The organism is Streptomyces sp. SudanB52_2052 (assembly GCF_964272415.1).
Classification (GTDB): Bacteria; Actinomycetota; Actinomycetes; order Streptomycetales; family Streptomycetaceae; genus Streptomyces; species Streptomyces olindensis.
Genome location: NZ_OZ186796.1, coordinates 675692 through 732662 on the forward strand (window position 1 = coordinate 675692; position 56971 = coordinate 732662).

Consider the following 56971-nt stretch of genomic DNA (forward strand, 5'->3'; position numbering starts at 1 on the left):
GTCGGCACCGGCGCCTCGATCGGTGTGGTCCTGCTGTTGCTGGTCCTCGGCCTGGACTTCACCGTCCCGGAGTTCACCGCCAGCCTCCGCCGCCACCGGTCGTCCGCCGCCGTTGACCTCGTCCTCAACGCCGCGCCCGGTGCCGTGGCGGGATGGCTGCTCGGCCTGGATACCTCGGGGATTCTCGCCCTCGCCGGCGCCACCTACGTCTCTTCCTCCGGCATCGTGGCCCGCCTGCTGGCGGACCTGCGCCGGCTGGGCAACCGGGAGACACCGGCGGTGCTGTCCGTGCTGGTGGTGGAGGACTTCGCCATGGCCGCCTACCTGCCCCTGCTCGCCGTCATCACCTCCGGCGGCACCTGGTGGCAGGCGCTGCTCGCCGTCCTGGCGGCCACGGGTGCCGTCGTCGCGGCGATCGCCGCATCCGGCCGCTGGGGGCATCATGTCGGCCGGGTTCTGTCGCACCCCGACAAGGAGCAGGTCCTGCTCCGGGTTCTGGGCATCACCCTGATCGTCGCCGCACTGGCCGAGACCATCCACGTCTCCGCTGCCGTCGGGGCTTTCCTGATCGGGCTTGCGCTGACCGGCACCGCCGCCGAGCGGGCCCGGAACGTGCTCAGCCCCTTGCGTGATCTGTTCGCTGCGGTGTTCTTCCTGGCTCTTGGTCTTTCTGTCGACCCCGGTGACCTGATGCCGATGCTGCCTGCCGCCGCGGCGCTGGCCGTGGTCGGCGCGGCCACGAAGCTGACCGCCGGCTGGTATGCGGCCGGCCGCGACGGTGCGGGCCACCGCGGCCGGCTGCGGGCCGGAACCGCGCTCGTCGCCCGCGGCGAGTTCTCCGTCGTCATCATCGGCCTGGCCGGTCCCGGCCAGGACCGCCTCGGAGCCCTGGTCACCACTTATGTGATGCTCCTGGCCGTCTGCGGACCCGTCCTCACCCGTTTCGCCCCCACCCGCGCCACAGCCCCGCTGCCCGCCACGGTCGCGGGGCCCGCTTCCGGACCCCACGACCGGCGCCCTCAGTGACGCTCTGTCGTGCCCCGTACCACCGCGACCGGGCAGTGCGCGTGGTGCAGGAGGGCCTGGCTGACCGACCCCAGGAGCAGCCCGGCGAAGCCGCCGCGTCCCCGTGCGCCGACCACCAGCAGCTGAGCGGACCGGCTCGCCTCGATGAGCGTCTCCCTCGTCCCGCCGTGCACCACCCGGTGTTCCACCACCACACCGGGGTAGCGCTCCTGACGGCCGGCGAGCGCCTCGGCGAGCAGACGCTCCTCCGCCTCGGCCAGCGCACCCGGGGGATTCGCGTACGGCTCGGACGGATCCTGCGGGGCGGGCATCGGCGCATTCCACGTGGTCCAGGCGTGCAGCGCCACCAACGGCGCCTTCCGCAGGGCGGCCTCGGCGAAGGCGAAATCCACCGCCTCCTGCCCCGCGGCCGAGCCGTCGACGCCCAGCACGATCGGACCGTCGGCGTGCGGCTGCTCGCGCACGACGAGTACCGGACACCGCCCGTGCGCCGCCAGATGCACCGCCGTCGAGCCCACCAGCAGCCCGACGAACCCGCCCATGCCCCGGGAACCGATCACCATCAGCTCCGCGGCACGCGACTGCGCCTCGAGAACCGTCAACGGCTCACCGGTCAGCACCACATGACTGACGGGGATGTCCGGCGCTACCGCCCGCGCCCGCTCGACCGCTTCGGTCACCAGGCGATCGACCATGTTCCGCAGCCCGCCCTCCGGCGGTCCCACCGGCGACGGCCCCAACGGTACGTGCAGCGCGGGCCAGACAAACGCGTGCACCAATCTCAGCCCCGCCCCGCGTGACCGCGCCTCCCCTGCGGCGACCTCCACTGCGGCCAGACTCGACGCCGAACCGTCCACACCTACGACAACAAGACCACTCACCATGCCTCCTCATACAGATGGCGTTAGCTGTCACCTTCAAGTTCACCCCGCCCAGGCTCCGCTGGCTTTGGGCCGAGTGGCCGCCACCAGGGCCAACCGGCACTCGCCAGAACCTGACGGGCAGGACTGTGACCCGTCCGGCCTCGAGGGCAGGGCCACAGGGCCCTGGTGCCAGGCTGCAGCCGACTGCAAGGCGGGCTCTTCCAACCACAGTGCGGCTCGACAACGGCCGTGCTGGTGTGCTGGGCGCCTGGTTGGGCCGCCCGGGAACGGCTCGACAGGCACCGCTGGGCACAGTGGGGCCGGGTCGCCGGCGGCGTCCTCGACACACGCCACGGACACCGAGCACCCGTCGTGCGGCCCCTGCGCCTGGCTACGTGATCTCGAGGACATCCCGCACAGGTCGGCGCGGGGTGGCCGGGCCCCGCGGTCCGTAGCCAAGCCGCAGCACCATCTGCACCTGTCCGATGCCCGAGGCCGGGTCACGGGCCAGCAGACGCAGCTCGCGATCCTCCAGCGCGTGCGAGGTCAGGGAGGTGGCCAGGTCGGCCAGGGTGGCCTCGAGGAGGACGCGTTCGAGGGCCTGGCCCGCGCGCAGCCAGTCGGCGGGTCCCTCGCCACGGGTGCTCAGCAGGGCCAGGTGCGGGGTGTGCTCGAAGGCGGTGGTGCCGCGGTCGGCCACCGGCCGGCGTCCGGAGAAGTCCCGCACTGGGGCTTTGCCGTCGCGCTTGCGCGGGCCGAAGGCGTACTCGGGGACGCCGTCGACTGCGGTGTCCGCCTCCGCTCCGAGCCGGGTCCAGCGGACCAGGTCTTGGTCGGCGTCCGGGTCCATGGTGTCGCGGCTCTCGGCGTCGCGGACCAGGTCGAGCACGGTCTCGGCATGCCAGGGGCCGGGGAAGGACAGCGTAGCCCCCTCCCGCACCGCCGCTTCCTGCAAGGTGGTCCGCACGTCCTCGGGGATGTCCTTCTCGGCGAAGGGATGGCGGCTGGTGTGCCGCTGCCGGATTGCCGCGTGCAGCCGCGCCAGCTCCTCGTCCCGCACGCTCCCTACCGGGCCGGGCAGACGTACGGCGGCGAGCAGCAGCGGGTCGTCCGGCTCGGGCAGCAGCGTCGTCTCGGGAGCGAGATCCGCGTGCGCCGCGGCGACACGCAGGTTGAGCAGAGCCGCCCCGCATCCGATGTGCAGCGCCCGGTTGTCGGGATCGGACCGGGGCATGGCCCGCTCGGGGTCGGCCCGCAGCTGCAGGACGCGCTCGCCGCTCAGGTAGCGAAAGCGCCACGGCTGCGCGTTGTGCATGGACGGCGCCGCCGTGGCCTCGGCCACCAGCGTGGTCACCGTCTTCTCGTCGAGTGGTCGCTCAGCCATGGCATCCTCCTCGCCGCCCCGGTCAGAGGCGGTCACAGCACGGGTACCCCGGCGAGCCGATCGGTGTGCCGGGGGGATCAGGGCCACGAGTACAGACGGACGCCGGCATGAGTGTCATCAGTAAGCCGCCAGACCGTACTCGCGGAACTGACCCCGCACCCGGTCCACCAGTGCGGCGTCCGGAACCGGGGTGTCCCTCAGGGGGAAGGGGATGCCCAGTGCCTCGTACTTGCCCGCGCCTAGCTTGTGGAACGGCAGGACGTCGACCCGTTCGACGTTGCCGAGGCCCGACAGAAAGCGGGCGAGTCCCTCCACGGCGCGTGGGTCGTCGGTCCAGCCGGGTACCAGGACGTAGCGGATCCACATCGGCACACCGAGCCGGTCCAGGCGGGTGGCGAAGTTCAGGGTGGGCCCGAGGTCGCCGCCGGTCAGCGTCCGGTAGGTACCGATGTCGAAGGACTTGATGTCCAGCAGTACGAGGTCCGTGTCGGTCAGCAGTTCGTCGGTGGCACGGGCGCCGAGGAAGCCGGAGGTGTCCAGGGCGGTGTGCAGACCGGCCTCCTTGCAGCGCCGCAGCACCGCCGCCGTGAAGGCGGGCTGGAGCAGCGGCTCGCCGCCGGTGATCGTCACGCCGCCTCCGGCCGTGGTGACGAAGGGACGGAACTTCTCGATCTCGGCCATCACCTCGTCGACCGTGGACTCCCGGCCGTCCCGCATGTGCCAGGTGTCGGGGTTGGCGCAGTACAGGCAGCGCAACGGACAACCATTGACGAACAGGACGAACCGGGTCCCGGGACCGTCCACGCCGGTGGACAGGTCCCAGGAGTGGATCCGGCCGGTCGTCCGGCCGCGTCCCGTCGTACGGTCGGTCGCGGTGTTCACAGCGCTCCGTGGAAGGTACGGCTGATCACGTCGAGCTGCTGCTCGCGGGTCAGGCGGACGAAGTTGACGGCGTATCCGGAGACCCGGATGGTCAGCTCGGGGTACTTCTCCGGGTGTTCCATGGCGTCCTCCAGGACGGCCCGGTCCAGGACGTTGACGTTCATGTGGAAGCCGCCGGACGCCATGTAGGCGTCGAGGATGCCGACCAGATGCGCGGCGCGCTCGCCCGGGTGGTGGCCCAGCCCCTCGGGGGTGATCGTCGTGGTCAGCGAGATGCCGTCGCGGGCCTGCTCGTACGGCAGCTTGGCCACCGACAGCGCGGAGGCGGCCACCCCGTGCCGGTCACGGCCGTTCATCGGGTTGGCGCCGGGCGCGAAGGGCTGTCCGGCGCGGCGGCCGTCGGGAGTGTTGCCGGTGTGCTTGCCGTAGACGACGTTGGAGGTGATGGTCAGCACGGACTGGGTGTGCTCGGCGTCCCGGTAGGTGGGGTGCTTGCGCACCTTCGCCATGAAGGACTCCACGAGGGCGACGGCGAGGGAGTCCGCTCGGTCGTCGTTGTTGCCGTACGCCGGGAACTCGCCCTCGGTCCGGAAGTCCACAGCCAGACCCTTCGCGTCGCGGAAAACCCTCACCCGGGCGTGCTTCACGGCCGACAGGCTGTCGGCGGCGACGGAGAGGCCGGCGATGCCGCAGGCCATGAAGCGGTGCACGGGGTGGTCGTGCAGGGCCATCTCGATGCGCTCGTAGGCGTACTTGTCGTGCATGTAGTGGATGACGTTGAGCGCGTTGACGTACGTCTCCGCCAGCCAGTCCAGCGTCCGGTCGTAGGCCGCCGACAGTTCGTCGTAGTCGAGGTACTCGCCGGTCAGCGGGGGCGTGGCGGGGGCGACCTGTTCGCCGGTCATCTCGTCCCGGCCGCCGTTGACGGCGTACAGGAGGGCCTTGGCCAGGTTGACCCGGGCTCCGAAGAACTGCATCTGCTTGCCGACCGCCATGGCCGAGACACAGCAGGCGATCGCGGTGTCGTCTCCGGTGCGGGGCCGCATCAGGTCGTCGGACTCGTACTGCACGGCGCTGGTGTCGATGGACACCTGCGCGCAGAACTCCTTGAAGCCGCCCGGCAGCCTCGGCGACCACAGCACGGTCAGGTTCGGCTCCGGTGCCGGGCCGAGGTTGTAGAGCGTCTGCAGGAAACGGAAGGAGGTGCGGGTGACCAGAGGGCGGCCGTCGGTGCCGATGCCGCCGATGGACTCCGTCACCCAGGTGGGGTCGCCGGAGAACAGGGCGTCGTACTCGGGGGTACGCAGGAACCGTACGATCCGCAGCTTGATCACGAAGTCGTCGACCAGTTCCTGGGCGCGCGTCTCGTCGAGAGTGCCCTCGTCGAGGTCTCGCTGGAGGTAGACGTCCAGGAAGGTGGAGGTGCGGCCCAGCGACATCGCGGCGCCGTTCTGTTCCTTCACGGCGGCCAGATAGCCGAGGTAGAGCCACTGGACGGCCTCGTGCGCGGTGGTGGCCGGGCGGGCGACGTCGCAGCCGTAGGAAGCGGCCATCTCCGTCAACTCGCCCAGTGCGCGGATCTGCTCGGCCAGTTCCTCACGGTCCCGGATGACGTCCGGGCTGGAGGGCCGCGCGTCCAGCAGGGCGCGTTCGGCCCGCTTGGCCGCGATGAGCCGGTCGGTGCCGTAGAGGGCCACGCGCCGGTAGTCGCCGATGATCCGGCCGCGGCCGTAGGCGTCCGGCAGGCCGGTGATGATCCCCGCCTTGCGGGCGGCGCGCATCTCGGGGGTGTAGGCGTCGAACACGCCGTCGTTGTGGGTCCTGCGGTAGGTGCCGAAGACCCTGGAGACGAAGGGGTCGGCCTCGTAGCCGTAGGCCCGCAGTCCGTTCTCCACCATGCGCAGGCCGCCGTTCGGCATGATGGCGCGCTTGAGCGGAGCGTCGGTCTGGAGGCCCACGATCAATTCGCGGTCCCGGTCGATCCAGCCGGGAGCGTGCGAGGTGATCGTGGAGGGGGTGGCGGTGTCGACGTCGTAGATGCCGCGGCGCCGCTCCTCGGGGAAGAGCGCGCTGACCTTCTCCCAGACGACGCGCGTGCGGTCCGTGGGCCCGGCCAGGAAGGCCGCGTCGCCTTCGTAGGGCGTGTAGTTCGCCTGGATGAAGTCGCGCACGTCGATGCGCTCACGCCACCTGGTCCCGGCGTACTGCCGCCAGGCGTCGGCGGTCCGGGGGCCGGCTGTCACGGTCGCGGTCATCACGGGTCCTCTCCCTGGGCGAGCTTTCTCACTGGTTCTTCTCGTTGTCGATGCTCGTCGTCCGCAGTGGCAGGGGGCAGTGCCGGACAGGGCACCGCACCGGTCCCGTCGGGCCCAGGTCGGCCGGGACGTTCGGCCCACCCACAGACACTGCTGCGCGTCGATCAGGGCACGGACCAGCAGAGCCGATGAGGCCCTGGGTCCGTGCGAGCAGGTCGACCGCAGGTTGGTTCAGACGTGCGGGACCACGACGACGGGGCAGGCGGCGTGGTGCAGGACGGCGTGGGCCACCGGACCGGTGTGGGCACCGAGCCGGCCCCCGCTCGTGCGGCGCCCCACCACGAGCAATCCGGCGTCGCGCGCAGCGTGCACCAGGACGGTGGCGGCCCGGCCCGCGGTCACCGTCTCGGTCACGGGGACGGTCGGATACTTCTCGCACCAGGGGCGCAGTGCCGCCACCACCGCGTGCTCCCCGGCCGCGAGCGCTTCCGGCCCGGCCACCGGGGCCGACGGGACGGCCGGGGGTGTGACCAACGACGGATCGGAGGCGGGTCGCGGCGGCGTCCGGAACGCGTGGACGACACGTAGGGCGGTGCCGCGCCGCCGGGCCGCGTCGAAGGCGAACTCGATCAGTTCGTCACACGGGTGCTGGACGTCCAGACCCAGGACGACCGCGCGGTACGGCGTCTCGGGGGTCTCCTCCGGTGCGACGCCGTGCGCTGCTGGCAAATGCTCACCGGCTGCGGTCAGCCCCGCCCTCACCAGCACCACGGGCCACGTCGACCGGGCCACCACGCGCTGGGACACCGATCCCATGACGAACCCGCTCACCCTGCCCATACCGAGTGATCCGAGGACCAGCAGTTCGGCCTCCGCGGCGGCGGCGACCAGGGCGGCGACCGGCGCGTCGCACACGAGGCGGTCGACGATCCGCAGCCCGGGGTGGGCCACGCGGACGCTGTCGACGGCATCCCGGAGTGTCTGCTCGGCCCAGTCGTGCTCGGTACGGTCCATGGGCACGTACGGTGCGGGATGGGGGTGGCGGCGCCAGGCGTGCACGACAGCCAGCCCGGTGCCCCGGCGCGAGGCCTCGTGAGCCGCCCAGTGCGCGGCCGCCAGGCTCGCGGGTGATCCGTCGACTCCCACTACGACGTTGCAGAACATCGCGCGTCCCTCCCGGAGCCCGGACCCTCCGGTTCTCCTGACGGCTTCGAGCCTCCTCGCGCCGGAAGCGAATGCCCAGGGCCGCACAGCCCAGTACGCGGTCCCCTTCGGCCCCATCGGATGGCGGGCGCGGTTCCGGCGGCCCGGGACGGGGCCCATCGGCCCCTGGCCCGGGCCTGACGGCACCTCCCGCCGGCACGCTCGCCGTTCGACGCTGGAACTCGACAGGTCCCCACAGCTGAGGAGCACAGCGTCATGGCCCGTTACGTGTACGACTTCGCACAGGGCGGCCGTGACATGGCCGGCCTGCTCGGCGGCAAGGGTTCGAACCTGGCCGAGATGACCCGGCTCGGACTGCCCGTCCCTCCCGGGTTCGTCATCACCACCGAGGCCTGCCGGGCCTTCCTCGCCACCGGCGGCGAGCCCGAGGGCATGTTGCGGGAGGTGTCCGAGCACCTGTCGACCGTCGAGGTGGCGGCGGGCCGGCGGCTGGGTCAGAGGGACGATCCGCTACTGCTGTCCGTACGCTCCGGGGCGCGTTTCTCCATGCCCGGCATGATGGAGACGATCCTCGACATCGGCCTGAACGACGACTCCGTGCTGGGCCTGGCCAAGGTCTCGGGCAGTGAACGCTTCGCCTGGGACTCCTACCGCCGGCTGATCCAGATGTTCGGCAGTACGGTCATGGGCGTCGATCCAGCCCTGTTCGAGCGGTCCATCGCCTTGCTCAAGGACCTGCGCGGCGCCCCGGACGACGTGCACCTGGACGCCGCCGACCTCGCCCAGCTGGTCGAGACGTACAAGAACATCATTCATCTGGAGACCGGCGAACACTTCCCGCAGTGCCCCGCCGAGCAGCTGCGCCGGGCGGTCCTGGCCGTCTTCCAGTCCTGGAACGGCGAGCGGGCGCGCCTGTACCGGCGGCGCGAGCACATCCCCGACGACCTGGGCACCGCCGTCACCGTGCAGTGCATGGTCTTCGGCAACCTCGGCCCCGACTCGGGCAGCGGCGTCGCCTTCACCCGCGACCCGGCCACCGGACGACCCGGCCTGTACGGCGACTACCTGCCCAACGCGCAGGGGGAGGACGTCGTCGCCGGCATCCGCAACACGGTGCCCCTGGCCGAGCTGGAACGCCTGGACCCGCACTCGTACGCCCGGCTGTGCGAGCACATGCGGACCCTTGAGCGGCACTACCGGGACCTGTGCGACATCGAGTTCACGATCGAGCGCGGCAGGTTGTGGATGCTGCAGACCCGGGTCGGCAAACGCACTGCCGAGGCCGCCTTCGCCATCGCCGCCGAACTCGCCGACGAGGGGCTCATCACCCCGGACGAGAGCCTGGCCCGGGTGAGCGGCGAGGGACTGGCCCGGCTGATGTTCCCGCGCTTCGACGCCGCGGCGACCGGTGATCCGCTCGCCCACGGGCTCCCGGCCTCACCCGGTGCAGCGGTCGGCGCGGCGGTCTTCGACTCCGCCGAAGCGGTACGGCGTGCCGCGGTCGGCGAGAACGTGGTCCTTGTCCGCCAGGAGACGACCCCCGACGACCTGCCCGGCATGATCGCCGCCCAGGCGGTGCTCACCAGCCGGGGTGGCAAGACCAGCCACGCTGCCGTGGTGGCGCGCGGCATGGGCAAGGTCTGCGTGTGCGGTGCCGAGGAGCTCTCCGTCGACATCGAGGCCCGGCGCTTCACCGCCCCCGACGGCACCGTGGTCGAGGAAGGCACGGTGATCTCCGTGGACGGTTCCGTCGGCGCCGTGTACCCGGGGCCGGTGCCGCTGGTGGACTCGGCGGTCATGCGGTTCCTGGAGTCGGGTGCCGGCGATGCGGGATCGGCCAGGGCCGTCGACGCGGTGGCCCGCGCGCTGGCCCGGGCCGACACCGTGCGGAGGCTGGAGGTGCGGGCAAACGCCGACACCCCCGAGGACGCCGCCCGCGCGCGCCGGTTCGGTGCGCAGGGCATCGGGCTGTGCCGCACCGAGCACATGTTCCTCGGCGAGCGACGAAAGCTGGTCGAGGAGATGATCCTGGCCGGCACGGACGGCGCGCGCGACCGGGCCCTGGCGGCACTCCTGCCGCTCCAGCGGGAGGACTTCAGCGGCATCCTGGAAGCGATGGACGGCCTGCCGGTCACGATCCGCCTGCTGGACCCGCCGCTGCATGAGTTCCTGCCCGACCGCACGGAGCTCGCGGTGCGGATCGCCGCCGCCGAGGCGCGCGGCGACCTGCCGGCCGCGCACGACATCGAACTGCTGAGCGCGGTGAACCGGATGCACGAGGAGAACCCCATGCTCGGGCTGCGGGGCGTGCGCCTCGGCCTGGTCGTTCCCGGTCTGGTCGCCATGCAGGTAAGGGCCATCGGAGAGGCCGTCGCGGAACGCACACGGGCCGGGGGCAGCCCCCGGGCGGAGATCATGGTTCCGCTCGTCGGGGACGTCCGCGAACTGCGGATCGTCCGCGAGGAGGTGGAGCGGGTACTGGGCGAGGTCTCCGCAGCGTCCGGCGTCCCCGTCAGCTGCCCCGTCGGGACCATGATCGAGCTGCCCCGGGCGGCGCTGACGGCGGACCGGATCGCCGCGGAGGCCGAGTTCTTCTCGTTCGGCACCAACGACCTCACCCAGACGACCTGGGGCTTCTCCCGCGACGACGTGGAGGCGGAGTTCTTCTCCGCCTACCTCGACAAGGGCGTCTTCCCCGTCTCCCCGTTCGAGACGCTGGACCGGGACGGCGTGGGCCGCCTGGTCGAGATCGCCGTCGCCGAGGGCCGCGCCACCCGGCCGGACCTGAAGATCGGCGTGTGCGGCGAGCACGGCGGCGACCCCGACTCGGTGCACTTCTTCCATGCCGCCGGACTGGACTACGTCTCCTGCTCGCCGTTCCGCGTCCCGGTCGCCCGCCTGGAGGCCGGACGTGCCGCGCTGGAGGAGACCGACGTGAGCGACAGCCGGTGACGACCCGGGGCCCGACGACAGCCAGTGGCCGGGACCCACGGCCCCGTCTCCCGAGGCCGGCCGGCCCTGGGACCGGGGCGGAGCACGCAGCAGTCTTGAGACGCGCCAGAAACGATCAGCAGGAACTACCACGAGGAGTGCGCACATGACTGCCAAGGAGATCGGCCATGAGGGCGGCCCCGCTTCCGTACGCGTGCGGGCCGAGGGCGACGTGGACGAGGAGTCGCTCGCCTACGTGCGGGAGAAGGTCGGCGCCGTGCTGGACCGTCCCGGGCTTCCGCCCGTCAGCGGCGAGGTGCGTGTCACCAGGGAGGCGGCCCACCACGTCGACCTTCCCTGGTCCGCCGGCGCCGAGATCCAGGTGGGCGGCGACCTCGTCGTCGTGCACGCCCGTGAGGCGAGCGCCCGGGAGCTCGCCGACCGGCTGCAAGACCGGTTGCGCAGCCGCACGGAACGCGCCGCGCACCGCCGGGACGCGGCCCGCAGGACCGCCACGCCACCGCCGTGGCGCGGTGGTCAGCAGCGCTAGGAACACCGGGCGGAGGGGGTCGGCCGATCCCCTCCCGTCCGCCCCGCGCTGGTGAAGGAGGAACCACCGTGACATCCCACACCGTCGGTGAAGTGATGACCAGCGATGTCGTCCACGCCTGCCGGACGACACCGTTCAAGGAGGTCGTCCGGCTGCTGGACCACCACCGGATCAGCGGGCTGCCCGTGGTCGACGACGACGACAAGGTGCTCGGCGTGGTCTCCGGGACCGACCTGGTGCGCGCCCAGGCGAACCGGGCGGGCCGGGACCCGGCCCGTGCCGTCACGGCGCAGCACCTGATGTCGGCACCGGCGATCACCGTGCATCCGGAGCAGTCCGTTCCGGACGCGGCACGGCTGATGGAGCGCCGTGGCGTCGAGCGGCTGCCCGTGGTGGACGAGGAGGACCGCCTCATCGGCATCGCCACGCGCCGCGACCTGCTCCGGGTCTTCCTGCGCACGGACGACGACATCCGCCGCCAGGTGACCGAGGAGGTCCTCGTCGGCGGCCTGGGGCTGCCACCCGACGCCGTCCGCGTCTCCGTCCGGGACGGCGTCGTCACGCTCGACGGCCGCGTGGAACTGCGCAGTCAGGTCCCGGAGGCCGTCCACTCGGTGTGGCGGCTCGAAGGCGTCGTAGGAGTGGTCAACGGATTGACGTTCCTCGACGACGACTGCTCCGTACCCAGTGCGCCCGGGTGACCGGACCCCGGTGACGGACGTGTCGCCCGTCGGCGCCGAAGCCCGGCTGATGCTGGGCCACCCGGCCCTGGCGGCCCGGGCCTGACGGTCGCGGAGGGGGCCCTTCGGTACCTGGGACGGCGCCACGAAGCGCTGGACAGTGGAACCGTGAGCGGTGCCCTTCACTCGCGGCGCGGCTCCCGCCCGTCCGCCGCCGTACATCCACGGCGGCCCCTCACAACGGAGGCACACCCCCCATGACCCGACACGACGGCGGAACCACGGACCCGGCCACCACTGCCGTGCCGTCCGACACCACCATCGCCGTGGACCGTCTCGTGACGGCCGCACTCAAGGCACTCGACGACTACGAGGCCCTCACCCAGGAGCAGGTCGACCACATCGTCAAGAAGGCGTCGGTCGCCGCCCTCGACCAGCACACCGCGCTGGCGCTGCTGGCGGTGGAGGAAACCAGGCGCGGCGTCTTCGAGGACAAGGCGGCCAAGAACATGTTCGCCTGCGAGCACGTCACGCACAGCATGGGCCCGATGAAGACCGTCGGGATCATCGCCCGCGACGACATCGAGGACATGGTCGAGATCGCGGAACCCGTCGGCGTGGTGTGCGCTGTCACTCCCGTCACCAACCCGACCTCCACCACGATCTTCAAGGCACTGATGGCGCTGAAGACCCGCAACCCGGTCGTCTTCGCCTTCCACCCCTCCGCCCAGCGCTGCAGCGCCGAAGCGGCCCGGATCATACGCGCCGCCGCCGTCGCCGCCGGAGCACCCGAGCACTGCATCCAGTGGATCGAGACCCCGTCCGTCGAGGCGACCGGCACGCTCATGCGCCACCCGGGCGTCTCGCTGATCCTGGCCACCGGCGGCAACGCCATGGTCAAGGCCGCCTACTCGGCCGGCAAGCCCGCCCTGGGCGTAGGCGCGGGCAACGTCCCGGCGTACGTGCACAGGAGCGCCAAGCTGCGCCGCGCCGTCAACGACCTGGTGCTGTCCAAGTCGTTCGACAACGGCATGATCTGCGCCTCCGAGCAGGCCGTCATCCTGGACAGTGAGATCTACGACGCCGCGCTGACCGAGTTCCGCACGCTGCATGCCCACGTGGCCACCACCGAGGAGAAGGCGAAGCTCGAAGCGTTCCTCTTCCCCACCGGCAGGGCGGAGGGCGGCGGTTGCGAGCCGAAGGTCAACTCGGCGGCCGTGGGGCAGAGTCCGTCGTGGATCGCCGAGCAGGCCGGGTTCACCGTTCCCGCCGATACCTCGATCATCCTGGTCGAGGCCGAACGGGTGGGCGCGCATGAGCCGTTGACCCGCGAGAAGCTCTGCCCGGTGCTGGCGGTGCTGCGTGCCGAGGACGAGCGGCAGGGCTTCGACCTGGCCGCCGACATGGTGGCCTTCCACGGTCAGGGCCACAGCGCCGTCATCCACACCGAGGACCCCGCCCTCGCCGAGGCGTACGGCAGGCGGATGAAGACCGTACGGATCATCGTCAACGCCCCGTCCTCGCAGGGAGCCATCGGCGGTATCTACAACGGACTGCTGCCGTCGCTCACGCTGGGCTGCGGATCCTGGGGCAGCACCTCGGTCTCCAACAACGTCTCCGCGGCCCAGCTGCTGAACGTCAAGCGGGTCGGCACACGCCGCAACAACCTCCAGTGGTTCAAGGTCCCGCCGAAGATCTATTTCGAGCCCCAGGCCATCCGCTACCTGACGTCGATGCCGGACGTGCACCGCGTCACCATCGTCACCGACGCGACGATGACCCGGCTGGGCTTCGTGGACCGTGTGACGCGGGTGCTGCAGCGTCGCCGTGAGCCGGTGACCGTGCAGGTCATCGACAACGTCGAACCGGAGCCGAGCATCGACTCGGTGCGGCGCGGCGCCGCCCTCATGCGGGACTTCCGCCCCGACACGATCATCGCGCTCGGCGGCGGCTCACCCATGGACGCGGCCAAGGTCATGTGGCTGCTGTACGAACAGCAGGCAGCCGGCAGGGAAATGGACTTCGCGGACATGCGGCAGAAGTTCTCCGACATCCGCAAGCGAGCTTTCCGCTTCCCGACGCTGGGCGCGCTCGCCCGTCTGGTGTGCATCCCCACGACCTCCGGCACCGGCGCCGAGGTGACCCCGTTCGCGGTCATCTCCGACCCCGCCACCGGCAAGAAGTACCCGCTGGCCGACTACGCGCTCACCCCCAGCGTGGCGATCATCGACCCGCTGCTCACCACCGACCTGCCTCCGGCCCTGGCGGCCGACAGCGGCTTCGACGCGCTCACCCACGCCATCGAGGCGTATGTGTCCGTCTACGCCAACGACTTCACCGACGGCCTCGCCCTGCACGCGATCCGGCTGGTCTTCGAGCACATCGAAGCGGCCGTGAACGACCGCGAGGGCTCGGCTCGGGCCCGGGAGAAGATGCACAACGCCGGCACCATCGCGGGCATGGCCTTCGGCAACGCCTTCCTCGGCATCGTCCACGCCATGTCCCACACCCTCGGCGCCACCTTCCACGTCGCGCACGGCCGCACCAACGCCGTCCTGCTGCCGCACGTCATCCGCTACAACGGCACCGTCCCGACCAAGCTCACCGGCTGGCCCAAGTACGAGGACTACCGGGCCCCGGAACGCTTCCAGGACATCGCCCGCACCCTCGGCCTGCCCGCCGCGACCCCGCAGGAGGGCGTGGAGTCGCTTGCCGCGGCCGTGGAACGCCTGCGCGACGCCGTCGGCATCGAGCCGTCGTTCCACCAACTCGGAGTCGACGAGCAGGCCTTCCTCGGCGCCCTGCCGCAACAGGCCCTCAACGCCTACGAGGACCAGTGCGCGCCCGCCAACCCGCGGATGCCCATGCTCGACGACATGCAGGAGCTCATGCGCGCGGCTTACTACGGCTGAACGCAACGGCGATGGGCACGCACAAGCCGACCCCGCCGGCTTGCGGTATGACGAAGCCCCGCACGATCGCCGGGGCAGAACGTGGCGGGGCATGGACGGGCGGAAAGGACCATCCGCTTCCCGCGGGTCCTGATTGCGCGGTGCGCGGTCACCGATCCTGTGCGAGGTCCACCCGACCCTTTTCACGCGGGGGGGGGACGTCAGCCAGTGGTGTCAGTCGTGCGGAATCACCGCGACCGGCGGCACGGCGTGGTGGAGCACCGCCCGGGTGACGGGGCCGATCTGCGGACCGATCGGGGCATGCCGGGACGCCCGCCCGACAACGAGCAGTTCGGCGTCACGGGATGCGTCGACCAGATGGGTCGCCGCCTGGCCGACCACGGTCTGCTCGGTCACAAGAACGTCCGGGAACTTGTCCTGCCACGGACGCAGCAGATCGGCCAGCGGCTGACGAGAAGTCGTACTCCTCCCCTCGGCAGGGCCGTCCACGCCCGGAAGGCCCGCCGCGGAGGTGTTCTCGGCCGCCGGATCCCAGCTGTGGACGACCCGGAGGCCGGCAGCGCGGCGTGCAGCGGCCTCGAAGGCGAACACGAGGACGGAGTCATCGGGCTGGTCCAAGTCCACGCCGACCACCACGTCACGGGCCGACGCACCGTGGTCAGCACCCGCCGCGTCCAGGGTGGCGTCGGCACGGACCAGCACGACCGGCCGCTCGGCCCGGGCCACCACGGACCGGCCGACGGAACCGAGCAGGAATCCGGCGGCCCGGCCCAGGCCGCGCGACCCGAGTACCAGCATCCCGGCGTCCGCCGCGGCGGTCAGCAGAGCCGTCGCGGGTTCCCCGGCCACCCGGTCGGCCGCGATCTGCAGCCCCGGGTGACGACGGATCAGCAACGCCTCCATGTGCGCCAGGAGGCGCGCGGACCCATGCGGCTTCTGCGGCACGGCGGCCCCCGCCAGCGTCGCATACGGCTGGGGAGACTGCTCCCAGGCGTGTACGAGACGCAGCGGCGCCCCGCGCATCAGCGCTTCGCGGGCGGCCCAGCCGGCCGCCATGACGCTCTCAGGACGGCCGTCGAAACCGACGAGGACGGGAGACATAGGGGACATGACAGTGGACCTCCTTGGGATGCCCCCACTCTGGTGATCCACGACCCGCGAGACGAGGGCCCAAGGTCCCGAAGACGGCGCCGACCGGCCGCCGTGCAGACGGCCGGCCCGCTCGCCCGGTCCCTTGTGGGCCGGACGGCCCTGCTCCTCCACGCCCAAGGGGCCGCCCGGCCCTTCCGCCCGATGTGTCGCCTGGTCTTGGCTCTACCCATGGCGCAAACGCACACAGGCACCATGCCGAGCCACGTGGAACGCACCGTCGGCGACACGACCGTTCTCGAGCTGCACGGCGAGATCGACATACTCACCGAACCCGCGCTGTCCGCGCGGCTCGACGCTCTGACCGCCTCTCCAGGCGCCGACCTGGTGGTGGACCTGCGTCCGATGTCCTTCATCGACTGCGCCGGACTGCGCGTGCTGTGCCGGGCACGCAACCGGGTCGAAGCCCGGCAGGGCCGGCTGCGGCTGGTCACTGACAGTGCCGGCTTCCGGCGCATCCTGCGGCACACGAACCTGACGGACGCCTTCGAGCTGCACGCGCGGCTGACAGACGCTCTACGGTGCGCGGGTCCTGCGATGAGCAGCACATCAGCCGACTCGTGCCGCGCGTGATCCGCGAGCACTTGCCCGGTGGGGCACACCTGCCGAACGTGTCGTCAGTCGTGCGGCACCAGCGCTACAGGCCGGGCGACGTGATGGATCAGGGCATGGGCGACCGGGCCTGTGTGCGAGCCGACCGCGGCACGCCTCCTGCGGCGGCCCACCACCAGCAGGCCCGAGTGCGGTACGACGGCCACGGGGCAGCCGACGTGGTGGATCACGGCGTGTGTGACAGGGCCCGTACGCGGCACGGTCGGTCGCTCGGTGAGCCGGTGACCGACGACCAGGAGTCCGGCTCCGGTCGCCGCTCTCAGGAGGGCGTTGGAGGCCTTGTCATCCACCACTGTCTCCAGGACCTCGACGTCCGGGTACTTGTCGCGCCGCTCATGCAGTACGACTGAGAGGAAGCCCAGCCATTCCTCGGCCCGCTGCGACTCGCTGACCAGGCCGACTTCGCCGGGGCCCAGGGTGAACGGGTTCGGCGCGTGCCAGGCGTGCAGGACCCTCAGTCGCGCGTCGCGCAGGCGGGCCGTCTCGAAGCCGAAGTCGAGAACCTCGACGTACGGGTCGTTGACGTCGACACCGAGCACCACGTCGCGATTGCCGGCGCGCCCGGAGGCGGTCCCGTCGTGCGCGCGCAGGTGTTCGTTCACCGCTTCCTCGCCGGCGCGCACGAGGACGACGGGACGCGCGGCCTTCGCCACCACGCCGAGGGCGACCGAACCCACGAGGAATCCGGTGAAGCCGCTCAATCCGCGCGAGCCCAGTACCAGCAGATCGGCGTCCTCGGCGGCTTTCAGCAGGGCCGCCGTCGCCGGGCCTTCGACCTGTTCGTCGTACAGGCGCACGTCGGGGCATGTGGCGAGGACGCGTTCCTCCGCCCGACGCAGGATCCCGTCACCAGGAACGAGGCGTTGTTGCCCTCGCGCAGCAGGGCGGCCGACGCTTCCTCGGGGAGGATCTCGGTGGAGACCTTACCTCCGGGTTGCGCCGGTGGGCACGCTCCGCGGCGGAGGCGACGATGTGCTCCGCCATCACCCACGACCAGGGGCAGTTCCATCATCGTGCCCACCGCCTTTCATCGGCTGCGAGGGGCGCAGCAGGAGTCCCCATGCCACCGTCGCACCGGCCGTACATGGGAGCGAGGGGCTGTTGGACCCCTTCTGGGGACGTTGGGCGCGTGCCGTGTTCTCTGCCGAAGGATGATCGCGTAACCCGGCACAAGGGAGCGGGCGCTGAGCGGGGCGCACTGCGAGGGCCGATCGGCCCTCCACCGTGCCCACTCAGTCCCTGTGCTCCTTGGACCGCACACCGGAGGCTGAACTCGAAGGCTCCGAACGGAGCGTGCGTGCTGGGCGGCATACAGGACTTGTCTCCTCAAGCCATGGCATGCGCACGCCTTCGTCCGTGGCGATCGTGCTGACGCGGTCCCGACCGTTCGAGGAGGATCACTATGAAGGCCACCAGGATAGGCGCCGTCATGGTCCGTGACGTCGTCACGGCCGACCGCGGCACTCCGTTCAAGGAAGTGGTGCGCAGGCTCGGGGACCACCGGATCAGCGGCCTCCCGGTGATCGACGAGGACGACAAGGTCATCGGCGTGGTCTCCGAGACGGACCTCATGCTCCACCAGGCCCGGACATCCGAACCGGACGGCACCTTCAGCGCCTGGGCGAGCCGCCTGCGGAAACTGAGCCGCGGCGTGCGCCGGAACGCGGCCAAGAGCCGGGCACGGACGGCCGGCGGGGTCATGTCGACGCCCGCCGTCACCGTGCGGGCCGACGCCACCGTCACCGAGGCCGCCCGGCTCATGGCCGAGCGCGGCATCGAGCGGCTGCCCGTCGTGGACGAGGAGGGCCGGCTCGCCGGCATCGTCACCCGACGCGACCTGCTCCAGGTCTTCCTGCGCACCGACGAGGAGATCGAGCGTGATGTGCGGCAGGAGGTCTTGGTCAACACGCTGTGGCTGGCCCCACAGATCATCGAGACCACGGTCGAGGACGGCGTGGTCACGCTGACCGGTCAGTTGGAGCGGCGCAGCGACATCCCCGTCGCGCTCGGCATGACCAGCCGTATGGACGGCGTCGTCGCCGTCGTCGACCACCTGTCGTACCGGATCGACGACTCGCACCTGCGTCCGGCCGAACAGGCCGCTCTGCACGGTGTGGCCGACGACTGGATTCGCCGGCTCTGAGCAGGGCCTCCCGCTCCCGGTATGGGAGCGACTGCCTGATCCGTGGACTCGGAAAGGACCGGTCTCGATGAACACGCAAGCCGCACCCCTGGTCCACCCGGCCCGGTTGACCGCAGTTCTCGATCCACGATCGTCCCGCTGGCTGTGGCTGGTCAAGTGGCTGCTCGCCCTCCCCCACTACGTCGTCTTGGTCTTCCTGTGGGTGGCGTTCGTGGGGGCGAGCGTGGCGGCCTTCTTCGGGCTCCTCTTCACCGGCCGCTACCCCCGTCCCCTGTTCCGCTTCACGACAGGGGTACTGCGGTGGAGCTGGCGAGTGGCGTACTACACCTTCGGCGCCCCGAGGACCTCTCCCGCGGTCTCGTCCTGGTGAAGTGGTGGCTCCTGGCCATCCCGCACTACTTGGTCATCGGTTTCTTCCTGGGCGGCGTCCATGCGTCCTGGGCCGGGGGCGGGCTCATCGGTGTGCTGACGCTGTTCGCCGGTGTCGCCCTGGCCGCCACCGGGCGCTACCCGCGTGGCCTGTTCGACCTCGTGATGGGGCTCAACCGCTGGGTGCTGCGGGTAGCCGCCTACGCGGCCCTGCTCACCGACGTGTATCCGCCCTTCCGGCTCGACCAGGGCGTACTGCCGGGGCGGCAGCCATCGGCCTCGCCTCCACCACGGCCGTGCTCTACGTCATCGCGGGCGCTGCCACCGCGACGCAGAGCAGTGGCTGGTCCGTCGCGGCGCTCACCGCGGCCTGCGTCGGCCTGCTGCTCAAGGTCCTGTGGTTCCATCCGTGGCTGTCCCTCGGCGTGGTGCTGGACGCCGGCGTCATCACCGCCGTTCTGACTGGCTGGCCGGCGTCCCTGTACTGAGCCGTCCGCCGTCACCCGTCCGCGAGGGACCATCGGCGCTCCGTCGGAGCCTCTCGGCCCACGCGGCACGCCCCCGCTCCGGACCATCGTGGGGGCATGAAGCCTTACGGGAGGTTGCCATGACCGAACTCGCCACCGGCAGGGCCATCGTGGTGGGCGTCGACGGGTCCGAGGCGTCCGCCGCCGCCCTGCGTTGGGCCACCGAGCAGGCCCGCGCGCTGCGCGCGGAGGTCGTCGCCGTGCACGCCTGGGAAGCGACCGCGCCCCGCGTCGCCCCATACGCCCCGGTGTCGGTGCGGCCCACGCCCGCCGAGGAACGGGACGCGGCCGTGCGGTTGCTCACGGAGACGCTGCGCAGGGTCTTCGGGCCGCGGATCGACAATGCCGTACGCGCTGAACTGGTCGAGGGCCCGGCTGTGCGCGTCCTCCTGGACCGGGCGCGCGGCGCCCTGCTGCTCGTTCTCGGGCGCACCGCGCACGGGCAGCTTGACCTCCCTGTAGGGGGTGCGGTCGGCCGTGGATGCCTGAGGCACGCCACTGTCCCCGTGGTCGCGGTACCGGCGCCCGACCGACCCGCGGTGCCGCTTCGAGTCGTAGGAACCCCGCGAGCGGAGTTGTTCGAGGCACAGGGCGTATCGAGGTGACGTGATGGACGTTCTGGTCGGCCATGCGACCGCCCACGGCTCCACCCGGCAGATCGCCGAGCGGATGGCTGCCCAGCTGCGCCGAGCGGGACTCGCAGCGCGGGCGCGTCCCATGGCGGACGTCGACGACGCCACCACCTATGAGGCGTTCGTCCTCGGAAGCGCGGTTCACAGCCAGCGCTGGCTGACCCCGGCGAGAGCCTTCATGCGGGACAACCGCGACGTACTGGGCATGCGACCGGTATGGATCTTCAGTGTCGGGATGCCGGCTGCGCTGCGGGGGCCGTGGAAGCGCATGGTCACGAAGGAGATTCCAGTGATCGAGCGAGACCTTCCGGCCGGTCTAACGTATCGGGGGCACCGTCTGTTCTCGGGCGTCCTCACACCGGATCAGCTTCCGCGCACGGGGCGGATCTTCTTCCGCGTGGTGGGCGGCCGGTTCGGTGACTACCGGGACTGGGACGCCATTGACGCGTGGACGGCGGAGATCGCGACCGAGCTGACCCATGGCTGAGCCGGTTCCGACCTCATGGCTGAGTCGGTCAGACCCCTCGGTCGCACGTGACGATCGCTGGTTCAGGAGCGGAGGGAGCGGCGGTGGTCGGCTGGCGGCACCGGCACCGTGATGGTCAGGACACCATGCTTGTACTCCGCTGCCACCTCGTCGCCCTTCGCCCCGGCCGGCAGCGGAGTGAAGTGGCCGTAAAGGACCTTGGTGCCTCGGTTCTCGGTGGTCATCACGCTGCGCTGGGCACGCAGGTCCAGCACACCTCCCACGACGGTGATCTCGATGCCATCGCTGGGGTCGACCCCGGGAAGCTCGGCCAGCAGTACATACGTCCCGTCCGTCAGGCGCTCTTCCACATGGATGCCGTGCGTTTCCGGAAGAGTGTCCATCACGGGGAATCCTGCCTCCGACCAGTCGGGCAGGACGGACAGCTCAGGCCGGCCGCGGAGCCGCTCAATCGTGCCGCTCATGTCGTACACCTCTTCTCTACCACCAGCGTCGTCCGCCGGAGGCTGCTCGCGCATGGGTCGGTCGGCCCCCTTGCGTGCGCCGCTCGTCCTGGACCGACGGACTGCCGAACTGCACCGCTCTGCGAGCCGGCACCCAGGAGGGAGGACCGGTCCGGGCGAGGCGCTCGTGCTCGGCAGGATCGGTCACCACCGAGGCGGAACCGGTGACGACGACGCTCCAGCCCCAGTGAGCCACCGCGTGCACCTCGTCGGCGCGAAGGCGACCACCGCGCCGTCGATCGCGCGGACCAACTCGGAGGCAGCCGACGTACACAGCAACACCCCGCCGTCGTAGTCCAGACAGAAGTTGACCGGCAGCACCGAGCGGAGAACCCGGCATGTTGGACGATGCGTCCCACCTGTGCCGGCAGGCGCAGGCACTCCTGCCGCTCCAGTTCCCGGCCGGGACCGGCGTCAGGCCGCCCGCACAGCGACGGCGTCGTGCTGTTGTCCGCCGAGCACCACCTTCAAGGCACCGGTCCCGGCGGCGTTCTTGAAGACGTCGTACGCATCCTCCATCTGGTCCAGCGGGAAGGTGTGGGTGACCAACTGCGACGTCGGGAGCCGTCCGGCGGACGCCATCCGCAGCAGGGTCGGCGTGGAGTGCGTGTCGACCAGCCCCGTCGTGATCGTCACGTTCTTGATCCACAGGTCTTCCAGGTGCAGCGTCGCCGGCTTGCCGTGCACACCGACGTTGGCCACGTGGCCGCCGGGCCGCACCACGCGCGTGCACAGCTCGAAGCTCTCCGGCACGCCGACCGCCTCGATGACCACGTCGGCACCCAGCCCTTCGGTGAGGTCGGCGATCAGCTGCTCGGGGGCTTCCCGGACGTCGGCCACGGCATCCGCCCCGAGCCGCCTGGCGGCCTCCAGTCGGGAGGGGGCCAGGTCGACGGCGACGATCCGCTCGGGCGCGAACAGCCGGGCGGTGGCGATCGCCGCCAGCCCGATGGGGCCGGCCCCGACGACCACGACGGTGTCTCCTGGACGGACCTTCCCGTTGAGCACGCCGACCTCGTACGCCGTCGGGAAGATGTCGGCCAACAGCACGGCATCCTCGCTGCTCACGGCGCTGGGCAACGGGTGCACGGACAGGTCGGCGTAAGGGACGCGGACGTACTCGGCCTGGGTGCCGTCGATCAGATGCCCCAGGATCCAGCCCCCGCCACCCCTGCACTGGCCGTACATTCCCTCTCGGCAGTAGCGGCACCGCCCGCACGCGCTGATGCAGGAGACCAGAACCCGGTCCCCCGGGCGCACCGTGCGTACGTCGCCGCCGACCTCGACGATCTCCCCGACCGCCTCGTGTCCCAGCACGGTGCCGGGCCGGACCTCGGGCACGTCGCCCTTGAGGATGTGCAGGTCCGTCCCGCAGATGGTCACGGCGCCGACTCGTACGATCGCGTCGGTGGCTTCCTTGACGACCGGGTCCGGGACCTCTTCCCACGCGGCCTGTCCGGGACCGTGGAAGACGTAGCCTTTCATGCCCGCTCCTCGCTCTCTAGCGCTCCAGCCCGGAGCCGGAACCCGGCGCAGCGTCGTCGGCAGGCCCGAGTCACTCCGGTGCGGTGCCGGGATTGCCCCGCACGTCCAGCTTGTCCCACGGCAGGGAGATCCGCTTGGGCCGGTCGGCCCTGCAGCGCCGCCTCATCGGCCCATGTCACATGTGGCCTCCCGCTGCCACCTTCGAGGAGTCACGCGGACGAGGAGGTGCTACCGATGCCCGGTGGCAGGGGTACGAAAGTGAGACTGTGGCGGTGGCGGAGCAGTCCGCTACGACGGCGCGACGACAAGCTCGAGGCCTGGATCGTGCTGGCGATGTGGGCGGTCATCGCGGTGGGAGGGACGATCGCCGGGCTGGTGACGGCTCTCTCCGCCCACGAGGCGCTCGCACAGCAGCGATCCGAGCGGCACGCGGTGCGTGCGGTAGTACTCACCGATGTTCCGCGGAGTCCGTCATCGAGAGAGGGCGGCACCTACCGAACCTTGGCAAAGGTCCGGTGGACAACTCCCGATGGCGTCACCCGGACCGGGCGAACCTTGGTGGACGACACCGGCCTGCGCCGCGGATCGACGATCACGGTGTGGCAGGACACGCATGGCGCACTCACCCCGGAGCCGGCCGATCCGGCGGAGGCCGCCGCGGAGGCGGTCTTCTTCGGTGTCGCCGCCGCGCTGGCCCTCTCCGGCCTCGCTCTCGGTGCCGGGGCCCTCGCGCGGTGGCGTCTTGACCAACGGCGCCTCGACCAGTGGTCCAGGGAGTGGGACGTGATCGGTCCGCAGTGGAGCCAGAAGACCGGCTGACGGGCAGTGCCCGACGGTCCCTCTCCGAGGGCGCCCCCCCCTACGGCTGACGCGCGTTTCCTGATACCCGGAACGGTCCAGGCGGTCGTGGCCTTCGCGTATCCCGGCGGGCGGGGACGTCTTCGACATCCTCCTGCCGACCGCCTCCCGTCGGCTTCACCGGGAGACCTCTCTCCCGGCGGGCTACTTGGCACTGGCACGGGTGCGCCCGCCGCCCTGAACACCGTCGCGGATCTGGCCGCCGACTGGTTCACAACCCACCTGGCACGGCCCGGCGTGGGGGTGTCTCTGACCATCTCGTCGACGTAGAAACCCCGACGCACGACGACGGGCCCCCGGTACCCGCCTGCGCACAGGCACCAAGGGCCGATCGTCGGAACGTTCCGCTAGCGGTTCTTCTCTCCGTCGGTGAGCTCCTTGGCCACCCGCGCGGCCCAGGCCTCGATCACGTCGAAGTCGCGGAAGTCCCCGCCCTTGCCGGAACGCAGGATCATCCGGGCGATGCGTCCTTTCGCGCCTTCCACAAGGCGTCCTCCGAAGGTGACGTGCTCGGTGACGTCCAGCCTGTCCATGGCGCGCCGTACGCCGGGCACAGGCGGGATGTCCCGCTCCGACGCCGAGGCATCGAGCGGCCCGCTGCTGAAGAACCACACCGGCCGACCGGCCAAGGACCTGCCGTGTCGCCGCACGAAGCGGCGGGCGTCCTTGTGCCAACGCCCGGCGTACAGCCCGCCACCGACCACGACGGCGTCGTACGGCGACACGCTCGTCACGGACCGGGCAGGCAGCGCCTCGGCCGCGAGCCCTTCCTTGCGCAGGACGGCGGCGACGGCTTCGGCGATCTCCGCAGTCGATCCGTTGGTTGTTCCGTAGGCGACCAACACGTTGCTCGGCATGGTGGTTCGCCTCCTTTCACAGTCGTCGAGCCGGTGGGTGAGCTCGTCGACGACGTCGACCCCGCCGTCGATCTGCCGGGTCATGGCAAGGGCGATCCCGGTCTCGCTCTTGCCGACCGCTCCTCCTCTTCGAGCACCGGCAGCCGCTCCGCATGTCGCCGGGCCACTTCATTCCGGTTCCTCCTCAGCGCAGTCGGCGCAGATAGGGGTCCTTGGGCGTGCGCGGCACGAGGCGTATCCGCGCGTCGAGCACGGTGACCTGGCCGGGCGTGGCGAGGACCGGGTTGAAGTCGGCCTCGGCGAGTTGCGGCAGGTCCTCCGCCATGCGGGACAACCGCAGGAGGACCTGTTCCAGGCCTTCGAGGTCCACGGGTCCGTTGCCGCGGGCGCCGAACAGCAGGGGTGCGCAGCGGGGGGCAGTGATGAGGTCGTGCACGTCGTGGTCCGTGAGCGGGGCGAGGCGGGCGGCGTGATCGGCGAGCACCTCCGTGGCCGTCCCGCCGAGGCCGAACAGGACGAGCGGCCCGAAGACGTCGTCCTGGACGACTCCGGCGAACAACTCGGTGCCACGTTCGGCGAGCGGCTGCACGACCACCCCGGTCATCAGTCCGCCGAACCGACTCTCCAAGTCCTGGTAGGCCGCACGGATCTGATCCTCGCCGCGCAGGTCGAGGTGGACCGCGTGCTGCTCGCTCTTGTGCACCAGTCCGGGCCAGTGGGCCTTCATGACCACCCGGCCGTCGACACCGCCCAGCCGTTCGGCGCCGAGGACGGCGTCGTCCTCCGTGTCGGCCCATGCCCATGGCAGCTGGGGGATGTCGTAGCAGGCCAGCAAGTCCGCGCAAGTGAGTGGGTCGAGCCAGCCGCCGTCCGGGTGCGCGGCGAGGTACGTCTCGGTGATCTGTCGGGCGCGAGCGGTGTCCACTCCGATGAGCGCCGGTACGGTGCCGGCCGGGCGGGCGAGCCAGGCAGCCCGGCGGGCGGCGTGGGCCAGGGCCCGTGCCGCCGCCTGGGGCTCGGCGTACGAGGGGATGGTGCCGCCGTCGGCGGCGGGCAGCAGGCTGACCGCCACGTCCTGCTCCAGGCGGACGAGGGCGACCGGCCGCGCCTGTCGTCCCGGTCCTGCGGTGAGGGCCCGGACTAGATCGTCACCCGTCGCCGCGGCGACCGCGGTGGGGACGAGGGCGAGCAGCACGGCGTCGATCCCCGGATACGTCATGAGCCGGTCGACGCACTCGCGCAGTTGGTCCTCGGATACGGCCGCGGTGGCGTCCACGGGATTGCCGACGGCCGCACCGGAAGGCAGCACGGCCAGCAGGTCGTCGACGAGTCCGGGAGTGAACTGCGGCAGGACGAGCCCCGCTTCGGCGCAGGCGTCGGCGGTCAGCACGCCCGCGCCGCCGGCGTTGGTGACGATGGCGACGCGGGTCCCCACCGGGTGCGGCTGGGTGTGGAACAGGGCCGCGGTGGCCAGGAGTTCGCCGATCGAGTGGGTGGCGGTGATGCCGGCCTGGGTGAACAGGGCCTGCCGGGTCATGGTGCGGGTCGCTGCGGCCGCCGTGTGCGAGGCGGCGGCTCGTCGGCCGGCGTCGGTGCGGCCCGCGTCGACGGTGAGGACGGGCATGCGGCGGGTGACGCGCCGAGCGGTGCGGGAGAAAGCCCGCGGGTTACCGAAGGACTCCAGGTGCAGCAGGGCGAGGTCGGTACGGCCGTCGCTCTCCCACCACTGGAGCATGTCGTTGCCGCTGACATCGTACTTGTCGCCGAGGGAGGTGAACGTGGACACGCCGATGCCCAGGCGGGACAGCCCGTCGAGCAGAGCGATGCCCACACCACCGGACTGCACGGCCACACCCGCACTGCCGGGCTTCGGGTGACCGGCGGCGAACGTCGCATCCAGGCCCAGGGCCGGGTCGGTGTTGGAGATGCCGAGGCAGTTGGGGCCTACCAGGCGCATGCCGTGGGCACGGCATGCGGTCAGGAGCGCCTGCGCCTGAGTACCGTCCAGGCTGCTGAAACGACCACGAGGGCCCGTACGCCCGCCTTGCCGCACTCCTCGGCGACGGTCGGGACCGCGGGAGCGGGAGCGGCGATCACCACGAGGTCGGGCGTCCTGGGCAGGGAGGTGATCGAGGGGTAGGAAGGCACGCCCAGGATGTTGGTGGCGCTGGGGTTCACCGCGAACAGGCGCCCGGTGTAACCGCCGGCGTGCAGGTGGTGCAGCAGGGCGCGGCCGACCGAGCCGGGCTTGCGGCCGGCGCCGACGACGGCCACCGCCTTCGGCCGCAGCAGCGGTGCGAGGCTGGCCACGTCGGCGGCCCGGCCTCGGGCCTCCACCGCCGTCAGGTAGGCGTCATCCTCGTCGAGGGCTATCGTGCAGCGCACCTCGGCGCCCTCGAAGCGCCGGGTGACGTCCAGGCCGAGGTCGGTGAAGAGCCTGAGGACTTCACGGTTCTCGCTCAGCGCGTCGGCCGTGAAGGTGGTGACGCCGTCCGACCGGGCCGCCGAGACCAGGTGTTCGACGAGCAGGGTGCCCACGCCCCGGTGGTGCAGCCCGTCGGCGACGGCGACGGAGATCTCGGCCGAGTCCCTGCCGCCGCCGGTGTCGTACTCGGCGAGGCCGATCACCTGGCCCTTCGTCTCGGCCAGCAGCGCCCGGTAGCCGGGCCGTGCCGACGCACAGGCCCGATCGGCGGCCGCGGTGGCGGAACGGTGGCTCGCCGCGAAGAACCTCAGGCGCAGGTTCTCCGGTGACATCTCCTCGTACAGCCCCTCCAGCTGATCGTGGTCGCCGGGCAGCACAGGACGGATGCACACGGTGGTCCCGTCCGTGAGCAGGGCGTGGACAGGGGGTCGGTTGAGCACGTCGTCCGTCATCGCGGATCTCCTCCAAGTCTCTCGACTCTTCGAGCATCCAGCGGTTCGCCGCGGGGACCCATGGGCTGTCCGGGACCGATCCGAGGGCCGGTCGGCCCCATCACCCCGTCACGCTCGTCGATTCGGTCGCCGCTCGCAGGGGCGCGCCCCCGGTGCACGGTCTGTCGGCGGTCACGACGGTGGCGCACCGATATTCCGCCCCGGGCGAGTACCCAGCGGTGGATGACCGGGGCACCGGTGAGGAGGCGGCAGGGCTGCAAGCCATCGTGAGCACCGGAGACGCCGGGCAGGCGCTCTGCCGAAGCCGACCGAGCGTAAGCGGCAGCGGTACGTCCCCGACCACGCGGCGGGCCTTTGGTCTCACACCCGCTCGGGCACGACCGCCACCGGACAGGCGGAGTGGTGCAGGACGGTGTGGGCGACGCGGCCGAGCTGGAGGCGGAGGTGCCCGGGCTCTCGGCGCCTGGCCCCGACGACGAGGAGGTCTGCCTGCTGCGAGGCGGCGAGGAGCGCCGTGCGAGCGGGTCCCTCGATCGTGCGCCGGTGCAGCTCCATGTCCGCCGGAGCATCCTTCAGGGCCGCTTCCAGCACCTTGGCAGCCTGCTCCTCGTGCAGGCGCGTGGGCTCGCCCGCGAGCAGGGGGTGGTCGGTGGTCTCGTGCGCGGGACAGCGCCAGGCGCGGACGGCGTCCAGCGGCACCCCACGCCTCTTCGCCTCCTCGTAGGCGAAGTCGACAGCAGCCGTCGATGCGTCGCCGACTCCGAGGAGGATGCGACCACGCAGCCCGGCCCTGGCCTGGTTGTCGTGGTTGCCACGGACGACGATCACCGGGCAGGAGGCGTGGGCTGCCACGGTCAGGCTGACGGAGCCGAGCAGCAGGTTGGCGATGCCGCCGCGGCCACGGGTGCCCAGGACCAGCGCGGAAGCGTTCCGTCCCTCGCACACCAGCGCGTATTCGGGCTCCTCGGGGAGCACGTCGGTGGAGATCTTCACGTCCGCAGCGCGCCGGCGGGCGCGCCGCGCCGCGGTCTCGACGATGTCCACGGCCATGCCCCGTCCGGACGGCTTGCCCAGGTCATGCGCGAGTGCGGCGCCTTCGTAGCGTTCCCACAGCGAGGCGTTCACCAGCCGCAGGGGCACCCCGCGGAGGGCGGCCTCGTCGGCCGCCCAGTCCACGGCCCGCAGGCTCGGCTCGGATCCGTCGACGCCGACGACGAGCGGAAGATTCACGGTGCTCATGACCGTGCTCCCAGGTCGAAGACGATGCGGGCCTTGACCTGGCCGCGCAGCACCTCGTCGATGGAGTCGTTGACGGCGGCGAGGGGTCGGGTCTCGTAGATGACCTTCGTCCGGCCGGCCGCGTGGAGCTGGAAGACCTCGGCGAGGTCCTGCCGGGTGCCGACGATCGAGCCAATCACACTGGTGCCGTTCAGGACCGTGTCGAAGATCGGCACCTGGATCGTGCCGTGCGCGGGCAGCGCCACCATCACCAGCTTGCCGCCCCGGCGCAGACCGGAGTTGACCGCCGTGAAGGCGGCCTCGTTCACCGCGAGCGCGATCGCCGCGTGCGCACCGCCGTGGCGCTTCAGCACCGCTCCCACGTCGTCCTTGCGGGCGTCGATGACGAGATCGGCACCCAATTCTCGGGCGAGTCGCAGCTTGTCGTCGGTGACGTCGATCGCGGCGACGGTGGCCCCGGCGATCTTCGCGTACTGCACGGCCAGGTGTCCGAGCCCGCCGACGCCGGAGATCGCGACGAGCTGGGCGGGTCGGACGTCGGCGACCTTCAGCGCCTTGTACGTCGTCACGCCCGCGCAGGTCAGCGGGGCCGCGTCGAACGGGGTGACACCCTCGGGCACCGGCTGGGCGAAGTCGGCCCAGGCCAGCATCTTCTCCGCGTACCCCCCGTCGCAGCCGTAGCCGGTGTTGATCTGCTGCTCGCACAGGGTCTCCCAGCCGGACAGGCAGTGCTCGCACCGCCCGCAGGCCCGGCCCAGCCAGGGCACCGCGACTCGCTGCCCGGCGGCCAGGTGGGTGACGCCCTCGCCGAGGGCCTCCACCAGACCCACGCCCTCGTGCCCGGGCACGAACGGCGGGTTCGGCTTGACCGGCCAGTCCCCGTGCGCGGCGTGGATGTCGGTGTGGCACAGCCCGGACGCCTCGAGACGGATACGGATCTGGCCGGGGCCGGGCTCGGGGTCGGGGCGCTCCTCGATGACCAGCGGTTCACCGAAGGCCCGGACGACTGCTGCCTTCATGGTTGCTTCTCCTCAGGGTGTTTCAGTCGTGCGGGACGACGGCGACGGGCGCGGTGGCGTGGTGCAGGACGGCGTGCGTGACGGGACCGATGTGGACACCGAGCGGGTTGCGGCGGACCCGGCGGCCCACGACGACGAGGGATGCCTCGCGGGAGGCGTCGATCAGGTGCAGGGCCGGGCTGCCGTGGCGGGACTCCTCCAGAACCTCGACGTCCGGGAACTTCCGCCGCCATGGGCCCAGCACCTCCGCCAGGCCGGCGGCCTCGCTCTGGGCGAGGGTGTCGTGAAATCCGGGGTCGGCTGACAGGCCGTAGGCGTAGTAGGGCGGCGGGTTCCATCCATGGACGGCCCTCAGGGACGTGGCGCGGCGCACCGCCGCGTCGAAGGCGAACTCGATCAGTCCTTCATCCGGCCGGCCGGTGTCCAGGCCAAGCACGACGGGCCGGTAAGGAGCCGCCGCCGACGGAATGCCGGTGGGGTCCATCTCGTGCTCGTCGGCGGCCTGCTCTCCCGCGCGCACCAGGACGACCGGCAATTCGGCGTGCGCCAGGACGGCCTGGCCGACGGAGCCGACCAGGAACCCGCCGAGCCCGCTCATGCCGCGCGACCCCAGGACCAGCAGCGCGGACTCCTCCGCCGCCGAGCACAGCGCCTCGGCGGCGTTGCCGGAGCACTGCTCCGTGCTCACCTCGACGCCCGGGTGCCGCAACCGCAGACCCGCGGCGGCTTCGCGCGGGATCCGCTCGGTCCAGTGCTGGTGGGTCTCGGCACCGAGGAGCGGTGCCTGGGCCATGGGCTCCGGCACCGGCTGCCACACATGGACGAGCCTGAGCGCCAGCCCGCGCAGTTTCGCTTCCCTGGCCGCCCACTCGGCGGCGGCCCGGCTCTCGGACGAGCCGTCGAGACCTACGGTGATCGTGCGGGACATGCTCTCAACCTCCAGAAGTGAAGCAAGGGATCCGAGAAGCAAGGGATCCGATTCGAGGGTCGTGCGCGGGCGGCGGGCAGTGCACGGGCCACTGGTCCCGGACCGGGACCCGACCGTCCCTCCCACTGCCCGGGCGGTGGGCCCGGTGGCGAGCCCACCGCACCCCCGCGTTCAGCGCAGCCAGCCCTTGTCGCGGACGAACCGGAGCCTGGCCCAGAGCCGACCGGCCCCCAGGGTGTCGCCCGCGGAGACGGCGGCCAGGGCGATCAGGACGGCGGCGTAGACGAGGTGGTAGTCGGCGAAGGGGTTCGTCGACATGCTCGGCGAACCGTCCGAGAGGTGCCGGGCCGGCGGCCACTCCGCGACCCACATCAGCGCCATCATCACGGTCCCCGCCACCGCGGCCAGGCGCAGTCCGATCCCGGCGACCAGTGCCAGGCCGATGCCCAGCAGGCCGAGCATGAACAGCCAGTCCGCCCAGGCCGCGCCGGCCCACGCGTGGAACGTCGACTCCATCGGCCCGACGGACACGGAGCCGAGGAACCCCTTCGTCGGCGATCCACCGTCGATCCAGCCCTTGCCGGACGGAGTGGCGTAACCAAACCCGAACGTCTTGTCCAGGAAGGCCCACAGGAAGACGAAGCCCATGAGGAGGCGCACGGAACCGAAGACGTAGGCCCGCGCGGTGTGCGTGTCGTCACGTGCCGACACGGCGGACTCGGGTGCGGTGGACGTCCGGTTCCGTCGGAACGACGGCAGGTGGAGACCCGCACTGCGGTGTGAGTGATCGTGCACGGCCATGACGGTGATCCCTTCGGGGATGGTCCGGCTGGTTCCTGACACCGTTCACTGTCCTGGCCGGCGCCGGTTCGCACCGGAGGCCGAAGGTCCACGGCGACGGGCTGAACGGCCCTGGGCCGGCGGGGCCGTTCGGCGCAATACGACCGGACCAACCCGGCGGGTCCCAAGACGCCGTGCCTGGTGCTGGGCGTGGCCCTCGCGGCGGGGAGCCGCCACCGGGTTCAGGACACGCAGCTCTCAGCCCTGGGTGTGTCGCCCGCAGCCCACCCCGTCAGGCCCGCCTCGCCACTCCGCACGGCCCGCGAGGCGCTGGAGGCCGGGTGATCCGCTCACCGGTCGGCCGGCGTGATGCGACGCCCTGTCACGCGGACGGGCCGGATCATCACCCACAACGTGCGTCCTCCCCCCGGCCACGGATCGGTATGGGCCCGCGTGTCCAGGCGGCGCACCTCGTCGGGGTCTCTGACGGCCTCGGCCCGGCCGACCGCGAGAACGCTCCAGCCCTGGCTCATCGCATCGTCGATGTGGTCCACCTCGAAGGCGACCTCCGTGCCGACGGCCGCAGCGGGAGCCGCGTCCGGCGAGGTGCGGAAGACGAGGGCGTCGTCGACCACGTCGTAGTTGACCGGGAGCACGGCCGGACCATCAGGGGTGGTCACAGAAACGCGCCCCACACCGTGCGTGGACAGCAGGGTGCGGCACTCCTCCGGGCTGAGTTCCCTCAGGCTGGGGTGCAAGAGGGCGTGTCCCTGCCCTGGTGGCAGATCCTGGTCACCGCCCCGCAGTTCGACGAGCCGGGTGCCGAGGGCGTCGGCCAGTCGCAGCAGCGTCGCCAGACTGGGATCCGAAGGATGTTCCTCCAGGTAGGCGAGGTACTCCGGCGCCATGTGGGCGCGGCGAGCCGTTTCCTCCCGGCTGAGACCCTGTCGCCGACGTGCGGCCGCCACGCGGCGCCCCACGTCCCCAGGTTTTGTCGCGGCGCTGCGGGGACGGGTAGCGGTGGCTCGCGTGCTCGGGTCCATCGTCCCGCCCGGCGCTGCGGCCTCGGTGTGAAGGTGCTGGACGTGTGCGTCCGGCCCGGGGAACACGAGCGTGACCTGGCCCGTGTCCGACCATCGCACGTCGTACGGGGGCGTTCCGTCGTCGTGGTGCAGCCCGACGATCTCGCCGTCGCGCCGAGCGGTGCCGGTGGCCGGACTTTCGACGATCAGCAGATCGCCCAGCTGAGCGTGCATGACGGTGCCGTTTCCCTCGGTGGGTCCGCTCTTGGCTAGCCCTTCCAGGATCACGCCGGGCCGGGCCCCGCACCACTGGGTGGCGTCCCGGCGTCCTTCCCGCCCGGAGGCACCTGGTGCCTCGCACCGATCACCTTTCCGAGGGGCCCTGCGCTTCCCTCACCGGGGCGTGCCAGACCAGTCGTGTTCCGCCGCCGTCCCGGTCGGCGAGTTCCATGTCCCCGCCGAGCTTCCTGGCCCGCTCGGCCATGTTGGCGAGGCCGCTGCGGCGGCCCTCCTCGGGTACGCCCACACCGTTGTCGGTGACCGTGAGGCGCACCTCGTTGCCGTCGGTCTCCAGCACCACCTCGGCGCGGTCGGCGTGCGCGTGGCGGGCGATGTTGGTCAGGGACTCGGACAGCACGGCCACGATGTGGTCGGCGGTCTCCTTCGGGACATGGGTGTCGAGCAGTCCCTCCATGCGCACACTGGGCGCGAAGCCCAGGACAGGCACGGCCTCACCCACCACGCGTACCGCTCGGGCCCGCAGGCTGGGGGCCGCGTCGTCGTCGCGCGTGCGCAGGCCGAAGATCGTCGACCGAATGATCTTGATGGTTTCATCGAGGTCGTCAACGGCCCGCAGCACGCGCTCCGAGGCCTGTGCGTGCTCGATGAGGCGGCCGGCGCTCTGCAGGGTCATCCCGGTGGCGAACAGCCGCTGGATGGCCAGGTCGTGCAGGTCTCGGGCGATCCGGTCGCGATCTTCGAGAACAGCGAACTGTTCGGCGTCCTTACGGCGTTCGGCGAGTTCCATGGCGACCGCGGCCTGCGCGGCGAAGCCCTGCAGCGGCTCCATCTCCTTCTGGGTGAACTCGTTCGCGCCCGCCTCACGCACCAGCAGGACGACCCCGCGTACGCCGTCCCCCGTCCCCACCGGCACGGCGACGGCCGGACCCAGGCCGGAAAAACGCGGCGGACCAGCCGAGATCCGATCGTCCTGGGAGGCGTCCGGGCTGGTCACCGGTGCCACGTCGGCGAAGGCCCGCCCGATGAGGCTGCCCTCGACGGGCAGCACCAGCCCGCGGTGGGCCTCCGCCTGCCGGCCGATGGCCAGCTCCACCGTGAGCGTGTCCGTGTCTTGCATCGGCACCGCGACCACGGCGAGTCCGGCACCGGTGATGTCCCGCGCTCGCTCGGCGATCAGCCGCAGTACCTCCGCTTGGTCGCCGCCGGACATCAGGCTGTGGGTGATCTCGGCGTTCGCTTGCAGCCACCGCTCACGCAGCCGGGATTCCTCGTACAGACGGGCGTTGTCGATGGCGACGCCGGCGGCCACGGCGAGGGTGGACAGGACGGCCTCGTCCTCCTCGTCGAAGTCGGTCCCGCCCCGCTTCTCGGTCAGGTACAGGTTGCCGAACACCTGGTCCCGGACCCGGATGGGAACGCCCAGGAACGTGTTCATCGGGGGATGGTGCGGCGGGAAGCCATAGGAGGCCGGATGCTCGGAGAGCTTCGGCAGGCGCAGCGGCTCGGGGTGGCGGATCAGCTCACCCAGGATGCCGTGCCCCTCGGGGAAGTTCCCGATACGGGCGATCTGGTCCTCACTGACACCGACCGTGTGAAAGGCCGACAGCCGCTTCCCGTCCGGGCCGATCACACCGAGTGCGCCGTACTGCGCGTCCACCAGTGCCGTCGCGGCCTCAACGATGCTGTACAGCGCCTGCTCCAGGTCCAGTTCCCGGCCGACCGACAGCACCGCTTCCAGCAGACTGTGCACCCGGTCCTGGGTCCCCCGGGCCGCGTCGATGCGGGCCTGCAGCTCCTCCAGCAGCTCGTCCAGCCTGAGCTGGGGCAGCTTTACCTGGGCCTTCCGGGCCTCCTCGGAGCTTGGCAACGTGATCCTCCCACTATCCGCGTAGAGCCGACCGCCGTCCGCTCATCTGCCACGGTAGCGGTCGGCGCGCGAGGAGGGCACGAGATCAGCCCTGCCAGGAGGGAGAGCACGCCAGGCGGGTCAGGTCCGCGGCAACCTCGCGGCGACGTACTCCGTGAGGTCGAGCAGCCGGTTGGTGTACCCCCACTCGTTGTCGTACCAGCCGAAGACCTTCACCAGGTCCCCGTGGGCCTGGGTCAGCGGGGCGTCCAGGACGCACGAGGCGGGGTCCCCCACGACGTCGCGGGAGACGATCGGCGCGTCGGACACCCGCAGGATGCCCTTCAGCGGCCCGTCGGCGGCCTCCCGGAAGGCCGCGTTGACCTCGTCGGCGGTCGCCGGCCGGTCGAGCACCACGCTCAGGTCGGTCAGCGACCCGTCCTCGACGGGAACGCGTACGGCAATGCCGTCCAGGGTGCCGGACAGTTCCGGCAGGACGAGGCCGACCGCGCGGGCCGCACCGGTACTGGTGGGGATGATGTTGACAGCGGCGCTGCGGCCCCGGCGCAGGTCCTTGTGCGGGCCGTCGAGGACCACCTGGTCGTTGGTGTAGCCGTGGATGGTGGTCATCAGGCCCTTGACGAGGCCGAAGTGCTCGTCCAGCACCTTCACCATCGGGGCCACGCAGTTGGTGGTGCAGGAAGCGTTGGAAACCACGTGATGCCGGTCCGGGTCGTACGTTCCTTCATTGACGCCCATCACCACAGTGGCGTCGACGCCCTTGCCCGGAACCGACAGCAGCACCTTGCGCGCTCCCGCCCTCAGGTGCAGGCCCGCCTGCTCGCGGGTGCGGAAGCGGCCGGTGGACTCGATGACGACGTCCACGCCGAGGTCGCCCCAGGCCAGGGCGGCGGGGTCGCGCTCCGCGGTGACGGCGACGCGGTGGCCGTCGACGGTCAGCGAACTGTCGTCGTGCTCGACGACGCGGCGGAGCCGCCCATAGGTCGAGTCGTACGCCAGCAGATGGGCCAGTGCCTCCGGCGAGGTGAGATCGTTGACCGCCACCACTTCGATGGAAGTGCCGGCAGGGTTCTCCGCGCGCTCCAGTGCGCAGCGCAGGTAGTTGCGTCCGATGCGGCCGAAGCCGTTGATGCCCACGCGTACGGTCATGTCCCTCGTCCTCCCCGACGGGTTCGCGATACCCGGTGTCGTCCGGGTGCGCTATCAGCCTTCCGCCGTCGTGTGGGGCGGGGCTTGGGCCCAAGGGGGTGAACCGGGGACCGTTCGGCCCTGCGCGGCGGCAGCGGGCCGGGGCGGGAGGCGTCGGCAGGCCTCTCCGCTCCCCCGGCTCCGCCTCAGCGTCCCTCGCCGCGCAGCCGGTCCTGCGCCTGAGTGGCGATGACGGCGGCCTGGATACGACGCTCCACGCCCAGCTTGGCCAGCAGGCGGGAGATGTGGTTCTTCACCGTCTTCTCCGCCAGATACAGCCGCTGGCCGATCTGCCGATTGGTCAGGCCCTCACCGATCAGGGCCAAGATCTCCCGCTCCCGCTCGGTCAGCCCCGGCAGGGCGTCCGGCTCTTCCTCCTGCTTCTGACCTCCCCGCAGCCTTGCCATCAGCTTGGTCGTGGCGCTCGGGTCCAGCAGCGACTGGCCACGGGCCACGGTGCGCACCGCCGAGACCAGGTCCGAGCCCTGGATCTGCTTCAGGACGTACCCGGACGCACCTGCCATGATCGAGTCCAGCAGGGCCTCCTCGTCGTCGAACGAGGTCAGCATCAGACAGGCCAGCTCGGGCATGCTCGAGCGCAGTTCACGGCACACGGTCACGCCGTCGCCGTCGGGCAGGCGGACGTCGAGGACCGCCACATCGGGGCGCAGCGCGGGGACGCGCACCAGGGCCTGCTCGACCGTGGCGGCTTCGCCGACCACCGTGATGTCCGGCTCGTCGTTCAGCAGGTCGTGCACACCGCGCCGTACGACCTCGTGGTCGTCCAGGAGGAAGACCCTGATGGGACCTCCGGTGCCGGCATGCTCACTGTCCGCCATCGGTTACTCCTTGTAATGTCCTCTGCTGTTTCCATGGGAATCCTTCCCCGTCCGAGGGACTGGAGGCCAGGGCCGGTGGTCCCTGATTCCCGGATTCCACTCTCCGGATCCCCCACTTGGTGGATTTGCTACCGCCGTCGGCGGCGTCGTGCAGATTCGTGCGGCGCGCTGGATCGCGGCGATGCAATCCAGAAAGAGCGGCTCAGGCGGTGAGGTCCACCCCGTACAGGGTGCGTCCGCCGACGAGCTCGCGCCCGGTGACCAGTTCGGGCTCGATACGGACGAAGACTCCCTGCGGTGACGGCACCCAGGAGGCCGCAACGGTGCGGGCCAGGCGTTCGTGCTCGGCGGGGTCGGTCACCACCACGGCGGTGCCGGTGACGATGACGCTCCAACCGGAGTACCGGACCGCGTCGACGTCGTCGACCTCGAAGGCGACCACCGCACCGTCGATCGCGCGGACCAGTTCCGAGGCCGCGGAAGTGCGCAGCACCACCGCACCTTCGCCGTCCAGACCGAAGTTCACCGGCAGGACGGCGGGCAGGGCCTGGCGCGTGTAGACGATGCGGCCGACGGGCACCTTGGCCAGCCGCCGAAGGCACTCCTGCCGTCCGAGTTCGTGGAAACCGTCGTTGGTGTACATCAGCCGGCCCCGTCTCTCGCTTGGTACATGGTTCTGCGTCACCCCATCCTGAGCCGGATGCGACCCGGGAATGAGGGGCCATCGGTCCCGGCCGTACCGGAGAACGACCCGTGTCACACCGCGATCGACGGGCCCGCACGTCCACAGCTTGGCTGTTCATGACCCCACGCGGTCCCGGCGACGGCGCGGGGAACGGGCGCCGAGTCGGGCGTCGCGACTGAGGTAGACGATGTAGGGGCGGGTGAGGTAGTCGATGCTTTGGTCAGGGCCGGGCTGAAGGTGGAAGATGGAGCGGCACCACACTCCTCCGCGTACCGCCTAGGGCCGGTCGGCCCTAGGCCCACACGACGGCCGCGGGGACGATGGACTGATGTACCAGAACGACGCCTTTCGCGCACTCGACCGGCAGGAAAGCTTGCGCCTGCTCGCCAAGGTGCCGGTCGGCCGCGTGGTCTATACCAGGCAGGCATTGCCCGCGGTCCTCCCCGTCAACTTCTCCCTGGACACGGACACCTCCGTCCTGCTGTGCACCTCGCCGGACTCGGACCTCGTACGCGCCATCGACGGCGTCGTCGTCGCCTTCGAGGCGGACGAGTTCGACGCGGCGACCCGGTCCGGCTGGAGCGTGGTCGTCACCGGACGGGCCACCGTGGTGACCGACCCCGCCGAGCACGAGCGGCTGTCCCAGGACGGCCCCACGTCCTGGATGCCAATGGCAGGGGCCGTGTTCGTGCGGATCGAATCCGAGATGGTCACCGGCCGGGAGCTTCGCCCGCCGGCTCTGTGAGCGTGGTGGCAGCTCCCTGAGGCTCGGGCAGCAGCAGAATGGACGATTCCAGTGTCAGCCCGGCGGCACGACGGAACACGATGCGCCAGGTCCTCTGTTGCTCAGATGGCGCCGACCGTCCCTCTTGTGGTGCGCGAGGGGCGCCTCATTGCCCGGCCGGACGAGCGTGTTGTCGCCGGTGCGGCCGGCGAAGTAGTCGGAGATGTTCGCCACGGTCGTGGCGGCGATCTCACCGACGGCGTCCCGGGTGAAGTACGCCTGGTGCGAGGTGACCAGGACGTTGTTGAAGGTCATCAGCCGGGCGAAGCGCTCGTCGGTCATCACGTCCAGGGACTTGTCGAGGAAGAACACCCCCGCCTCCTCCTCGTACACATCCAGCCCGACGCCGCTCAGCCGCCCCGCGCGCAGGGTCTCCAGCAGGGCGTCGGTGTCGACCAGGCCGCCACGGCTGGAGTTGACCAGGATCGCGTCGTCCTTCATCGCTGCCAGGGCGCGGGCGTCCACCAGGTGGTGGGTGTCTTCCACCAGCGGCACGTGCAGGCTGACCAGGTCCGCCTCGGCGAACAGCCGCTCCCGCTCGACGTACTCCATACCCAGAGCCAGGCAGTCGGGATTCTCGGCGACGTCCCAGCCCAGCAGCCGCATGCCGAAGCCATGGGCGATCCGGGCGAACGCGGCTCCGATCTTCCCGGTTCCCACCACGCCGGCCGTCCGGCCCCGAAGGTCGCGGCCCATCAGCCCGTCGAGCCTGAAGTCGAACTCCCGGGTGCGGTGCGCGGCCCGCACAATCCGCCGGTCCACGGCGAGCGCCAGCGCCCACGTGAACTCGGCGACCGAGTACGGCGAGTAGTACGACACCCGGGGCCACCGTCAGCCCGAACTCCTCGGCCGCTGTCAGGTCGATGTTGTTGTCGGTCCGAGCTGCTCGGCGGCAAGGGGCGCCGACCTCGCCGAGATGCCCGGATGGGCCTGCCGGTGCCGCCCGGGTTCACCGTCGCCACCGAAGCCTGCCGCGCGCTCCTGGCCACGGGCGCCGAGCCGGACGGCCGGTCCGCGAGATCCCCGATCATCTGTGGTCACCGCAGTCACGCCCGCACCTGGCTCCAGGCCGACCGCAACCAGCACCGCGTGCGGCCGGCCTCCAGCGCGGCACGAGTCGGCCGTTCGCAGCCTTCGGAAAGCGTCCGCACCGGGCCGTCTGTGCAAAGCATGCATCAGTGAGTTCGACAACTCGTCTCGTCGACCTGTCAAGCAGGCATAGAGGTCGCGCCTGAAGCAGGGAGGTGTTGCCAATGCTCCAGGTCCTGCGCCATGTTGCGCCAAAGCCACCCCATGCCCCCTTCCCCCTGGCTCACCTCGGAGCACAGCATCTTGCGGAGCGTCGCCGCACGTAAGGAAAACGCCGGAAACCTGGACCCAGCGATCTGGTTGTGCGGTGAGCACCACGCATTTGACTGGGGGTCAGACGGAGTGGGCCGCACTCGTTGGCACAGCATTGGGTGCACTAACCACGTTGGCTGGAACAACTTCGCCGCATCGCCCGTGGCGACGCCAGCGGTACAGAACGAAGGGATGCCTGCCGCGATGCACTGCTGGAAGCAGACTTATTCGCACAAAGGGAGCGACTACTGATCACGGCTTCGCCAGACGTCGTGAGCACGACAGAAGGTGCTCACCGGTCCCTGCTCACCATCCGTGACCTCATCGGGTCGGGTGAGACCACTGAAGCGGAAACCTACCGGGGGGCGTATACGCGCTACGCGTCAGCACTGTGGCAGCTGCGTCAAGCCATGCGCAAAGATACGGTCGCGACTCCGCTGAATCTCGAAGATCCAGTGCTCAAGCAGCTTCCTGGCCGGCGCGGCCACGCTCGCGGGCATGGGACAGTCGTGGCCACGATGATCCGAGTCCTCTCACAACCACATGCCACGAGAGTCGCAAGCCCGGCGGCCCTGCCGACCTCGGCGAGCGGACCGGTTCCTGCCCAGTTCGCCCCGAAGGTCCGTCGAAATTCGGGCCTTCCCTTCCTCAATCGCCGTGAAGTCGTGTAAGCCCCCGCCCTTTCCGTTGCGCAGGATCATCCTGGCGACCCACCCCTTCGCGCTCCCGGGCACCCCGAGGGCGACGCGCTCCCTGACGCCGAGCCGGACCATGGCCTTGTGCCGCCCGGTACCTGCGGGACGTCCGACTCCGAGGTCGAGGGATCGAGCGGGCCGCCGCTGAAGAACCACGGCAGCCGTCCTTCCAGGGCGCTCCGATCGCGGCGGACGAAGCGGCGGGCGTGCGCGTCGGCTGTCAGCCCGTCCTTGCACTACCGCGGCGACGGCTTCGGCGATCCGCGCCGTCGATCCGTTCGTTGTCCCATGGGCGACCACCACGCTGCTGGGCATGACGGCTCGCCTCCTCGCCCCATGGGCAGGGCCGGGCAGGGCCATGGCATGGTGCTCTCCCCCACCATCGGTCCGACGCCTTTCGGCTGCACTTCAGCCCACGACCAGATCGGGGCGCACCAGCGTTCCCGATCTCCCGTGGACGATCTCGTACGCCGCGTCCAGGGCACCGATCGCGGCCAGCCCCCCGGTGCGTTCGACGAACCGGGCGGCGGCCTCCGTCTTGGGGCCCATGGAGTCGGCGGGGAAACCTGCGCGGCGCAGGTCGTCGGGCGTGGCGTCGAGGACGGGCTGCGGGTCGTGGGTGCCGTAACCGGTGTAGACGCATGGGACGTCGGTGAGGATGAGCAGGAAGTCGGCCTTGAGTTCCTCGGCGAGCAGGGCGGCGCTGAGGTCCTTGTCGACGACCGCGTCCACTCCGTGCAGTGCGCCGGTGTCGCTGTCGGCGGTGACGGGTACGCCTCCGCCGCCGGCGCAGATGACGAGCGCTCCGCAGGTGAGCAGGTCGTGGATGGTCTCCGTCTCGACGATGCCCTCGGGCACGGGTGAGGCGACGACCTGGCGCCACCCGGTGGCGTCCTTGGCGATGTGCCATCCGTGCCTTCGCGCGAGCGTGCGGGCGACGTCCCGGGGGTACACCGGGCCGACGCGCTTTGCGGGCCGTGCCAGGGCCGGGTCGTCGGCCCGGACCAGTGTGTGGGTGACGAGCGCGGCGATCTTACGGCCGGGCAGCGTGTCGTGCAGGGCCCGGACCAGCAGCGAGCCGATCAGACCCTCGGTCTGGGCGCCCAGCAGGTCCAGCGGATAGGGGGCGGTCAGGACAGGGGCGGCCGCGCTCTCCATGGCGAGCAGGCCGATCTGCGGCTCGTTGCCATGGGTGATCACGATCTCGTGTTCGAGAGCGAGAGCGGCGACGGCGGTGGTCACCCGGTCGATGTTCGCTTGCTGCACAGCAGCGTCGGGACGTTCGCCCCGGTGGAGCAGGGCGTTGCCGCCGAGCGCGATGACGATGCGCATGACGTGAAGCCTCCAGGGGCCACGATCCGGTTGGTTCTTGTCTCCATCGGATCCTCCGGGCCTGCCCAGGCACAGGGTGCCGAAGGGCCCGGACGCCGTGCCGGGCGGCCCGGTCATGGGGCCGAGTGGCCCCTCGCCCGATGCCAAGCACGGGCACAGGCTGTACGTGGAAGGTTCGTATGCCCTGATTGGAGGCATGTCATGAACGCTCCCCCCACGCTCGGAATGCTGCAGGCGCTGCCGTCCGAGCACCGGCAGCGGCTGATGCGCTTCGGCCGGGAGGTGTCCTTCCCCCAGGGCACCCGCCTCTTCGAGGAAGGGGGCCGCGCCGACCGGTTCTGGATCATCCGTACCGGCTCCGTCGACCTCGACATGCATGTGCCGGGGCGGCGCGCCGCGGTCATCGAGACCCTCCGGCCCAACGAACTCATCGGCTGGTCATGGCTGTTCGCCCCACATGTCTGGCACCTGGGGGCCGAAGCGACCAGCCCGGTGCGCGCGTACGAGTTCGACGCCACCACGATCCGCTCGATGTGCCAGGACGACCCCGCGCTCGGCGCAAGCGTCGCCCAGTGGGTAGGCGGCGTTCTGGCCCACCGGCTGCGCTCGGCCCGCACCAGGTTGCTGGACCTGTACGCCCCCTATGGCAGCGGCAGCCTCCTCTGACCGCGGCCACGACTCGAAGCACGACAGCTACCAGGGAGGGATGATGCACGGCACCCCGCACATCGTCAGCGATGTGATGACGCATACCGTCGCCGCCATCGGCCGCGGCGCCGCCTTCAAGGAGATCGTGCGGATGATGCACGACTGGAAGGTCAGCGCCCTGCCCGTCCTGGAGGGCGAGGGCCGGGTCGTCGGCGTCGTCTCCGAGGCCGACCTGCTGCCCAAGGAGGAGTTCCGCGACAGCGACCCCGACCGGCACACCCAGCTCCAGCGGCTGACGGACCTCGCCAAGGCCGGCGGAGTGACCGCCGGGGAGCTGATGACCTCACCGGCCCTCACCGTCCAAGCCGACACGACGCTCGCTCAGGCCGCGCGGACCATGGCGTACGCCAAGGTCAAGCGGCTGCCGGTCGTCGACGAGTTGGGCATGCTGCAGGGCATCGTCAGCCGCACGGACCTGCTGAAGGTGTTCCTGCGCGACGACGAGGACATCGCCGAGGAGGTCCGCCGGGAGGTCGTGGCGTACCTCTTCCCCTCTCCGACGTCAGCCGTGCGCGTGGCGGTGCAGGAAGGGGTCGTGACGCTCAGCGGCCGGATCCGGGACACGGCCCTGGTGCCGGTGGCCGCACGTCTGATCCGTGCCGTCGAGGGGGTCGTGGACGCGGAGTTCGACCTCTCCGAGCGAACCAGTTTCTCCGAGTCGACGGCGGCACCGTCAGGTCACGGCGAGAGCACCTGGCCGTTGGGACCCGTCCCGAACGGCAGCGGTGAGTCGTCCGCAGCAGGCAGGGGCGCGCTGCCGTAGCGTGCTGCCCGGAGCCCCGCAGGGTCACCAGGCGATGGAGGCCGAATGTCCGGCGAACAGGCGGCGACGCTGCCGCGCAAGACGTACGAGAAGGAACTGCTGCGCCTGCAGACGGAGTTGGTCAAGCTGCAGGAGTGGGTGCGCGCGGAGGGCGCCCGCCTGGTCGTCGTCTTCGAGGGCCGGGACGCAGCCGGCAAGGGCGGCACCATCAAGCGGGTCGCCGAGCACCTCAACCCCCGCGTCGCCCGGATCGTGGCCCTGCCGAAGCCCACCGAGCGCGAGCGCACCCAGTGGTACTTCCAGCGCTACGTCGAGCACCTGCCCGCCGCCGGTGAGATCGTGCTGTTCGACCGGAGCTGGTACAACCGCGCCGGTGTCGAGCACGTGATGGGCTTCTGCACTAAGGAGGAGCACCAGCTCTTCCTTCGCCAGTGTCCGATCTTCGAGCGGATGCTGGTGGAGGACGGGATCCTGCTGCGCAAGTACTGGTTCTCGGTGAGCGACGAGGTGCAGGAGGAACGGTTCCGGCGTCGGCTCACGGATCCGACGCGGCGCTGGAAGCTCTCGCCCATGGATCTGGAGTCGATCACCCGCTGGGAGGCGTACTCCCGGGCCAAGGACGAGATGCTCGTGCACACCGACATCGCCGAGGCGCCGTGGTACGTCGTCGAGAGCGACGACAAGCGGCGCGCCCGGCTGAACATGATCGCGCAGCTGCTGAGCACCGTGCCGTACCACGAGGTGCCGCCCCCGGTGCTCGACCTGCCGCCGCGCCCGCCGTCGACCGGGTATGTGCGGCCGCCGCGCGATCTGCAGACCTACGTCCCCGATCACGCGGCGGGCCTCTGAGCCGGTCGCCGTCGTGTCAACTCCGCTGCTGCGGGACGACGGCGACCGGGCAAGCGGAGTGGTGCAGCAGCGTGTGGGCGACGCGCCCGAGCTGGAGCCCGAAGGTCTGCTTCTGCCGCCGGGCCGCGACGACCACGAGGTCAGCGGTGGCCGACGCGTCGAGCAGCGCCTTGCGGGCGGGCCCCTCGACGGTGCGCCGGCGCACCTCCACTGACGGATAGTCTGCCGCCACGTCGTCCAGCGCGGCCTGAAGCGTCTCGGCGGCCCGCTGCTCGTGCAGGCGGGCGGGCTCGACCACCAGCAGGGGGTGGCCGGTGCTTTCGTGCGCGGGGCACCGCCAGGCCCGTACGGCCTCCAGCACGGCCCCGCGCCGCTGTGCCTCTTCGAAGGCGAACCGAACGGCCGCCGGACCGTGCGCCTCCTCGCCGACGCCGAGCAGGATCCGCCCGTGCGTCACCGTCTCGGCCTGCTTGCCCTGGCGGCCGCGCAGCACGATCACCGGGCAGGTGGCGTAGGCGGCCACGGTCAGGCTGACGGAACCGAGCAGCAGCTCGGCGATGCCGCCGCGCCCTCGGCTGCCCAGGACCAGCGCGGAGGCATGGCGTCCCTCCCGCACCAGCGCGTACTGCGGCTCCTCGGCCAGCACCTCGGTGGACACCTTCAGGTCCGGTTGCCGGGCGCGTGCCCGCCCGGCGGCCCCGTCGACGATGCCGTCGGCCAGCACCTTCTCGGACGGCTTCCCGAGGTCCTCGGCCGGCGCGGCGCCCTCGTACCACTCCCACAACGAGGCGTGAACCAGCCGTAACGGCACCTCGCGCAGGACGGCCTCGTCCGCCGCCCAGTCGACAGCCCGCAGGCTCGGCTCGGAGCCGTCCACGCCCACGACCAGGGGGAGTTCCATGGTGCCGTCGTGTACCTCGTTCATGGTCGTTTCTCCCGTTCGGGTTCCGGGGCGTCAGTCGTGCGCGACGACGGCGACGGGGGCGGTGGCGTGGTGCAGCACGGCGTGCGTGACGGGGCCGATGTGGGCACCGAGCGGGCGGCGGCGGATCCGGCGGCCCACGACGACCAGGGACGCCTCGCGGGATGCCTCGACCAGGTGAACGGCCGCACTGCCGGGAAGGGACTCCTCGATGACCTGGACGGCCGGGTACTTCTCCTTCCAGCGGTGCAGCACCTCGGACAGCGCGGCGGCGTCCTGCTTGCCCAGCGCGGCGTTGAGCTCGGGGTCGGCGGGCAGGCCGTAGGCGAAGTACGGCGGAAGGTTCCAGGCGTGGACGACCCGCAGGGGTGTGACACGGCGGGCGGCCGCCTCGAAGGCATAGGCGATCACCGTGTCGTCGGGGTGGTCGGTGTCGAGCCCGAGGACGACGGGCCCGCCGAAGGCCTGCTCACCGGCACGCACCAGGACGACGGGCTGCTCGGTGTGCGCCACGACGGCCTGGCCCACGGAACCGACGAGGAATCCGCCGATGCCGCTCAGTCCTCGGGAGCCGAGGACCAGCAGCTCGGCATCCTTCGCCGCATCGGTCAGCATCTCGGCGGGTCGGCCGGAGACCTGCTCCACCGACACATCCAAGCCGGGGTGACGCGTCTTGAGCCCTTCGACCACCTCGCGCAGGACGCTCCTCCAGCCTTCGGCCGGGGACACCCCCATCTCGCTGCGCTCGCTCCACCGCTGCTGCATCTCGGCACCGAGGAGCTGCGCCAGGGCCATAGGCTCCGGGGTCGCCTCCCACACGTGGACCAGCTTGAGCGGCAGGAAGCGCCGCTTCGCCTCGCGGGCCGCCCACTCTGCCGCGGCACGGCTCTCGGCCGATCCATCGATACCTACGACGACACTGCGGATCATGTTCCGCCTCCTCATCCGGGGTCGAATGCCAGCGTGGCGGCGCCGAGGCCGGTGGTGCAGGGGCCGCAAGTCCCCAACCGGGGCCAGTGGGCCCTGCAGGCGGCGGCACGGAGTGGCCCAACGGCCCTCTACGCAAGGCCCGTAGGCCCGGTGGATGCTGTGGACCACTCGTCAGAGGGAGGACCATGTCCCGCAGTTCGGGCGACCGTTCCCCGCGATGGTGCGGTTGGCGCCGTCTGACGCCTGGGCTCGGCACGCTCGTCGGCTACCGGCGCTCATGGCTGAAGGGCGACGTACTGGCCGGAGTGACGGTGGCCGCGTACCTCGTGCCCCAGGTGATGGCATACGCGGGCGTGGCCGGGCTACCACCGGTTGCCGGGCTGTGGGCGATCCTGCCCGCGCTCGTCGTCTACGCCCTGTTGGGGTCCTCGCGGCTCCTCTCCGTCGGCCCGGAGTCCACGACCGCGCTCATGACGGCGACGGTGGTCGGCCCGCTCGCCGCGGGAGACCCAGCCCGCTACGCGGCGATGGCGGCCACGCTCGCGATCGTGGTCGGCCTGCTGTGCGTAGTGGCCTGGGCGACGCGGCTCGGCTTCCTGGCGGATCTGCTGTCCCGGCCGGTACTCATCGGCTATCTGGCGGGAGTGGCGCTGATCATGACGGTGGACCAGCTGCCCAAACTCACCGGCGTCGACACCACGGGCTCCACGTTCCTGCCGCAGCTGTGGTCGTTCGTCGGGAACCTGCCGGACGCCCATCCGGCCACCATCGTCTTCTCCGCCGCCGCGCTGGCCTTCCTCTTCGCCGCCGCCCGGTACGTCCGCGCTGTGCCGGGTCCCCTGCTGACCGTGGTACTCGCCACCGCGGCGGTGGCGGCCTTCGGGCTCGACGACCGGTACGGCCTCAAGACGAGCGGCGACGTCCCGGCCGGCCTGCCCGGGCTCGCCCTGCCGGACCTGGCCGAACTGCCGCACCTGGCGCTGCCCGCGCTGGGCGTCCTGCTCGTCGGCTACACCGACTTCATCCTCACCGCACGAGCCTTCGCCGACCGCCGCGCGGACACGGACCCGGAAAGGAACGCGCTCGACGCCGATCAGGAGTTCCTCGCACTGGGCGCGGCCAACTTCGGCGCGGGCGCGCTGCACGGCTTCCCGGTCAGCAGCAGCGCCAGCCGCACCGCGCTGGCCTCCTCCGCGGGCGCCCGCAGCCAGGCATACTCACTGGTCGCCGGCGCGGCCGTCCTGGCCGTGCTGGTCTTCCTCAGCCCCCTGCTGACCCGCACCCCGAAGGCCGTCCTGGGCGCCCTCGTCGTCTACGCGGCGGTCCGCATGATCGACCTGGCGGGCTTCCGGCGGCTGGCATCCTTCCGGCGCCGGGAGCTGCTGCTGGCGCTCGGCTGCCTCGCCGGAGTCCTGGCCCTGGACATCCTGTACGGCGTACTCGTGGCGGTCGGTCTGTCGGTGGCCGAGCTGCTGACCCGAGTGGCCCGCCCGCACGACGCCGTCCAGGGCCTGGTACCCGGAGTTCCCGGCATGCACGACATCGACGACTACCCCGAGGCCCGCACCATCCCCGGCCTGCTGGTCTACCGCTACGACTCCCCGCTGTTCTTCGCCAACGCCGATGACTTCGACACCGGGCCCTGACCGCGGTCGACGAACAGACCAGCCCGGTCCGCTGGTTCGTCCTCAACGCCGAGGCCAACGTCGAGGTCGACATCACCGCCCTGGACGCCGTCGACGCACTCCGTCGCGAACTCACCGACCGCGGCATCGTCTTCACCCTCGCCCGAGTCAAACAGGACCTGCTGCACGACCTGACCGCGTACGGACTCGCGGACACCGTCGGCACCGAGCGGATCTTCCCCACCTTGCCAACGGCTGTGGCCGCGTACCGGGAGTGGCGCCGCGACCAGTAGGGCGTCCCCGGACCCACGCTCGGCGATACGGCTGCTGGTGGCGTGCCCGCGGACGCCGTCGTCGCTCGGTACCGTCCACCGCAGCGCCGGACAGGGCCGGGGGGAGGCCGCGCCCGCACCATCCGGCCCGGCCCGGGTGGGGCCTGTGGGGCCGCTGTGCCCGAATCGATGGGGCCGTTCGGCCCCTCTTCGCGCAGCGCCGCCGAAACGCGGTCCGGTGCCTGCTACACAGAAGACGGTCGCCCCTTGGGTCGCGGCGCCCACCTCACCTCACCCCACCAGCCTGGGAGTCCTCATGCTGTCCGCAGAATCCGCCGCCGTCGTCCGTGCCACCCTGCCCGCCGTGGCCGGCGCACTCGACGAGATCACCACCCGCTTCTACGGCGCGATGTTCCGCGACCGGCCGGAACTGCTCGACGGGATGTTCAACCGCGGCAACCAGGCCAGCGGAGCACAGCGCCGCGCCCTCGCCGGCTCGATCGCCGGCTTCGCGACCGCGCTGCTCGACCAGCCGGACGTTCGCCCCGACGCCCTGCTGAGCCGCATCGCGCACAAACACGTCGCTGTCGGGGTCACCGAGGACCAGTACACGATCGTCCACAAGTACCTGTTCGGCGCGATAGCCGAGGTCCTCGGCGATGCGATCACCCCGGAGGTGGCGGCCGCCTGGGACGAGGTGTACTGGCTGATGGCCGGCGCCTTGATCGCCCAGGAGGCCCGCCTCTACCAGGACGCCGGCCTCCAGCCCGGCCGGATCTGGCGGCAGTGGACGGTCGTCGAACGCCGCGCCGAGACACCGGACGTGGTGTCCTTCCTGCTCCGCCCCGCCGACGGCGAAGCCGCACCGCGCGCACAGGCGGGCCAGTACGTCAGCGTGCGCCTGCGCATGCCCGACGGAGTGCACCAACTCCGCCAGTACAGCCTGTCCTCCGACCCGGGCGGGGATCTGCGGCGCATCACCGTCAAACGGGTCGCCGGCACGGACGGCGCGCCGGACGGCGAGGTCTCCGACCTGCTGCACCACCACGTGCGCGAGGGCGACGGGCTGACGCTCTCCGCGCCCTTCGGCGACGTCGTCCTCGACGACCCGGCCGACGCCACCACCCCGGTCGTCCTTGTCTCGGCAGGCATCGGCTGCACCCCCATGACGGGCATGCTGGCCCACCTCGCCACGCTCGCATCGGCCCGGCCGGTGCTGGTCCTGCACGCCGACCGCTCTCCCGCGGACCACGCCCTGCGCACCGAGACCCGTCGGCTCGTCGAGCAACTGCCGCAGGCCCGCGCCGTGTTCTGGTACGAGCGGCCGGACCAGGAGGAGCCCGACGCCCGCGCCGGTCTGATGAACCTCGACGGGGTCGAACTGCCCGGCGACGCCACGGTGTTTCTGTGCGGCCCGCTGCCGTTCATGCGAGACGTCCGCGCACAGCTGCTACGCGCGGGGATTCCGGCGCGGCGCATCCGCTACGAGATCTTCGGCCCCGACCTGTGGCTGCCCGAGCCGACGGCCTGACCGGCGTCGGACATCCCACCGCACTTCCAGGAAAGGAAATGGAATGACCGGCAAGGACGCCCAAAGCGCCATTCCCACCGTACTGCTGCGTTCGGTCGGCGAGGTGGACGAGGAGACGCTGGCCTACGCCCGCACGAAGACCGACGCCGTCGTGGGCCGGCCGGGACTGCCCGCCGCCACCGGCGAGGTGCGCATCACGCGAGCGGCCGCCCACCACGCGGACCGTCCCTGGTCGGCCACGGCGGCCCTGCACGTCGGCAGGCGCGAGGTGGTCGTCCTCGCCGAGGCGGCCACCGGCCGCGAGCTGGTCGACCAGCTCCAGGACCGGCTGCGCCGCCAGACCGACAAGGCCGCCCGCCCCGGACACCACGGCCACCACACACCGGCACCGCCGTGGCGTGGCGGCAACCCGACCCCACGTCCTGCAGAAGGCATCGGCAGGTCGGCGGAGGCTCGCCCGGCGTGAGCCCGCGGTGAGTGCGGGCCCGGTCGGTGGCAGCTCACCGACCGGGCCTCTGCCTCGCCCCACGCCCGCACGCGGACACCGCGGAAGCCGACGAGCGGGCCATGCGGACCAGAGCAGTGACCAACGGCCCACTGACGGAGCCTGCCTGTGCAGGACACCGTGAGGTGACGGCCTCCCAGTCGGCAGGCGAGAACGAGGAGTTGTGATGGCGAAGGCGTATGTGGTGGGCAGCGGGATCGCGGCGCTCGCCGCGGCCACGTTCCTGATCCGCGACGGCGGTTTCGAGGGAGCGGACATCCACCTCTTCGAGGAGCAGCGGAACATCGGCGGCAGCCTGGACGCGGGCGGCACGGCTGATGCCGGCTACACCATGCGCGGCGGGCGGATGTTCGAGGCCGAGTACCGCTGCACGTTCGACCTGCTGTCCGGCATCCCCTCCCTCGACGACCCCGCAGTGTCCGTGACACAGGAGATCCTCGCCGGGCACAAGGAGTTCGCCTGGGACGACATCGCACGCCTCGTGAACGGCGACGGAAAGATCGTCGACGTGCGCTCGATGGGGTTCTCCGAGCGCGACCGCCTGGATCTTGTCCGCTGCCTTGTGACTCCCGAGGGGCACCTGGACGGCAAGCGGATCACCGACTGCTTCACCGAACACTTCTTCACCACGACCTTCTGGTGCCTGTGGTGCACCACCTTCGCCTTCCAGCCCTGGCACAGCGCGATCGAGTTCCGCCGCTACCTCAGGCGCTTCATCCACCTGGCTCCCCAGTTCGCCTCCATGACGAGCACCTACGGCACCCGCTACAACCAGTACGACTCCCTCGTGCGCCCCCTGGCCGCCTGGCTGCGCGAACGGGGCGTCACCGTCCACACCCGCTGCCACGTCACCGACCTCGCCTTCGCGCCGGGGCACCGGTCGACGACGGTCAAGCGCATCTACTTGACGCGGAACGGCCGTGACGAACAGATCGACGTGGCCCCCGACGACCTGGTCCTGGTCACCAACGGCTCCATGACCGACTCCAACAGCGTCGGCTCCCACTTCACCGCTCCGCCGCCCCCTCGCCGGAACTCGGACGCCTGGCTGCTCTGGCACCGGCTGTCCAGGGGCCGCGACGACTTCGGCAACCCGGACGCCTTCGACAAGCACGTCAGGGAATCCCGTGGGGAGTCGTTCACGGTCACGGCCCAGGACCCCGCCTTCCTCGACGCACTGGCGAGGTTCAGCGGCCGCGAGACCGGCCGGGGCGGACTGATGACCTTCACCGACTCCCACTGGCTGCTCACCATCGTCGCGCCCCGCCAGCCCGTCTACCGCGACCAGCCCGAGGGCGTCTCGGTCTGGTGGGGCTACGCCCTGCACCCCGGCCGCGCCGGCAACCACACCCCCAAGCCGATGACGATGTGCTCCGGCCGGGAGATCCTCGAAGAGATCCTGCACCATCTTCCCTTCGACGAGCCGACGACAGCCCGGGTCCTGGAGACCTCCACCGTCGTGCCCTGCCTCATGCCGTACCTCACGAGCCAGTTCCTGGTCCGTCGCCGCGACGACCGCCCCAAGGTCGTACCCTACGGCTCGATCAACCTCGCCTTCATCGGCCAGTTCGCCGAGGTGCCCGACGACGTCGTCTTCACCGTCGACTACTCCGTCCGCACCGCCTGGAAGGCCGTGGCCCAGCTCCTCAAGCTCGACACGCAGCCGCCGGCGGTCTACAAGGGCCATCACGATCCCCACGTCCTGGCCGCCGCACTGGAAACGATGCACCGCCGATGACCCGGGGCTTGATCAGTCCACGTACGACCGACCAAGCCCGGGGGCGAACTCCGGGACCTGTGGAGCGGCGGCTTGGCATCGGGCAAGTGCAAGCGCCTGCCCCCTGGCCGACCAGGCTGCGATCCGGGGACAACCCGTTTTCCCGGGACTCACCTCCGGCGCACAGTCGGGCCCTCGACCCTGCCGCTCGCTGGGAGGTGGCCGTGCTGCTGATAGGGCATCTCGTCAGGGTGCCGCTCGAGTCGGGCTCGCCGCCAGGCCGTGTCGAAGGAGAGGTTGCCCCGACTGGCCCGCGCCAGCTGCCACGCATGCCAACTCGTCCGCGGCGAGAGCAGCCATCGCAGGATGGAGGTGCTCACGTCGCCACCGTGCTCTCGACCGAGGGACAGCCCGATCGGCTCCTCATGACCCGCCCGCCGGGTCCACCACGGTGTGCCCGTTGAGCAAAGCCTGGGCCTTCGCGGCATGCCGCGGTCGCTGCGCGCTGTCCATGCCGGCGGCCAGGAGCGTGTAGAGCATGCGTTTCTGGGAGGGCTCCGGGAAACTACCGAGGAACTCGCGCAGCACTTCCACAGCCTCATGCTCGACGGTGCGCTCGTCCTCCGGGCGATACCGGGCGAACACCTCCGCGACCTTGCCCACGCCGTCGGCAACCGCGGAGAGGATGGCCCAGTCGATGCCCTCCTGGTCGGCCCACCGCACCAGAACGGCGGCGGGATCCGCCAGTTCAGCGGCCAATGCTTCGGTCTTCTGCCGGCGCAGGACGTCCGTCACGGCCTGTCGGCGCTGCGCGGCGAGCAGCTCGGCCACGGCTGCCCGGTCGTCCGGCAACAGATCAAGCGTCAGCTCGGCCTTGAACTCGACGGGTGTGTCGGTCGGCAGTCGGCGCGGTCGGGAGAGGTGCTTCGTCGGCCTCCGAGTAAGGCGGCTCGGTGAGGACCGTGGCAGTGATCCGGGCGGTGAATCCGATTCCGGGACACGCACTGCGCAGACGGACTTCGAAGAGCAACGCTCCAGCCCTCTACGAGTGCTTCCTTGATGTCCTTCTTCTGCTCGGCCGCTGCCAACATGACCTGCAGGACGTACGGGTCGACCGGCGGGTCCAGAGTGTCCGCTTCGGCGGCCACCGTGAGGACGCCGGCGATCAGTTTGCGGTGTGCGGCACTGTTGTCGCCGTGGTCGATCCAGGCGTGATTTGCTTGACGACGCGGATGTCGTTCTCCGCGACCGCAAGTTCGACCAGAAGGTCGCTGATGGCCGCCAGCCGGTCTGCGCCCGGCTCCCTGGGCGAGGTGATCGTGTCGAGCCAGCTCAGCAGCGGCGGATGGATGTCGGCGCGCTGCTGCCACAGGCGAAGCAGCACTGCACCGGCGTATCCGGGCTTGTGATCGAGGGCGACGGTCCGCCCGATGACCTTCGCTCCCAAGCGCTCGAGCCGGGTGGTCAGGTCGGGACCGGTCAGGATCTTCCGTACGCTCGTCTCCCGAGGCTCGGCCAGCAGAGCCCGAGCCCCGTCCTGGATGGTCAGCGCGTCCTTGTTGTTGAGGAACAGAGCCGAGATGAGCAAGGCTCGGTCGTCCGGGTTGTCTTCCGTCTCCTTGAAGACGTTCTGTACGTCGGAATGCCACTGCTGGAACGTGCCGAGCGCTGTCTGCAGACTTCTCGGTGAACCTCCGCGTAACTCACCAGCTGCTCGGCGACATTGACGGGGTTCTGCCAGGAACCGATCTCCGCTGCCACGTCCAGCAGGTAGCCAGTGCCCGGATCATCCGGGAGCATCGAAATGTCGGGAGAACCGGGGCCTCTCCCAGTCGGGCCGGATCTCCCGGAGCTGCAACGGCGTGTCACGGCCGCTCTGCGCCGCCCTGGAGACCTCCCGCAGGGCTCTGATCCCGGCGGTGCGCTTGCCGTATCCAGGCGGTCCAGCGACAACGGCCAGTGGAGGTCCGTCCCCGTTGAGCCGGTCGATGGCCTTGTCTGCCGTCCGCACTCTCTCGTCACGCCAGTCAAGGTCCGCCCAGGCCAGGCGTACGACATCGAGTTCCGCCTTGGGGATGTCGGCCACGGGCAGCTGTGGCTTGCTCGTCATGGTGACCGGACCCGCCGCCATGATGATCTTCGAGTTCTGATTTCCGCTGGCGGTCATCCATGGCCGGGACACGGGCGGGGTGACGCGCAGTTCAGCGGACTCTTCCTCGTGGTTTGAGGGGTGTCTGCGGCAGCTCGGGGGCCGACAGCGGATCCCCGTCATACCCCTTCACCACCCCGAATCTCGACCCTTCCATCCAGTCCTGACGAGCCTGTACGATCTCCTCCTGCGACCGTCCGATCCAGTTCCAGAACATGATCAGCTCCTCTTCGAACGGCTCGCCTCCCAGGAGCATCAGGCCCGCGTCCGACTCCGCCCGCAGGGGCAGTTCGCCGCGGCCGCAGCCGAGGTAGAGCATCGAGCCGGGCAGGACCGGGACGCCGTCCACATGAGCCTCGCCGGACATGGACAGGACGGCGTACTCGAAGTCGGGTTCCAGGGGCAGGCGTACATCCGCGCCACGGCTCAGGGCGATGTCGGCGCCGACGAGGGGCGTGTACGCCGTGCCGGGCGACCTCGCGCCGTCGAGGTCGCCGAGGATCAGGGTCGCCTTGATGCCGGGCGCGGTGACGACCGGCAGGTCGGCGTGGTGTTCGAAGCGCGGGTCGGTGTGGCGGTGGCTGTCCGGCAGGGCGACCCACAGCTGCGCACCGTGCAGGAAACGCGCGTGCGAGCGGGGGCTCTCCTCGGAGTGGCTGATCGCCCGGCCGGAGGTCATCAGGCCCAGTTCGCGCGGACGGATCGTCTGGAGGCTGCCGGTGGAGTCGCGGTGCAGCACCTCGCCCTCGTGCAGCCAGCTCACCGTCTGCAGGCCCATGTGGGGGTGCGGCGGCACCTGCATGCCGGGTTCGTCGGCGATGTCGTCGGGGCCGTAGTGGTCGATGAAGCACCAGGCTCCGACCATCCGGCGGCCGAGGTTGGGCAGCAGTCGGCGGACCTCGCTGGACTCGCCCAGCTTGACGTGGCGGGGGCTGAGGAGTTCACGCACGGGCTCCGCCACCACGAAGCCACGGCCACCGCACAGGGAGGGAGCCGCCTCGCGCTCAAGATTGCTCATGGCGCCCAACCTAGTCCGGCGGCGGGTCCCGCGTCAGCGCGTCCGCCCGTCATCCGGGCCGCGGGCCGCGCCGCATGCGCCCTTGCGCTGCATGCCGTACAGGGAGGCCACCAGCGCGTACTGCGTGTGGGTGAGCCCCAGCGGCGCCACCGCGCGGTCGAACTGTTTTCCTCTGCGACGCGAGCGGAGACGCTCGCCGACGGATCGATCGAGCGGGAGCGGCTCGTCGACGGTGTCACCGGTGCGCTGAAGACCGACGCGGCCGAGGTGAGCGACGTGGTCGACGGGTTGATCGCCCTCGTCGGGTAGTGGAATATTGAACCAACGGGCTCGGTTGTCGGCCTCGAAGGAGGTCACCCGTGAACACGACCTACGACGAGACGTACTACGCCCACGGGACACCGGCGGAGCGCTGGGAGCGCGCGCGGCTGTTCTTCGACGCCAAGGACTACGCCGCCGCCGCGCGTGTCCTGGTCGGGCTGGTCGAGGAGGCGCCCGAGCAGACCGGGCCGCGCCTGCTGCTGGCGCGCTCCTACTACCACTCGGCGCAACTGCGGCGCGCCGAGGCCGAGTTGCGGACGATCGTCGAACAGGACCCGGTCGAGCACTACGCCCGGCTGATGCTCGGCCGCACGCTCCAGCGGCAGAACCGGCACGAGGAGGCGGAGTCGCACTTGCGGATCGCCTCGGCGCTGGCGGGTGACTTCGAGCAGCTCTGACCGCCATCGGAGCGAAGGTGCCCCGGCTCGCGGCGAGTCGGGGCACCTGTGTTTCGGGGTGCCAGTGTTTCGGGGCACCTGTGGTGCGGGGTACCCGCGTGTCGGCGGGTCCGCTACTGCGCGGGGGTCCCGGGCCCGTACGAGCGCCGTCCCCGCCGGTGGGCGATCTCGCCCAGCAGGATGTCGACCGCGAGGAACGCCGCCAGCGGGATGCCGAACAAGGGCAGGAAGTACCCGAGTACGGCGGTCACGGCCAGCAGCGGCACCAGGATCTGCGGCGGCACCTGCTGCCAGGCGCCGCGTGGAATCGGCCGGCCGAAGGCGGTGGCCCGGCCACGCTGCCACCACATGCGGTAGCCCCAGACGATCAGCAGGATCAGGCAGAGCGCGAGCAGCATCAGGGCGATCTGGTTGGCCAGGCCGAACAGGCTGCCGGTGTGCAGGTCGATGCCCCACCGGGTGAGCTTGGCGAGCACCGGGTAGTCGGCGAACCGCAGGACGTCCGTGACCTCGCCGCTGCCCGGGTCGATCGCGACGGAGTCCTGCTTCTCGGGCCAGCTGCGCTGGACCTGCTTGACGACGTACGCCGAGTTCGCGTCGGCGGGCGGCACGATCTCCACCGGATCGCCGAGGCCCTCGGCCCGCGCCGCCGCCAGGACCTTGTCCAGGCCCACGCCGTGCGCCGCGTCCCCCGCCTGCCCGGCGGCGGAGCCGTGACCGGCGTGTTCGCCGCCCGCCGCGGCCGACACCGACGGGGTGGCCTGGCCCAGCGAGGTCCGCAGCTCGTCGATGGAGGCCCCGGCGTGGGCCGACCAGGTCAGCCCGGTCGCCGAGAGGAAGAAGAACCCGGCCGCCGCCCACACGCCGACGCCGCCGTGCAGTCCGAGCGTGCGGCGCCGCCCCTTCGTCCCCCGCACCGCGCGCAGGGCACGGCGCCGGGAGAACCACAGCACCAGCCCTCCGGCCGTGATCACTGACAGCCAGCTGGCCGCCAACTCGCTGTACAGGCGCCCCGGTTCGCCGAGGTGGAGGTCCCGGTGGAACTCGTCGATCCAGGTGCGCAGGGGCAGCGCGCCGGTCGCGCCGTACTGTTCGAGGGTGCCCCGCACCTTCGCGGTGTACGGGTCGACGAAGACGGCGAGCGTGTGGTCCTCGTCGACGCCCGGGACACCGGACACCAGCACCCTGGTCGTCGCGTCGTCCTCGGGTGAGGGGCGTACGGCCGTGACCGTGCCCTCGGGGTGGGCCTCGCGGGCGGCGGCCACCTGCTCACCGATCGGCAGCTTCCGCTCGCCGACGGGGACGGTCAGTTCGCGGTCGTAGACGATCTTCTCGGCCTGGAAGGAGGCGGCGTACAGCAGGCCGGTGACGGCGGCGACGAGGAGGAACGGCGCCACCAGCACCCCTGCGTAGAAGTGCAGGCGGAGGACGAGGGGACGCAGCGGGGCCCAGCTGTTCTTCTGCGGTGCCGGGGTGGCTGGTGGCGGGGCCTCGTCCGTGGTGGTCGAGGGAGCGGTGGTCATCGGCGGGCTTCTCCGGGGGACGTCTTCGTGGCCGTTGCGGTGCAGTAGTCGGGGCGGAGGGGCATCCAGTTCCCGACGGGGGTGTGTGACCTGCGCCACGCGAGGGGGGAGGGGGCCGTGTCATCCTGACGCGATGGGAACTCCGAGCGATCGCGCACCCCTGTCCGAGCGGGTCGAGGAACTCCTCGCCGCCGACGGGCCGTTGACCATCGTCACGGCCGGGGACCCGGTGCTGCGGCGCGGCACCGAGCCGTACGACGGCCAGCTGGACCCCGCGCTGCTGGCCCGGTTCGTCGAGGCCCTGCGGGTCACCATGCGCGCGGCGCCGGGGGTCGGGCTGGCGGCGCCGCAGGTCGGTGTGGAGCTCAGGATCGCGGTGATCGAGGATCCGGCTCCGGTGCCGGAGGAGGTGCGGGTGGCGCGCGGGCGGGTGCCGCAGCCGTTCCGGGTGCTGATCAATCCGGCCTACGAGCCCGTCGGTGCCGCGCGGGCCGCGTTCTTCGAGGGCTGTCTGAGTGTGCCGGGGTGGCAGGCGGTGGTGGCGCGGCCCGCCGCGGTGCGGCTGACCGGGCAGGACGAGCACGGGCGCGCGCTGGACGAGGTGTTCACGGGGTGGCCCGCGCGGATCGTGCAGC

The 56971-nt window shown here is 71.1% G+C and carries 47 protein-coding genes and 6 pseudogenes (2 of these 53 cut by a window edge); 22 read left to right on the forward strand and 31 right to left on the reverse strand.

The features are described from left to right. Positions 1-1026 carry the 3' portion of a cation:proton antiporter gene (locus ACSUPV_RS03115; RefSeq protein ID WP_436946859.1) on the forward strand. The gene continues 171 nt to the left of window position 1, outside the view, so the window shows 1026 of its 1197 coding nt (coding positions 172-1197); its start codon lies off the left edge, out of view; the stop codon is at positions 1024-1026. Here the strand turns inward: ACSUPV_RS03115 and ACSUPV_RS03120 are convergent. The 5 genes from ACSUPV_RS03120 to ACSUPV_RS03140 all read right to left on the reverse strand — a co-directional run bounded on the left by ACSUPV_RS03120 (position 1020) and on the right by ACSUPV_RS03140 (position 7574). Then, positions 1020-1907 carry a universal stress protein gene (locus ACSUPV_RS03120; RefSeq protein WP_436946860.1) on the reverse strand — a complete coding sequence of 296 codons (888 nt, stop codon included), beginning with the start codon at positions 1905-1907 and terminating at the stop codon, positions 1020-1022. The genes ACSUPV_RS03115 and ACSUPV_RS03120 overlap by 7 nt on opposite strands. Before the next feature lie 373 nt (positions 1908-2280). Further along, complete coding sequence (locus ACSUPV_RS03125; RefSeq protein WP_436946861.1) at positions 2281-3273, reverse strand: Acg family FMN-binding oxidoreductase; 993 nt, start codon at positions 3271-3273, stop codon at positions 2281-2283. Between the two features lie 117 nt (positions 3274-3390). Beyond that, a complete protein-coding gene (gene pflA / locus ACSUPV_RS03130) occupies positions 3391-4155 on the reverse strand; it encodes a pyruvate formate-lyase-activating protein (RefSeq protein WP_382608933.1) in 765 nt (254 codons plus the stop codon). Then, the gene (gene pflB, locus ACSUPV_RS03135; RefSeq protein WP_382608936.1) at positions 4152-6410 is read right to left on the reverse strand and encodes a formate C-acetyltransferase; all 2259 of its coding nucleotides are present in this window, start codon (positions 6408-6410) and stop codon (positions 4152-4154) included. The genes pflA and pflB overlap by 4 nt, the downstream gene beginning before the upstream one ends. Before the next feature lie 231 nt (positions 6411-6641). Continuing rightward, complete coding sequence (locus tag ACSUPV_RS03140; RefSeq protein ID WP_436946862.1) at positions 6642-7574, reverse strand: universal stress protein; 933 nt, start codon at positions 7572-7574, stop codon at positions 6642-6644. Positions 7575-7829: 255 nt separating this feature from the next. On the opposite strand from ACSUPV_RS03140, the gene ppdK reads away from it, so the two are divergent. The 4 genes from ppdK (at position 7830) to adhE (ending at position 14647) form a co-directional block, all read left to right on the forward strand. Then, positions 7830-10526 carry a pyruvate, phosphate dikinase gene (gene ppdK / locus ACSUPV_RS03145; protein ID WP_436946863.1) on the forward strand — a complete coding sequence of 899 codons (2697 nt, stop codon included), beginning with the start codon at positions 7830-7832 and terminating at the stop codon, positions 10524-10526. Between the two features lie 145 nt (positions 10527-10671). After that, the gene (locus ACSUPV_RS03150; protein WP_031115496.1) at positions 10672-11055 is read left to right on the forward strand and encodes a hypothetical protein; all 384 of its coding nucleotides are present in this window, start codon (positions 10672-10674) and stop codon (positions 11053-11055) included. A 68-nt stretch (positions 11056-11123) separates the two neighbouring features. Next, positions 11124-11756 (forward strand): CBS domain-containing protein, encoded by a 633-nt coding sequence (locus tag ACSUPV_RS03155; RefSeq protein WP_359786079.1) that lies wholly within the window; start codon positions 11124-11126, stop codon positions 11754-11756. 236 nt (positions 11757-11992) lie between these two features. Then, positions 11993-14647 carry a bifunctional acetaldehyde-CoA/alcohol dehydrogenase gene (adhE, locus tag ACSUPV_RS03160; RefSeq protein ID WP_382608946.1) on the forward strand — a complete coding sequence of 885 codons (2655 nt, stop codon included), beginning with the start codon at positions 11993-11995 and terminating at the stop codon, positions 14645-14647. Between the two features lie 213 nt (positions 14648-14860). Here adhE and ACSUPV_RS03165 read toward each other — a convergent pair whose 3' ends face one another. Continuing rightward, the gene (locus tag ACSUPV_RS03165; RefSeq protein ID WP_382608949.1) at positions 14861-15757 is read right to left on the reverse strand and encodes a universal stress protein; all 897 of its coding nucleotides are present in this window, start codon (positions 15755-15757) and stop codon (positions 14861-14863) included. A 234-nt stretch (positions 15758-15991) separates the two neighbouring features. Between ACSUPV_RS03165 and ACSUPV_RS03170 the strand changes: the two genes are divergently transcribed. Next, positions 15992-16369 carry an STAS domain-containing protein gene (locus tag ACSUPV_RS03170; RefSeq protein ID WP_359786070.1) on the forward strand — a complete coding sequence of 126 codons (378 nt, stop codon included), beginning with the start codon at positions 15992-15994 and terminating at the stop codon, positions 16367-16369. 44 nt (positions 16370-16413) lie between these two features. On the opposite strand, the gene ACSUPV_RS03175 is transcribed toward ACSUPV_RS03170, so the two are convergent. Further along, positions 16414-17205 (reverse strand): universal stress protein, encoded by a 792-nt coding sequence (locus ACSUPV_RS03175; protein ID WP_436946864.1) that lies wholly within the window; start codon positions 17203-17205, stop codon positions 16414-16416. A 605-nt stretch (positions 17206-17810) separates the two neighbouring features. Here ACSUPV_RS03175 and ACSUPV_RS03180 point away from each other — a divergent pair. The 5 genes and pseudogenes from ACSUPV_RS03180 (at position 17811) to ACSUPV_RS03200 (ending at position 20566) form a co-directional block, all read left to right on the forward strand. Further along, positions 17811-18551, forward strand: a complete 741-nt coding sequence (locus ACSUPV_RS03180) for a CBS domain-containing protein (RefSeq protein WP_359786064.1) — start codon at positions 17811-17813, stop codon at positions 18549-18551. Positions 18552-18618: 67 nt separating this feature from the next. After that, a pseudogene (locus ACSUPV_RS03185) lies at positions 18619-19205 on the forward strand (DUF4389 domain-containing protein); the annotation flags it as partial. Between the two features lie 11 nt (positions 19206-19216). Then, complete coding sequence (locus ACSUPV_RS03190) at positions 19217-19408, forward strand: hypothetical protein (RefSeq protein ID WP_436949998.1); 192 nt, start codon at positions 19217-19219, stop codon at positions 19406-19408. 119 nt (positions 19409-19527) lie between these two features. After that, positions 19528-20052 carry a universal stress protein gene (locus tag ACSUPV_RS03195; RefSeq protein ID WP_436946865.1) on the forward strand — a complete coding sequence of 175 codons (525 nt, stop codon included), beginning with the start codon at positions 19528-19530 and terminating at the stop codon, positions 20050-20052. A 4-nt stretch (positions 20053-20056) separates the two neighbouring features. Next, positions 20057-20566, forward strand: a complete 510-nt coding sequence (locus ACSUPV_RS03200; RefSeq protein WP_031115504.1) for a flavodoxin domain-containing protein — start codon at positions 20057-20059, stop codon at positions 20564-20566. Between the two features lie 62 nt (positions 20567-20628). Here the strand turns inward: ACSUPV_RS03200 and ACSUPV_RS03205 are convergent, their stop codons facing one another. The 3 genes and pseudogenes from ACSUPV_RS03205 to ACSUPV_RS03215 form a co-directional block, all read right to left on the reverse strand. Beyond that, positions 20629-21030 (reverse strand): Hsp20/alpha crystallin family protein, encoded by a 402-nt coding sequence (locus ACSUPV_RS03205; RefSeq protein WP_382608959.1) that lies wholly within the window; start codon positions 21028-21030, stop codon positions 20629-20631. Between the two features lie 16 nt (positions 21031-21046). Continuing rightward, a pseudogene (locus ACSUPV_RS03210) lies at positions 21047-21500 on the reverse strand (pyridoxamine 5'-phosphate oxidase family protein). Further along, the gene (locus ACSUPV_RS03215) at positions 21484-22554 is read right to left on the reverse strand and encodes a zinc-dependent alcohol dehydrogenase family protein (RefSeq protein WP_359786052.1); all 1071 of its coding nucleotides are present in this window, start codon (positions 22552-22554) and stop codon (positions 21484-21486) included. The pseudogene ACSUPV_RS03210 and the gene ACSUPV_RS03215 overlap by 17 nt, the downstream one beginning before the upstream one ends. A gap of 234 nt (positions 22555-22788) precedes the next feature. Between ACSUPV_RS03215 and ACSUPV_RS03220 the strand changes: the two genes are divergently transcribed. Further along, a complete protein-coding gene (locus ACSUPV_RS03220; protein ID WP_436946866.1) occupies positions 22789-23373 on the forward strand; it encodes an Rv1733c family protein in 585 nt (194 codons plus the stop codon). A gap of 386 nt (positions 23374-23759) precedes the next feature. On the opposite strand, the gene ACSUPV_RS03225 is transcribed toward ACSUPV_RS03220, so the two are convergent. The 11 genes and pseudogenes from ACSUPV_RS03225 to ACSUPV_RS03275 form a co-directional block, all read right to left on the reverse strand. Continuing rightward, complete coding sequence (locus ACSUPV_RS03225; protein WP_359786237.1) at positions 23760-24269, reverse strand: flavodoxin domain-containing protein; 510 nt, start codon at positions 24267-24269, stop codon at positions 23760-23762. Between the two features lie 184 nt (positions 24270-24453). After that, a pseudogene (locus tag ACSUPV_RS03230) lies at positions 24454-27146 on the reverse strand (bifunctional acetate--CoA ligase family protein/GNAT family N-acetyltransferase). Between the two features lie 360 nt (positions 27147-27506). Next, positions 27507-28385 carry a universal stress protein gene (locus ACSUPV_RS03235; RefSeq protein ID WP_359786047.1) on the reverse strand — a complete coding sequence of 293 codons (879 nt, stop codon included), beginning with the start codon at positions 28383-28385 and terminating at the stop codon, positions 27507-27509. After that, on the reverse strand, positions 28382-29404 hold the full coding sequence (locus tag ACSUPV_RS03240; RefSeq protein ID WP_031115513.1) for a zinc-dependent alcohol dehydrogenase: 1023 nt from the start codon (positions 29402-29404) through the stop codon (positions 28382-28384). The genes ACSUPV_RS03235 and ACSUPV_RS03240 overlap by 4 nt, the downstream gene beginning before the upstream one ends. A gap of 22 nt (positions 29405-29426) precedes the next feature. Continuing rightward, the gene (locus ACSUPV_RS03245; RefSeq protein ID WP_031115514.1) at positions 29427-30332 is read right to left on the reverse strand and encodes a universal stress protein; all 906 of its coding nucleotides are present in this window, start codon (positions 30330-30332) and stop codon (positions 29427-29429) included. 171 nt (positions 30333-30503) lie between these two features. Beyond that, positions 30504-31133 carry a hypothetical protein gene (locus ACSUPV_RS03250; protein ID WP_382608967.1) on the reverse strand — a complete coding sequence of 210 codons (630 nt, stop codon included), beginning with the start codon at positions 31131-31133 and terminating at the stop codon, positions 30504-30506. 329 nt (positions 31134-31462) lie between these two features. Further along, entirely contained in the window at positions 31463-32368 is a 906-nt protein-coding gene (locus ACSUPV_RS03255; protein WP_436946867.1) for a pyridoxamine 5'-phosphate oxidase family protein, read from the reverse strand. Positions 32369-32498: 130 nt separating this feature from the next. Then, on the reverse strand, positions 32499-34241 hold the full coding sequence (locus ACSUPV_RS03260) for a GAF domain-containing protein (RefSeq protein ID WP_436946868.1): 1743 nt from the start codon (positions 34239-34241) through the stop codon (positions 32499-32501). Between the two features lie 120 nt (positions 34242-34361). After that, entirely contained in the window at positions 34362-35390 is a 1029-nt protein-coding gene (gene gap, locus ACSUPV_RS03265) for a type I glyceraldehyde-3-phosphate dehydrogenase (RefSeq protein WP_382608974.1), read from the reverse strand. A 185-nt stretch (positions 35391-35575) separates the two neighbouring features. Beyond that, the gene (locus ACSUPV_RS03270) at positions 35576-36268 is read right to left on the reverse strand and encodes a response regulator (RefSeq protein ID WP_031115520.1); all 693 of its coding nucleotides are present in this window, start codon (positions 36266-36268) and stop codon (positions 35576-35578) included. Positions 36269-36470: 202 nt separating this feature from the next. After that, complete coding sequence (locus ACSUPV_RS03275) at positions 36471-36911, reverse strand: pyridoxamine 5'-phosphate oxidase family protein (protein WP_382608977.1); 441 nt, start codon at positions 36909-36911, stop codon at positions 36471-36473. Between the two features lie 370 nt (positions 36912-37281). Here ACSUPV_RS03275 and ACSUPV_RS03280 point away from each other — a divergent pair, with 370 nt between their 5' ends. Next, positions 37282-37698 (forward strand): pyridoxamine 5'-phosphate oxidase family protein, encoded by a 417-nt coding sequence (locus tag ACSUPV_RS03280; protein ID WP_359786029.1) that lies wholly within the window; start codon positions 37282-37284, stop codon positions 37696-37698. A gap of 147 nt (positions 37699-37845) precedes the next feature. Here ACSUPV_RS03280 and ACSUPV_RS03285 read toward each other — a convergent pair. Together ACSUPV_RS03285 and ACSUPV_RS03290 are read right to left on the reverse strand one after the other, a co-directional pair. After that, a pseudogene (locus ACSUPV_RS03285) lies at positions 37846-38608 on the reverse strand (NAD(P)-dependent oxidoreductase); the annotation flags it as partial. Positions 38609-40181: 1573 nt separating this feature from the next. Continuing rightward, the gene (locus ACSUPV_RS03290; RefSeq protein WP_436946869.1) at positions 40182-41105 is read right to left on the reverse strand and encodes a carbamate kinase; all 924 of its coding nucleotides are present in this window, start codon (positions 41103-41105) and stop codon (positions 40182-40184) included. A 201-nt stretch (positions 41106-41306) separates the two neighbouring features. On the opposite strand from ACSUPV_RS03290, the gene ACSUPV_RS03295 reads away from it, so the two are divergent. From ACSUPV_RS03295 to ppk2, 3 genes are read left to right on the forward strand one after another with little or no spacing between them, the layout of a single operon-like run. Next, on the forward strand, positions 41307-41771 hold the full coding sequence (locus ACSUPV_RS03295) for a Crp/Fnr family transcriptional regulator (RefSeq protein WP_436946870.1): 465 nt from the start codon (positions 41307-41309) through the stop codon (positions 41769-41771). Between the two features lie 43 nt (positions 41772-41814). Beyond that, a complete protein-coding gene (locus ACSUPV_RS03300) occupies positions 41815-42576 on the forward strand; it encodes a CBS domain-containing protein (protein WP_359786235.1) in 762 nt (253 codons plus the stop codon). A gap of 45 nt (positions 42577-42621) precedes the next feature. Beyond that, positions 42622-43425: a polyphosphate kinase 2 gene (ppk2, locus tag ACSUPV_RS03305; protein ID WP_436946871.1), complete on the forward strand. Its 804-nt coding sequence runs from the start codon at positions 42622-42624 to the stop codon at positions 43423-43425. A gap of 16 nt (positions 43426-43441) precedes the next feature. On the opposite strand, the gene ACSUPV_RS03310 is transcribed toward ppk2, so the two are convergent. Together ACSUPV_RS03310 and ACSUPV_RS03315 are read right to left on the reverse strand one after the other, a co-directional pair. After that, positions 43442-44350 carry a universal stress protein gene (locus ACSUPV_RS03310; protein ID WP_359786018.1) on the reverse strand — a complete coding sequence of 303 codons (909 nt, stop codon included), beginning with the start codon at positions 44348-44350 and terminating at the stop codon, positions 43442-43444. A gap of 30 nt (positions 44351-44380) precedes the next feature. Then, a complete protein-coding gene (locus ACSUPV_RS03315; protein ID WP_436946872.1) occupies positions 44381-45277 on the reverse strand; it encodes a universal stress protein in 897 nt (298 codons plus the stop codon). A gap of 185 nt (positions 45278-45462) precedes the next feature. On the opposite strand from ACSUPV_RS03315, the pseudogene ACSUPV_RS03320 reads away from it, so the two are divergent. The 4 genes and pseudogenes from ACSUPV_RS03320 (at position 45463) to ACSUPV_RS03335 (ending at position 50948) form a co-directional block, all read left to right on the forward strand. Further along, positions 45463-47195 (forward strand): annotated as a pseudogene (locus tag ACSUPV_RS03320) (SulP family inorganic anion transporter). A gap of 295 nt (positions 47196-47490) precedes the next feature. Then, complete coding sequence (locus ACSUPV_RS03325; RefSeq protein ID WP_359786011.1) at positions 47491-48705, forward strand: globin domain-containing protein; 1215 nt, start codon at positions 47491-47493, stop codon at positions 48703-48705. Positions 48706-48748: 43 nt separating this feature from the next. Beyond that, complete coding sequence (locus ACSUPV_RS03330; RefSeq protein WP_436946873.1) at positions 48749-49171, forward strand: hypothetical protein; 423 nt, start codon at positions 48749-48751, stop codon at positions 49169-49171. Between the two features lie 202 nt (positions 49172-49373). Beyond that, positions 49374-50948, forward strand: a complete 1575-nt coding sequence (locus ACSUPV_RS03335) for an oleate hydratase (protein ID WP_436946874.1) — start codon at positions 49374-49376, stop codon at positions 50946-50948. 402 nt (positions 50949-51350) lie between these two features. Here the strand turns inward: ACSUPV_RS03335 and ACSUPV_RS03340 are convergent, their stop codons facing one another. From ACSUPV_RS03340 to ACSUPV_RS03360, 5 genes and pseudogenes are all read right to left on the reverse strand, one after another. Next, positions 51351-51758 (reverse strand): hypothetical protein, encoded by a 408-nt coding sequence (locus ACSUPV_RS03340; protein ID WP_382608998.1) that lies wholly within the window; start codon positions 51756-51758, stop codon positions 51351-51353. Positions 51759-52092: 334 nt separating this feature from the next. Further along, the gene (locus ACSUPV_RS03345) at positions 52093-52515 is read right to left on the reverse strand and encodes a hypothetical protein (protein ID WP_436946875.1); all 423 of its coding nucleotides are present in this window, start codon (positions 52513-52515) and stop codon (positions 52093-52095) included. 198 nt (positions 52516-52713) lie between these two features. Continuing rightward, complete coding sequence (locus tag ACSUPV_RS03350) at positions 52714-53094, reverse strand: hypothetical protein (RefSeq protein WP_436946876.1); 381 nt, start codon at positions 53092-53094, stop codon at positions 52714-52716. Between the two features lie 34 nt (positions 53095-53128). Continuing rightward, complete coding sequence (locus ACSUPV_RS03355) at positions 53129-54094, reverse strand: pirin family protein (protein ID WP_031115550.1); 966 nt, start codon at positions 54092-54094, stop codon at positions 53129-53131. A gap of 78 nt (positions 54095-54172) precedes the next feature. Further along, a pseudogene (locus ACSUPV_RS03360) lies at positions 54173-54253 on the reverse strand (MarR family transcriptional regulator); the annotation flags it as partial. 200 nt (positions 54254-54453) lie between these two features. Here ACSUPV_RS03360 and ACSUPV_RS03365 point away from each other — a divergent pair. Beyond that, positions 54454-54813, forward strand: a complete 360-nt coding sequence (locus tag ACSUPV_RS03365; protein ID WP_031115552.1) for a tetratricopeptide repeat protein — start codon at positions 54454-54456, stop codon at positions 54811-54813. A gap of 113 nt (positions 54814-54926) precedes the next feature. On the opposite strand, the gene ACSUPV_RS03370 is transcribed toward ACSUPV_RS03365, so the two are convergent. Further along, the gene (locus ACSUPV_RS03370) at positions 54927-56336 is read right to left on the reverse strand and encodes a PepSY-associated TM helix domain-containing protein (RefSeq protein WP_436946877.1); all 1410 of its coding nucleotides are present in this window, start codon (positions 56334-56336) and stop codon (positions 54927-54929) included. A 133-nt stretch (positions 56337-56469) separates the two neighbouring features. Between ACSUPV_RS03370 and ACSUPV_RS03375 the strand changes: the two genes are divergently transcribed. Further along, positions 56470-56971 carry the 5' portion of a peptide deformylase gene (locus ACSUPV_RS03375; protein WP_031115554.1) on the forward strand. The gene runs 143 nt beyond the window's last position, so 502 of the gene's 645 nt are visible here — the first part of the coding sequence; its start codon is at positions 56470-56472; its stop codon lies off the right edge, out of view.

Excerpts from the sequence above, each read along its gene's own strand:
- ACSUPV_RS03125 (WP_436946861.1), bottom strand. The coding sequence starts at position 3,273 with ATGGCTGAGCGACCACTCGACGAGAAGACGGTGACCACGCTGGTGGCC.
- pflB (WP_382608936.1), bottom strand. The coding sequence starts at position 6,410 with ATGACCGCGACCGTGACAGCCGGCCCCCGGACCGCCGACGCCTGGCGG.
- ACSUPV_RS03140 (WP_436946862.1), bottom strand. The coding sequence starts at position 7,574 with ATGTTCTGCAACGTCGTAGTGGGAGTCGACGGATCACCCGCGAGCCTG.
- ppdK (WP_436946863.1), top strand. The coding sequence starts at position 7,830 with ATGGCCCGTTACGTGTACGACTTCGCACAGGGCGGCCGTGACATGGCC.
- ACSUPV_RS03150 (WP_031115496.1), top strand. The coding sequence starts at position 10,672 with ATGACTGCCAAGGAGATCGGCCATGAGGGCGGCCCCGCTTCCGTACGC.
- adhE (WP_382608946.1), top strand. The coding sequence starts at position 11,993 with ATGACCCGACACGACGGCGGAACCACGGACCCGGCCACCACTGCCGTG.
- ACSUPV_RS03165 (WP_382608949.1), bottom strand. The coding sequence starts at position 15,757 with ATGTCCCCTATGTCTCCCGTCCTCGTCGGTTTCGACGGCCGTCCTGAG.
- ACSUPV_RS03170 (WP_359786070.1), top strand. The coding sequence starts at position 15,992 with ATGCCGAGCCACGTGGAACGCACCGTCGGCGACACGACCGTTCTCGAG.
- ACSUPV_RS03180 (WP_359786064.1), top strand. The coding sequence starts at position 17,811 with ATGAAGGCCACCAGGATAGGCGCCGTCATGGTCCGTGACGTCGTCACG.
- ACSUPV_RS03195 (WP_436946865.1), top strand. The coding sequence starts at position 19,528 with ATGACCGAACTCGCCACCGGCAGGGCCATCGTGGTGGGCGTCGACGGG.
- ACSUPV_RS03200 (WP_031115504.1), top strand. The coding sequence starts at position 20,057 with ATGGACGTTCTGGTCGGCCATGCGACCGCCCACGGCTCCACCCGGCAG.
- ACSUPV_RS03205 (WP_382608959.1), bottom strand. The coding sequence starts at position 21,030 with ATGAGCGGCACGATTGAGCGGCTCCGCGGCCGGCCTGAGCTGTCCGTC.
- ACSUPV_RS03215 (WP_359786052.1), bottom strand. The coding sequence starts at position 22,554 with ATGAAAGGCTACGTCTTCCACGGTCCCGGACAGGCCGCGTGGGAAGAG.
- ACSUPV_RS03220 (WP_436946866.1), top strand. The coding sequence starts at position 22,789 with ATGCCCGGTGGCAGGGGTACGAAAGTGAGACTGTGGCGGTGGCGGAGC.
- ACSUPV_RS03225 (WP_359786237.1), bottom strand. The coding sequence starts at position 24,269 with ATGCCGAGCAACGTGTTGGTCGCCTACGGAACAACCAACGGATCGACT.
- ACSUPV_RS03235 (WP_359786047.1), bottom strand. The coding sequence starts at position 28,385 with ATGAGCACCGTGAATCTTCCGCTCGTCGTCGGCGTCGACGGATCCGAG.
- ACSUPV_RS03240 (WP_031115513.1), bottom strand. The coding sequence starts at position 29,404 with ATGAAGGCAGCAGTCGTCCGGGCCTTCGGTGAACCGCTGGTCATCGAG.
- ACSUPV_RS03245 (WP_031115514.1), bottom strand. The coding sequence starts at position 30,332 with ATGTCCCGCACGATCACCGTAGGTCTCGACGGCTCGTCCGAGAGCCGG.
- ACSUPV_RS03250 (WP_382608967.1), bottom strand. The coding sequence starts at position 31,133 with ATGGCCGTGCACGATCACTCACACCGCAGTGCGGGTCTCCACCTGCCG.
- ACSUPV_RS03255 (WP_436946867.1), bottom strand. The coding sequence starts at position 32,368 with ATGCACGCTCAGCTGGGCGATCTGCTGATCGTCGAAAGTCCGGCCACC.
- gap (WP_382608974.1), bottom strand. The coding sequence starts at position 35,390 with ATGACCGTACGCGTGGGCATCAACGGCTTCGGCCGCATCGGACGCAAC.
- ACSUPV_RS03270 (WP_031115520.1), bottom strand. The coding sequence starts at position 36,268 with ATGGCGGACAGTGAGCATGCCGGCACCGGAGGTCCCATCAGGGTCTTC.
- ACSUPV_RS03275 (WP_382608977.1), bottom strand. The coding sequence starts at position 36,911 with ATGTACACCAACGACGGTTTCCACGAACTCGGACGGCAGGAGTGCCTT.
- ACSUPV_RS03280 (WP_359786029.1), top strand. The coding sequence starts at position 37,282 with ATGTACCAGAACGACGCCTTTCGCGCACTCGACCGGCAGGAAAGCTTG.
- ACSUPV_RS03290 (WP_436946869.1), bottom strand. The coding sequence starts at position 41,105 with ATGCGCATCGTCATCGCGCTCGGCGGCAACGCCCTGCTCCACCGGGGC.
- ACSUPV_RS03295 (WP_436946870.1), top strand. The coding sequence starts at position 41,307 with ATGAACGCTCCCCCCACGCTCGGAATGCTGCAGGCGCTGCCGTCCGAG.
- ACSUPV_RS03300 (WP_359786235.1), top strand. The coding sequence starts at position 41,815 with ATGCACGGCACCCCGCACATCGTCAGCGATGTGATGACGCATACCGTC.
- ppk2 (WP_436946871.1), top strand. The coding sequence starts at position 42,622 with ATGTCCGGCGAACAGGCGGCGACGCTGCCGCGCAAGACGTACGAGAAG.
- ACSUPV_RS03310 (WP_359786018.1), bottom strand. The coding sequence starts at position 44,350 with ATGAACGAGGTACACGACGGCACCATGGAACTCCCCCTGGTCGTGGGC.
- ACSUPV_RS03315 (WP_436946872.1), bottom strand. The coding sequence starts at position 45,277 with ATGATCCGCAGTGTCGTCGTAGGTATCGATGGATCGGCCGAGAGCCGT.
- ACSUPV_RS03325 (WP_359786011.1), top strand. The coding sequence starts at position 47,491 with ATGCTGTCCGCAGAATCCGCCGCCGTCGTCCGTGCCACCCTGCCCGCC.
- ACSUPV_RS03330 (WP_436946873.1), top strand. The coding sequence starts at position 48,749 with ATGACCGGCAAGGACGCCCAAAGCGCCATTCCCACCGTACTGCTGCGT.
- ACSUPV_RS03350 (WP_436946876.1), bottom strand. The coding sequence starts at position 53,094 with ATGACCGCCAGCGGAAATCAGAACTCGAAGATCATCATGGCGGCGGGT.
- ACSUPV_RS03355 (WP_031115550.1), bottom strand. The coding sequence starts at position 54,094 with ATGAGCAATCTTGAGCGCGAGGCGGCTCCCTCCCTGTGCGGTGGCCGT.
- ACSUPV_RS03370 (WP_436946877.1), bottom strand. The coding sequence starts at position 56,336 with ATGACCACCGCTCCCTCGACCACCACGGACGAGGCCCCGCCACCAGCC.